The sequence below is a fragment of the Arthrobacter sp. SPG23 genome, from assembly GCF_000876655.1.
Taxonomy (GTDB): Bacteria; Actinomycetota; Actinomycetes; order Actinomycetales; family Micrococcaceae; genus Arthrobacter.
This window is the reverse complement of sequence record NZ_JYCN01000001.1, coordinates 1-54,390: the sequence shown is the minus strand read 5'-3', so window position 1 is coordinate 54,390 and position 54,390 is coordinate 1. Positions and strand designations below refer to the sequence as shown.

57 protein-coding genes and 1 tRNA gene (1 of these 58 only partly in view) are annotated in these 54,390 nt (G+C 66.6%); 19 read left to right on the top strand and 39 right to left on the bottom strand.

Annotation, left to right across the window (positions count from 1 at the left end; all coding sequences use genetic code 11):
• Together TV39_RS00285 and TV39_RS00280 are read right to left on the bottom strand one after the other, a co-directional pair.
• Positions 1 to 258: the 5' end (the start) of a class I SAM-dependent methyltransferase gene (locus TV39_RS00285; protein WP_043476687.1), read on the bottom strand. 564 nt of this gene lie to the left of the window's left edge; the window shows 258 of its 822 coding nt (coding positions 1-258); the start codon lies at positions 256 to 258; the stop codon falls past the left edge of the window.
• Between the two features lie 53 nt (positions 259 to 311).
• Positions 312 to 683 (bottom strand): DUF7793 family protein, encoded by a 372-nt coding sequence (locus TV39_RS00280; protein ID WP_043476685.1) that lies wholly within the window; start codon positions 681 to 683, stop codon positions 312 to 314.
• A 37-nt stretch (positions 684 to 720) separates the two neighbouring features.
• Here TV39_RS00280 and TV39_RS00275 point away from each other — a divergent pair, with 37 nt between their 5' ends.
• From TV39_RS00275 to TV39_RS00260, 4 genes are all read left to right on the top strand, one after another.
• Entirely contained in the window at positions 721 to 2,421 is a 1,701-nt protein-coding gene (locus TV39_RS00275) for an ATP-binding protein (protein ID WP_082049361.1), read from the top strand.
• A 387-nt stretch (positions 2,422 to 2,808) separates the two neighbouring features.
• Positions 2,809 to 3,819: a hypothetical protein gene (locus tag TV39_RS00270; RefSeq protein ID WP_235347219.1), complete on the top strand. Its 1,011-nt coding sequence runs from the start codon at positions 2,809 to 2,811 to the stop codon at positions 3,817 to 3,819.
• Positions 3,820 to 3,925: 106 nt separating this feature from the next.
• Positions 3,926 to 4,285 (top strand): DUF7793 family protein, encoded by a 360-nt coding sequence (locus TV39_RS00265; protein WP_144406258.1) that lies wholly within the window; start codon positions 3,926 to 3,928, stop codon positions 4,283 to 4,285.
• On the top strand, positions 4,275 to 5,813 hold the full coding sequence (locus TV39_RS00260) for a putative bifunctional diguanylate cyclase/phosphodiesterase (protein ID WP_043476678.1): 1,539 nt from the start codon (positions 4,275 to 4,277) through the stop codon (positions 5,811 to 5,813). The genes TV39_RS00265 and TV39_RS00260 overlap by 11 nt, the downstream gene beginning before the upstream one ends.
• Here TV39_RS00260 and TV39_RS00255 read toward each other — a convergent pair.
• From TV39_RS00255 to TV39_RS00235, 5 genes are read right to left on the bottom strand one after another with little or no spacing between them, the layout of a single operon-like run.
• Positions 5,810 to 6,592, bottom strand: coding sequence for a glycerophosphodiester phosphodiesterase (locus TV39_RS00255; protein ID WP_043476676.1), 783 nt, complete (start codon positions 6,590 to 6,592; stop codon positions 5,810 to 5,812). The genes TV39_RS00260 and TV39_RS00255 overlap by 4 nt on opposite strands.
• Positions 6,593 to 6,605: 13 nt before the next feature.
• Positions 6,606 to 7,424, bottom strand: coding sequence for a Cof-type HAD-IIB family hydrolase (locus TV39_RS00250; protein WP_043476674.1), 819 nt, complete (start codon positions 7,422 to 7,424; stop codon positions 6,606 to 6,608).
• 56 nt (positions 7,425 to 7,480) lie between these two features.
• A complete protein-coding gene (locus TV39_RS00245) occupies positions 7,481 to 7,990 on the bottom strand; it encodes a YbhB/YbcL family Raf kinase inhibitor-like protein (protein WP_043476671.1) in 510 nt (169 codons plus the stop codon).
• A 10-nt stretch (positions 7,991 to 8,000) separates the two neighbouring features.
• On the bottom strand, positions 8,001 to 9,017 hold the full coding sequence (locus TV39_RS00240) for a carbohydrate kinase family protein (protein WP_235347218.1): 1,017 nt from the start codon (positions 9,015 to 9,017) through the stop codon (positions 8,001 to 8,003).
• 54 nt (positions 9,018 to 9,071) lie between these two features.
• Positions 9,072 to 10,436, bottom strand: coding sequence for an MBL fold metallo-hydrolase (locus TV39_RS00235; protein WP_043476668.1), 1,365 nt, complete (start codon positions 10,434 to 10,436; stop codon positions 9,072 to 9,074).
• Between the two features lie 258 nt (positions 10,437 to 10,694).
• On the opposite strand from TV39_RS00235, the gene TV39_RS00230 reads away from it, so the two are divergent.
• Both TV39_RS00230 and TV39_RS00225 read left to right on the top strand, forming a co-directional pair.
• Positions 10,695 to 11,606 carry an ABC transporter ATP-binding protein gene (locus TV39_RS00230; RefSeq protein WP_043476665.1) on the top strand — a complete coding sequence of 304 codons (912 nt, stop codon included), beginning with the start codon at positions 10,695 to 10,697 and terminating at the stop codon, positions 11,604 to 11,606.
• On the top strand, positions 11,606 to 13,225 hold the full coding sequence (locus tag TV39_RS00225; RefSeq protein WP_043476663.1) for an ABC transporter permease: 1,620 nt from the start codon (positions 11,606 to 11,608) through the stop codon (positions 13,223 to 13,225). The genes TV39_RS00230 and TV39_RS00225 overlap by 1 nt, the downstream gene beginning before the upstream one ends.
• Before the next feature lie 5 nt (positions 13,226 to 13,230).
• Here the strand turns inward: TV39_RS00225 and nhaA are convergent, their stop codons facing one another.
• Together nhaA and TV39_RS00215 are read right to left on the bottom strand one after the other, a co-directional pair.
• Positions 13,231 to 14,580, bottom strand: a complete 1,350-nt coding sequence (nhaA, locus tag TV39_RS00220; protein ID WP_043476660.1) for a Na+/H+ antiporter NhaA — start codon at positions 14,578 to 14,580, stop codon at positions 13,231 to 13,233.
• Between the two features lie 89 nt (positions 14,581 to 14,669).
• A complete protein-coding gene (locus tag TV39_RS00215) occupies positions 14,670 to 15,464 on the bottom strand; it encodes an alpha/beta hydrolase (protein ID WP_043476657.1) in 795 nt (264 codons plus the stop codon).
• 257 nt (positions 15,465 to 15,721) lie between these two features.
• Here TV39_RS00215 and TV39_RS00210 point away from each other — a divergent pair, with 257 nt between their 5' ends.
• The 4 genes from TV39_RS00210 (at position 15,722) to TV39_RS00195 (ending at position 19,861) form a co-directional block, all read left to right on the top strand.
• Positions 15,722 to 16,828: a GTP pyrophosphokinase gene (locus TV39_RS00210; RefSeq protein WP_043476655.1), complete on the top strand. Its 1,107-nt coding sequence runs from the start codon at positions 15,722 to 15,724 to the stop codon at positions 16,826 to 16,828.
• A 6-nt stretch (positions 16,829 to 16,834) separates the two neighbouring features.
• Positions 16,835 to 18,337, top strand: a complete 1,503-nt coding sequence (locus TV39_RS00205) for a SulP family inorganic anion transporter (protein ID WP_043476652.1) — start codon at positions 16,835 to 16,837, stop codon at positions 18,335 to 18,337.
• Positions 18,338 to 18,492: 155 nt separating this feature from the next.
• On the top strand, positions 18,493 to 18,687 hold the full coding sequence (locus TV39_RS00200) for a YegP family protein (protein WP_043476651.1): 195 nt from the start codon (positions 18,493 to 18,495) through the stop codon (positions 18,685 to 18,687).
• Positions 18,688 to 18,805: 118 nt separating this feature from the next.
• Positions 18,806 to 19,861 (top strand): bile acid:sodium symporter family protein, encoded by a 1,056-nt coding sequence (locus TV39_RS00195; RefSeq protein WP_043476648.1) that lies wholly within the window; start codon positions 18,806 to 18,808, stop codon positions 19,859 to 19,861.
• A 4-nt stretch (positions 19,862 to 19,865) separates the two neighbouring features.
• On the opposite strand, the gene TV39_RS00190 is transcribed toward TV39_RS00195, so the two are convergent.
• Genes TV39_RS00190 through TV39_RS22425 form a run of 3 tightly spaced genes read right to left on the bottom strand, consistent with a single transcriptional unit; the run spans position 19,866 to position 21,545 of the window.
• Positions 19,866 to 20,480: a TetR/AcrR family transcriptional regulator gene (locus TV39_RS00190; protein ID WP_052500440.1), complete on the bottom strand. Its 615-nt coding sequence runs from the start codon at positions 20,478 to 20,480 to the stop codon at positions 19,866 to 19,868.
• A gap of 13 nt (positions 20,481 to 20,493) precedes the next feature.
• A complete protein-coding gene (locus tag TV39_RS00185) occupies positions 20,494 to 21,201 on the bottom strand; it encodes a PAS and ANTAR domain-containing protein (RefSeq protein ID WP_043476956.1) in 708 nt (235 codons plus the stop codon).
• A gap of 5 nt (positions 21,202 to 21,206) precedes the next feature.
• The gene (locus TV39_RS22425; RefSeq protein ID WP_043476646.1) at positions 21,207 to 21,545 is read right to left on the bottom strand and encodes a YegP family protein; all 339 of its coding nucleotides are present in this window, start codon (positions 21,543 to 21,545) and stop codon (positions 21,207 to 21,209) included.
• A gap of 331 nt (positions 21,546 to 21,876) precedes the next feature.
• On the opposite strand from TV39_RS22425, the gene TV39_RS00175 reads away from it, so the two are divergent.
• Positions 21,877 to 22,242: an ArsR/SmtB family transcription factor gene (locus tag TV39_RS00175; RefSeq protein WP_043476643.1), complete on the top strand. Its 366-nt coding sequence runs from the start codon at positions 21,877 to 21,879 to the stop codon at positions 22,240 to 22,242.
• Between the two features lie 10 nt (positions 22,243 to 22,252).
• A complete protein-coding gene (locus TV39_RS00170) occupies positions 22,253 to 22,729 on the top strand; it encodes a hypothetical protein (protein ID WP_043476640.1) in 477 nt (158 codons plus the stop codon).
• A gap of 48 nt (positions 22,730 to 22,777) precedes the next feature.
• Here the strand turns inward: TV39_RS00170 and TV39_RS00165 are convergent, their stop codons facing one another.
• The 4 genes from TV39_RS00165 to TV39_RS00150 all read right to left on the bottom strand — a co-directional run bounded on the left by TV39_RS00165 (position 22,778) and on the right by TV39_RS00150 (position 28,435).
• On the bottom strand, positions 22,778 to 24,544 hold the full coding sequence (locus TV39_RS00165) for an ATP-binding protein (protein ID WP_043476637.1): 1,767 nt from the start codon (positions 24,542 to 24,544) through the stop codon (positions 22,778 to 22,780).
• The gene (locus TV39_RS00160; RefSeq protein WP_235347217.1) at positions 24,544 to 26,232 is read right to left on the bottom strand and encodes a 5-oxoprolinase/urea amidolyase family protein; all 1,689 of its coding nucleotides are present in this window, start codon (positions 26,230 to 26,232) and stop codon (positions 24,544 to 24,546) included. The genes TV39_RS00165 and TV39_RS00160 overlap by 1 nt, the downstream gene beginning before the upstream one ends.
• Positions 26,233 to 26,297: 65 nt before the next feature.
• Positions 26,298 to 27,629: an MFS transporter gene (locus TV39_RS00155; protein WP_043476633.1), complete on the bottom strand. Its 1,332-nt coding sequence runs from the start codon at positions 27,627 to 27,629 to the stop codon at positions 26,298 to 26,300.
• A 47-nt stretch (positions 27,630 to 27,676) separates the two neighbouring features.
• A complete protein-coding gene (locus TV39_RS00150) occupies positions 27,677 to 28,435 on the bottom strand; it encodes a LamB/YcsF family protein (protein ID WP_043476630.1) in 759 nt (252 codons plus the stop codon).
• Between the two features lie 106 nt (positions 28,436 to 28,541).
• On the opposite strand from TV39_RS00150, the gene TV39_RS00145 reads away from it, so the two are divergent.
• Positions 28,542 to 29,252, top strand: a complete 711-nt coding sequence (locus TV39_RS00145) for a GntR family transcriptional regulator (protein ID WP_043476627.1) — start codon at positions 28,542 to 28,544, stop codon at positions 29,250 to 29,252.
• Positions 29,253 to 29,312: 60 nt separating this feature from the next.
• Here the strand turns inward: TV39_RS00145 and TV39_RS00140 are convergent, their stop codons facing one another.
• The 6 genes from TV39_RS00140 to TV39_RS00115 all read right to left on the bottom strand — a co-directional run bounded on the left by TV39_RS00140 (position 29,313) and on the right by TV39_RS00115 (position 34,309).
• Positions 29,313 to 29,891 (bottom strand): hypothetical protein, encoded by a 579-nt coding sequence (locus TV39_RS00140; RefSeq protein WP_144406257.1) that lies wholly within the window; start codon positions 29,889 to 29,891, stop codon positions 29,313 to 29,315.
• Between the two features lie 284 nt (positions 29,892 to 30,175).
• Positions 30,176 to 31,141 (bottom strand): ribokinase, encoded by a 966-nt coding sequence (locus TV39_RS00135; protein WP_043476622.1) that lies wholly within the window; start codon positions 31,139 to 31,141, stop codon positions 30,176 to 30,178.
• A 12-nt stretch (positions 31,142 to 31,153) separates the two neighbouring features.
• A complete protein-coding gene (locus TV39_RS00130) occupies positions 31,154 to 31,807 on the bottom strand; it encodes a DedA family protein (RefSeq protein WP_043476619.1) in 654 nt (217 codons plus the stop codon).
• 159 nt (positions 31,808 to 31,966) lie between these two features.
• Positions 31,967 to 32,521 carry a hypothetical protein gene (locus tag TV39_RS00125; RefSeq protein ID WP_043476616.1) on the bottom strand — a complete coding sequence of 185 codons (555 nt, stop codon included), beginning with the start codon at positions 32,519 to 32,521 and terminating at the stop codon, positions 31,967 to 31,969.
• Between the two features lie 55 nt (positions 32,522 to 32,576).
• Entirely contained in the window at positions 32,577 to 33,677 is a 1,101-nt protein-coding gene (locus TV39_RS00120; RefSeq protein ID WP_043476953.1) for an FAD-dependent oxidoreductase, read from the bottom strand.
• 77 nt (positions 33,678 to 33,754) lie between these two features.
• Entirely contained in the window at positions 33,755 to 34,309 is a 555-nt protein-coding gene (locus TV39_RS00115; RefSeq protein ID WP_043476613.1) for a cysteine hydrolase family protein, read from the bottom strand.
• Between the two features lie 250 nt (positions 34,310 to 34,559).
• Here TV39_RS00115 and TV39_RS00110 point away from each other — a divergent pair, with 250 nt between their 5' ends.
• The 3 genes from TV39_RS00110 to TV39_RS00100 all read left to right on the top strand — a co-directional run bounded on the left by TV39_RS00110 (position 34,560) and on the right by TV39_RS00100 (position 35,709).
• Positions 34,560 to 34,886 (top strand): YegP family protein, encoded by a 327-nt coding sequence (locus TV39_RS00110; RefSeq protein ID WP_043476610.1) that lies wholly within the window; start codon positions 34,560 to 34,562, stop codon positions 34,884 to 34,886.
• A gap of 71 nt (positions 34,887 to 34,957) precedes the next feature.
• The gene (locus TV39_RS00105; RefSeq protein ID WP_082049355.1) at positions 34,958 to 35,359 is read left to right on the top strand and encodes a YidH family protein; all 402 of its coding nucleotides are present in this window, start codon (positions 34,958 to 34,960) and stop codon (positions 35,357 to 35,359) included.
• A gap of 2 nt (positions 35,360 to 35,361) precedes the next feature.
• A complete protein-coding gene (locus TV39_RS00100) occupies positions 35,362 to 35,709 on the top strand; it encodes a DUF202 domain-containing protein (RefSeq protein WP_043476604.1) in 348 nt (115 codons plus the stop codon).
• 18 nt (positions 35,710 to 35,727) lie between these two features.
• Here the strand turns inward: TV39_RS00100 and TV39_RS22200 are convergent, their stop codons facing one another.
• From TV39_RS22200 to TV39_RS00090, 3 genes are all read right to left on the bottom strand, one after another.
• Entirely contained in the window at positions 35,728 to 35,904 is a 177-nt protein-coding gene (locus TV39_RS22200; RefSeq protein WP_160292474.1) for a hypothetical protein, read from the bottom strand.
• Between the two features lie 50 nt (positions 35,905 to 35,954).
• Positions 35,955 to 36,027: transfer RNA gene (locus tag TV39_RS00095), tRNA-Lys, on the bottom strand.
• A 12-nt stretch (positions 36,028 to 36,039) separates the two neighbouring features.
• Positions 36,040 to 36,924 (bottom strand): SGNH/GDSL hydrolase family protein, encoded by an 885-nt coding sequence (locus TV39_RS00090; RefSeq protein ID WP_082049354.1) that lies wholly within the window; start codon positions 36,922 to 36,924, stop codon positions 36,040 to 36,042.
• Between the two features lie 172 nt (positions 36,925 to 37,096).
• Between TV39_RS00090 and TV39_RS00085 the strand changes: the two genes are divergently transcribed.
• Together TV39_RS00085 and TV39_RS00080 are read left to right on the top strand one after the other, a co-directional pair.
• Positions 37,097 to 37,540 (top strand): DapH/DapD/GlmU-related protein, encoded by a 444-nt coding sequence (locus TV39_RS00085; RefSeq protein ID WP_043476599.1) that lies wholly within the window; start codon positions 37,097 to 37,099, stop codon positions 37,538 to 37,540.
• Positions 37,541 to 37,676: 136 nt separating this feature from the next.
• A complete protein-coding gene (locus tag TV39_RS00080; RefSeq protein ID WP_043476596.1) occupies positions 37,677 to 38,516 on the top strand; it encodes a hypothetical protein in 840 nt (279 codons plus the stop codon).
• 7 nt (positions 38,517 to 38,523) lie between these two features.
• On the opposite strand, the gene TV39_RS00075 is transcribed toward TV39_RS00080, so the two are convergent.
• The 6 genes from TV39_RS00075 to TV39_RS00050 are packed head-to-tail and all read right to left on the bottom strand — an operon-like array spanning position 38,524 to position 44,916.
• Complete coding sequence (locus TV39_RS00075) at positions 38,524 to 39,117, bottom strand: histidine phosphatase family protein (protein ID WP_082049351.1); 594 nt, start codon at positions 39,115 to 39,117, stop codon at positions 38,524 to 38,526.
• A gap of 42 nt (positions 39,118 to 39,159) precedes the next feature.
• Positions 39,160 to 40,242: a LacI family DNA-binding transcriptional regulator gene (locus TV39_RS00070; protein WP_043476590.1), complete on the bottom strand. Its 1,083-nt coding sequence runs from the start codon at positions 40,240 to 40,242 to the stop codon at positions 39,160 to 39,162.
• Entirely contained in the window at positions 40,242 to 41,711 is a 1,470-nt protein-coding gene (locus tag TV39_RS00065; protein WP_043476587.1) for a GH1 family beta-glucosidase, read from the bottom strand. The genes TV39_RS00070 and TV39_RS00065 overlap by 1 nt, the downstream gene beginning before the upstream one ends.
• Entirely contained in the window at positions 41,708 to 42,634 is a 927-nt protein-coding gene (locus tag TV39_RS00060; RefSeq protein ID WP_043476585.1) for a carbohydrate ABC transporter permease, read from the bottom strand. Before TV39_RS00060 ends, TV39_RS00065 begins: the two co-directional genes overlap by 4 nt.
• Positions 42,631 to 43,620, bottom strand: coding sequence for a carbohydrate ABC transporter permease (locus tag TV39_RS00055; RefSeq protein WP_043476583.1), 990 nt, complete (start codon positions 43,618 to 43,620; stop codon positions 42,631 to 42,633). Before TV39_RS00055 ends, TV39_RS00060 begins: the two co-directional genes overlap by 4 nt.
• A gap of 3 nt (positions 43,621 to 43,623) precedes the next feature.
• Positions 43,624 to 44,916, bottom strand: coding sequence for an ABC transporter substrate-binding protein (locus tag TV39_RS00050; RefSeq protein ID WP_043476580.1), 1,293 nt, complete (start codon positions 44,914 to 44,916; stop codon positions 43,624 to 43,626).
• A gap of 311 nt (positions 44,917 to 45,227) precedes the next feature.
• Between TV39_RS00050 and TV39_RS00045 the strand changes: the two genes are divergently transcribed.
• A complete protein-coding gene (locus TV39_RS00045) occupies positions 45,228 to 47,177 on the top strand; it encodes a hypothetical protein (protein WP_043476576.1) in 1,950 nt (649 codons plus the stop codon).
• Positions 47,178 to 47,250: 73 nt separating this feature from the next.
• Here the strand turns inward: TV39_RS00045 and TV39_RS00040 are convergent, their stop codons facing one another.
• The 8 genes from TV39_RS00040 to lipA form a co-directional block, all read right to left on the bottom strand.
• Complete coding sequence (locus TV39_RS00040; protein WP_043476573.1) at positions 47,251 to 47,922, bottom strand: DNA alkylation repair protein; 672 nt, start codon at positions 47,920 to 47,922, stop codon at positions 47,251 to 47,253.
• A gap of 86 nt (positions 47,923 to 48,008) precedes the next feature.
• Positions 48,009 to 48,935: an NADP-dependent oxidoreductase gene (locus tag TV39_RS00035; RefSeq protein WP_043476570.1), complete on the bottom strand. Its 927-nt coding sequence runs from the start codon at positions 48,933 to 48,935 to the stop codon at positions 48,009 to 48,011.
• 39 nt (positions 48,936 to 48,974) lie between these two features.
• The gene (locus TV39_RS00030; RefSeq protein WP_235347216.1) at positions 48,975 to 49,748 is read right to left on the bottom strand and encodes a lytic transglycosylase domain-containing protein; all 774 of its coding nucleotides are present in this window, start codon (positions 49,746 to 49,748) and stop codon (positions 48,975 to 48,977) included.
• A 148-nt stretch (positions 49,749 to 49,896) separates the two neighbouring features.
• The gene (locus TV39_RS00025) at positions 49,897 to 50,172 is read right to left on the bottom strand and encodes a hypothetical protein (protein ID WP_235347215.1); all 276 of its coding nucleotides are present in this window, start codon (positions 50,170 to 50,172) and stop codon (positions 49,897 to 49,899) included.
• Positions 50,173 to 50,294: 122 nt separating this feature from the next.
• A complete protein-coding gene (gene purU, locus TV39_RS00020) occupies positions 50,295 to 51,203 on the bottom strand; it encodes a formyltetrahydrofolate deformylase (RefSeq protein ID WP_052500439.1) in 909 nt (302 codons plus the stop codon).
• Positions 51,200 to 52,669, bottom strand: a complete 1,470-nt coding sequence (gene cycA / locus TV39_RS00015) for a D-serine/D-alanine/glycine transporter (RefSeq protein ID WP_043476564.1) — start codon at positions 52,667 to 52,669, stop codon at positions 51,200 to 51,202. Before cycA ends, purU begins: the two co-directional genes overlap by 4 nt.
• Positions 52,659 to 53,495, bottom strand: coding sequence for a methylenetetrahydrofolate reductase (locus TV39_RS00010; RefSeq protein ID WP_082049350.1), 837 nt, complete (start codon positions 53,493 to 53,495; stop codon positions 52,659 to 52,661). Before TV39_RS00010 ends, cycA begins: the two co-directional genes overlap by 11 nt.
• A gap of 27 nt (positions 53,496 to 53,522) precedes the next feature.
• A partial coding sequence (gene lipA, locus TV39_RS00005; protein WP_043476561.1) for a lipoyl synthase occupies positions 53,523 to 54,390 on the bottom strand: 868 nt, incomplete at its 5' end.

Genomic DNA, 54,390 nt, shown 5'->3' with positions numbered 1-54,390 from the left:
CAGTTGCCGGGTGAAGCTGCCGTTGCCGCAGCCGATATCCACAACCGGCAGCGCCCGGTCCAGGTGCAGGCGCAGCCTGTCCACGTAGCCCTGCATCTCGTGGTCGGTGCCGGAGTCCCAGAGAACGTCGCCGCTGGCCCCCGTGGTTTTCACAGTGGACCAGAACCGGTCCCAGGCGACGTGGTGGTCCCGCGGCGCCCCTGCGGACAACCGCACAAGCTTGGGGACCAGCAGATACTTCTTCAGGGCGGCGAGCATTGTCCAAATATAAGGGCATCGGAAGTGGCGCCCGCGGAATCAGGCGCCATGAGTCATGTGAGGGCAAGCCAGGTAAGTGCGTCCGGCTCCGACGTGAAGAACTTGGTGGGGCACGGCACCGCGTTGATCCCGAGGAAGAAATTAGCCAGGACCCGGTCCACCGGCGAGGACCCCAGCAATGCGATCCTGGACGCCTGGCACGGGCGCCCGAAGACTGCGCGGGCGCCGCGGGACACATCGGCGGTGGTGGCCATGTCCACCAGCATGGGATGCCGGTCACTGCCGCACAGCTGGTTCACCCTGAGCATGGCGCGCTCCGCGTCCTCAGCCGTTATGGAGGCCCCCCGCGGCCACGTCAGCCGAAGCACTCCGTCGGTTCCCAGCGACAATCCCGCCTCTGTGCCCACCTCGCTGTCTCCGGACATATCCGCCATTCCTCCCGCCGGGGTTAGCCCGCACGGGATGCGTGCGACTGATGTCACCCTACAATGTACTCAACCGGGGACCGAAGGGGGCAGTGTGGTAATTCAGACGGCGGAGAAATCACTCGTACCACGCACGGCCATCGTGGCGGATCCGGACAGCGGCCGCCTGTCCGCTACGGCCGCGGTCCTTGCGGCCGCGGGGTTCGAGGTCTCCACGGCCTTAAACCACGAAATCCTGACCGCGCTGCTGGAGAAGCACAACCCAAGCATCGTCGTCGCGGATCATGCATTGGCGGGCCCGCCGGTGGATGCACCGCTGCTCCTCCTCATCGATCTTGCGGACGAGTCCGCGGCGGAAAGCCTCCGGACACTCGGCATGGCGGACTACATCGCAAAGCCCGCCGCTCCGGACGAGCTCGTTCACCGGGCGGACGTCCTGATCAGCCGCGCCGCCCAGCGCTCCGACGCACGGCAAAGCGCTGAACGGCTCCGCGAAAAACTCCGGGGAGTGTCCTCCGCAATCCGCGCCACCCACGATCCCCGCCTGATTTCGGATTGCGTGGTGAGGGGATTCGGCGAGACGTTCGGTGCCGACCGCGTACTGTTCACCACGTTCGACGACGACCGCGTGCCCCGGATAGCTGCCGAGTGGCACCGCCCGGGCCTCGCCCCGGTCCCGGACGGACTGGGCATCCAGGAGATCTCAGCGCACGGTGTTGCGGACCGGCTGTGGTCGGAGGCCGAAGTGCTTGCAGTGGAGGACCATCACTTCCACGAATGGTCCCCTGAGGACCAGGAACTGGCGGCCTGGTCTGAACACATGGGCCCCTGGGCGTCCGCGTTCGTTCCCGTGGGTGAGGGGAAATCGGCCCTCGGCGTGATCTGGATTGCGCAGCTGGACGAGCCGCGGGTCTGGACACGCACCGAAATCTCCCTGATCCAGCACGTTGCCGGCAACGTTGCCTACGGGCTCATCCAAAGCCACCTGATGAGCGCCCAGCAACAGGTGGTCAAGCAATTGCGGCATCTTGACCAGGCCAAGACCGACTTCCTGGCCACCGTCAACCATGAGCTTCGGACCCCGCTCACGTCCATCTCCGCCTACCTGGACATGATCCAGGACGGAGTGGGAGGGCCGGTGCCCCCTGAAGTGGACCGGATGCTGGACATCATTGTCCGGAACTCGGAACGGCTCCGCCGCCTGATCGAGGATATGCTCACTGTTTCGCGCCAGGACTACGACGGCGCCAACCTGCACTTGGGGCCAGTCCAGCTGGGGCACACCCTGCAGATTGTGACGGTGGCGCTGCGACCCCTGGCGGAACTGGGTGATGTCTCCATCTCCTTGGAGCTGTGTGACGGCGACCCCGCGATAATCGCCGATGAAGTCCAGTTGGAGCAGGTGTTTACCAACCTTGTTTCAAATGCCATCAAATTCACGCCACGCGGAGGCAAGATTGTTGTCAGCTGCCGTTTTGAGGCAATGACGGATGGCGAGCCGGGCGTAAATGTGCATGTACGCGACACCGGTGTTGGAATCCCGGAGGAAGAAATTCCGCATCTGTTCACCCGGTTTTTCCGTGCATCCAATGCCACGTCCACTGCCGTCCCCGGCAGCGGCCTGGGACTCGCCATTGCATACGACATTGTGAAAGCGCACCGCGGGTACCTGGCGGTCAGCTCGGAACTCGGGGCAGGGACCACCATCACCGTTCAGTTGCCTGTTTCCGGACCTTAAACCGTATTCCGGCCTTAAAAGGAACTGCCCCCGGATGTGAAATCCGGGGGCAGTTCTGTTTTGCCGAACTAGTTGGGCCACCAACCGATGGAGGACTGGGTAGTCGTCGTCTTACCGGAGCTGCTGACAGTTGTGTCCGACTTAGGAGCGGCGTTGGCGGGTGCTGCAAATCCAGCGACAGCCAGAACGCCGGTGAGCAAGAATGTTGCGGCAATCTTCTTCATCCGTTGGTCCTTTCAATCAATTAGGTTCGATCATGCATTACGAGCGTCATTATACGGTCGGATCATCAACATATAAGCCATGTAATACGAAAGTAATTCCGGAGGCCCGACAGCAGCGGGGGCTGCGAGGGTGGATAATTGGCAAATGCCGTCTCCCCGGAATTTGACTCCTTACGTAGTTGCCGAGCTCCAGGCCCGCGAAAGCGCCAGAAACCGCGATTATGCGGCCGCGAAAGCGCAGGCTGCCGCGGCCGCCGCCCTCGCTGTGGAGTCCGGGGACTATTCCGGCTGGTGGAACATGATCTACCTGAAGGCCGAGTGCCTCCGTGACGAGGGCTCGATCTCCGAGTGCCTGGACGTTGCCAAGTCCCTCGCCGAATCTCCGCTCTCGGCGGAGCATGCATTATTGGCAGCCCGGGCCTACACGCTCCTGGCTGTCGCACAGCAAGGGCTGGGCCGGCTCCCGGATGCCGTGTCCTCGGCTGCGGCAGCGGCCAACCTCGTGGCCGGCAACGCTGAGTATGTCTACCTCCATGTCGAGGCACAGCGCGCCCTTATTGCCGCCCTCGCCGAAAGCCGCCGGCTGGATGAAGCCTGGGAGCAGTGCCTCATGTTGGAGGGCCTGCTGACTGAACTCGTGGACGAGGACACCGCCGGCAAGGCGTATTGGGTGATCGGAAACGTCGCGTTCCTTACCGGCAGGGTGGCGGACGGCGGCCGGTACCATGACATGGCTGCAGAAAGCCTCTCGCCGTCGAAGGACGTGGACCTCTGGGCCAGGTTCAACCGCGCCTCAGCGGTGATGCGCCTGGAGGCCGAACTCACCGGACCCGCGACCCTCCGCTGCATCGAACGGGCCGAACTAGCCACCGAAGTGGTGGGCGGCAGCGATCGCGATCTTCTCGAAATGTCCTTTGCCCGCGCGCATTGGAATTTCCTGACCGGCGACATGGCCACCGCAATCAACATGCTCAGGCCGCTGTGCACCGAAGCCGGGATCCTGGCCACCCAAACGGCCGGAGAAGCCTCATTCCTGCTGGGGAAATCCCTTCTAGCCAACGGTGAACGGGACGAGGCCCTGCAGCGACTGGCGGATGCGGCCGAGCTTTTCGACAACGCCGCCGCCTCGGAACGGAGCGCCCAGGTCCGCGCGTTTGCGGCCGATGTAGGGTAGCGGGCTCCGGACGCGGGTGGACGGTGTACTTTAGTCACAAAGCCTCGCCGGAGGTTCGGTGGGCCAAGGGAGGCCAGACGGCTCCTCTCATATGTTCGGGGGATTGATGCCTAAGCCGCTTGAATTGATGCAGGAGCAGATTGTCCGGATCGTGCTTCCCCGGGACGAGCACCTGGACGAGCACTCGGCAGAGTTGCTGGCTGCCGGCCTTCGGGCCCCGCAGTCCGGATCGCCATTGGCTGTGCTGATGGATGTGACGGACGTTGCGTCCGTCAGCAGGGCGGCGCGGGCCGTGTTCAGCAATGTGAGCACGGTGGCCGCATGGGCACTGCTGGGCCGGACCCCGGTGGACCGCATCCTGGCCCATTTCATCCTAGGCGGCGACTTCAAGTCCGGGCCCGCGAGCTACTTCACGTCCGAACTTGAAGCACTCAAGTGGTTGAAGGAAAACGCCCATGTTCACTGACGGCGATCCGCGCCTTGGCAAGCTGCTGGATGGAATCGTCCGCCTTGCCGCAGGAGAGCTGCACTCCAGGATTGAAGTGTCCCCCGCCAGGGACGAACTGGATGCCGTCATCATGGGCACCAACCTCCTCGCCGAGGATCTTCAGATCATGTACCAGGAGCTGGAACAACGGGTGGAACTGCGCACCCGGCTGCTCAACGAGGCGCACCTGGAAATGCAGAAGATGGCGCTCACGGACTCGCTCACCGGCCTGGCCAACCGCGCGGCCCTGGTCAGCGCCATCAACGGGGCACTGGCGGAAGCTGCGCTGGGCAGCCTGCCGCCGGCACTCCTCCTCCTGGACCTTGATGCATTCAAGGGAATCAACGACACCCTTGGACACGCCGCCGGAGACCAGGTGCTGGCTGCTGTCGGGGAGCGGATCAAGGGCTCAGTCCGGGAGACGGACACCGTTGCCCGCTTGGGGGGAGACGAATTTGCCGTCCTGATGCCCGCCACCACCCTGGCCAGGGCCAGAAGCGTGGGCAGCCGCATCCTCGCCTCCCTGGACGGCCAGGTGGAGCTCGAAAACGACGCCGTCCAGTGCGGTGCCAGCATGGGACTGTGCATCGGCGGCGCCGGTCAGAGCGCGGAACAGCTGCTCATTGAAGCTGACGTGGCCATGTATGCGTCCAAGGCCGGGGGCCGCAACAGGCTCAAGGTGTTCGAACCGGCCATGCTGCACGCCCGCCAGCTCCGGAGCCAGCTTATCGAGGACCTGCGAACGGCCATTTCCGGCTCGGAGCTGGTGCTTTACTACCAGCCTGTGGTTGACCTGACCACGGGGCGGATTGAAGGAGCGGAAGCCCTGGTCCGCTGGAAGCACCCTTCCCGCGGAATGGTGATGCCGGACGAATTCATTCCGCTCGCGGAAGACGCCGGACTCATTTCCGAGCTGGGCGGCTGGGTCCTGCGCACCGCCGTCGGACAGTTGCGGGACTGGCGGGCCGCGGGCCGCGCGGGTGACGAATTCTCCATGCGCATCAACATCTCCCCCACGGACCTGCAGCGGCTTGAGTTCATCGAAGAGGTCCGGGACACCCTCAGCGCGGCGGAACTCAATCCGGAACTGCTGGTCCTCGAACTGACGGAAGGCGCAATCGTCAGCGGCAACGAACTGGACCGGTACTCCTTGAACAGCCTGCGGAAGCTGGGAGTGGGGCTGGAGATCGACGACTTTGGCACGGGCTACTCCTCCATCAGCTACCTGCGCAAGCTCCCCGTGGACAAGGTCAAAGTGGACCGCTCACTGCTGAAGGACCTGGGAACGGACCCGGCCCAGCCGGCCCTGGTGGCCGCGATCCTGCAGCTGATCCGGGCCTGCGGGCTTGAAGCGGTCTGGGAAGGCGTGGAAACCGCGGAGCAGGCAGAGCACCTCGCCAGCATCGGTTGCGTCAGCGCCCAGGGATATTACTTCGGCCGGCCGGTCCCGGCAGATGAGTTCGCGGCGGTGCTGGACGCGCAGCGGTCTTCACGCCACGGCGGCTAGTCCCACTCGCCCCGGTCCTGAAGCACCGTTTTTAGGAGATCCGCCCGGTCGGTGACGATACCGTCAACGCCCAGGTCCAGGAGCCGGTGCATCTCCGCGGGGTCGTTGATGGTCCACACATGGACCTGCAGGCCGTGCCGGTGGGCGCGGCGGACAAAGGCCGGCGTCACCACCCGGACGCCGCTGTAGCTGACCGGCACCTGAAGCGCGTGGACGCCCCGCAGCGCCCTCCTGATGACCGGCGCCGGGAGCACCGGCCCCAACATGGTGAACAGCGCGTTGGACACGATGCCGGCAGACGCCGCGACCGGCCTGCTCAACTGCCTGAGGACGGCACGACGCCGGCGGTCCGAGAAGCTCGCAATCAGCACCTGGTCGTGAACGCCGTGCCTCTCAATCGCGGCGGCCAGAACGGGTACTGAGTTCCAGTCCTTGACGTCCAGGTTCAGCCGCACGTCGGGGAAGGCCCGCACCAGCTCTTCGAAGAGCGGGATGGGTTCCAGGCCGCCGATCCTTGCTTGCGCTACTGTCCCGGCGGGCAGATCGGCAATGCGGCCCTGCCCGTCAGTGACACGGTCCAGTGAGGGGTCGTGGAACACCAGCAGCACCCCGTCGGCAGTGGTGTGGACATCCATTTCCAGGTACCGGTAGCCAAGTTCGACGGCGGCGCGGAACGCCGGCATCGAGTTTTCCAGCCCGTCCGGTGAAAAACCGCGGTGCGCCATGGCGACCCGCGCGGAGGCGCTTCCGGCGGCGAAGAACGGCAGGGGCTCCGTCATTCCAGGCGCCTGCCTAGACGGGCTTCACGCCAAGTTCGGCCAACTTGGCTTCGAGGATCTGGGCCACGCCGTCGTCGTCGAAATGGGGCGCCTGCTGCCCCGCGGCGCGGATGGCCTCAGGGTGGCCGCTGGCCATCGCGTAGCCGTTGCCGGCCCAGCGCAGCATCTCGATGTCGTTGGGCATGTCCCCGAAGGCCACCACGTCGGCCGCGTCAATGCCCAGGGTGGCAGCGTATTCGGCGAGGGTCACGGCTTTGTTGACGCCCGGCAGCGCCAGCTCCAGCATTGCGACGGTGGGCGCCGAGTGGGTGGCCGACGCGAGGTGCGCCACTGCGGGCGACACCTCGGCGAGGAAGTCGTCAGCAGTGCCTTCGCGGACAATTGCCAGGAACTTCACCACGGCGTCGTCAGCGGTGAGGGTGCTGGCCAGCGGCGCCGGGGTGAACTCGGACAGGAGTTCGCTGGAGTCGTTTTCGATGAAACCCGGTTCCAGGTGGAAGCCGGTGAGGGTTTCGGCGGCGAACAGCGCGGACGGCCGCAGCTGCTTGATGATGCGGCGTGCCTCGAAGACCGCGTCGAGGGCAAGCGCGCGTGCGGACACCAGGCGGCCCTCCTCAAGGTCCCACACCACTGCACCGTTCGAGCAGATGACGGTTCCGGCGTGCCCCAGCTGGTCCTCCAGCGGGTGCAGCCAGCGGGGCGGGCGTCCGGTGACGAAGACCAGTTCGACGCCGGCGTCACGGCAGGCGTGGAAGGCGCGGATGGTCCGGTGGCTGATTTTGCCGTCATGCCCGAGGATCGTTCCGTCAATGTCACTTGCTACCAGCCGCATACTGCCAGTCTACGTTGGCCCGCGGGCCCGGCGGGCGCGGCCCGGCAGCCGTCGGCTTAGCGCTCGAAAATGCCCGTGAGGGTGCCGCGGCCCAGGACGTGCGGGGCCAGCTTGGCTTCGAGCCTGGCCGGGCTGAACCCGGCGTCCAGTCCGAGGTGTTCCACATCGAGGGCATAGACGGTGACGATGTAGCGGTGCGGGCCGTGGCCGGGAGGCGGCGCGGCCCCCAGGTAGCCGTGGAAACCGCCGTCGTTCTTCAACTGCAGCGCACCGCCCGGAAGGTGGCCGCCGCCTTCCGCACCCGCGCCGGCGGGGAGCGAGGTCACGGCTGCCGGGAGGTCCAGCACGGCCCAGTGCCAGAACCCGCCGCGGCCGGGGGCATCGGGATCGAACACGGTGACTGCATACCCCTTGGTTCCGGCCGGCGCGCCGCTCCAGCCCAGTTGCGGCGATTCATCCTTGCCGCCGGCGCGCATCCTGCCGCTGCGCTGGGCGGGCGGCAGGGTCTGGCCGTCCCGGAAGGACTCGCTGCTGACGTGCAGGGACGGGGAATCGTGGGCGGACATGTGCTGCCTTTCAGTTGCTGGCGGAGTCGGCATTCCTCAGGTCGTCTCCGGCGGGCGCGGTGTCGCGCGCCAGGCTGTCGCGTTCCAGGCTTTCGAGCTCGAAGTGGTTCAGCTCGGCCCGGGTGGGCGGGTTGGCTCCGGGCCGTGACACCGTGACGGCTGCGGCCCAGGCGGCGTGGGCCAGCAGTTCACGGAGCGACTCGGCCGGCAGCTCACGGAGCTCCTTCCGGTTCTGCGCGCCGTCCAGGCCGCGGTCCACCAGCCCGGAAATCAGCGCGGCCATAAAGGAATCCCCGGCTCCCACCGTGTCCGCCACGTCAACCTTGGGTGCGGGGAACTCCGCTTCGCCGGCAGCGGTGATGCCCCAGGGGCCGGCGGCGCCGCGGGTCACCACCACCAGGGCCGGCCCCTCGGGGCCGCCCAGGGAGAGCCAGCGGCGGGCCGAGTCCAGGACGTCCACGCCGGGGTAGAGCCACTCGAGGTCCTCGTCGGACGCCTTCACCACGTCGGCGAGGGTGACGAACTTTTCCGCCTGCCGGCGGGCGTAGTCCACGTCGGTGATGATGGTGGGGCGGCAGTTGGGGTCGAAGCTGATGGTGGCGGAGGGGTGCGCGTGCTCGACGGCGGCAAGCACCTCGGCGGCGCCCGGTGCCAGCATGGTGGCAATGGAGCCGGTGTGCACCAGGGTGGTTCCCTGCAGCATGAACGGCAGCCGGTCCGCCAGGCCGGGAAGCTCCCAGGCGAGGTCGAACGTGTAGGTGGCGGCGCCGTCGTCGTCGATGAGCGCGGTGGCCACGCTGGTGGGCAGGGCGTCGGGGCCCTGCGGCACCATCACCGAACTGGATTTCAGGTGGGCGGCCACGGACTCTCCGTAGGCGTCGCGCCCGAACCTGCCGATGAACTGCACGGGGTGGTCCAGCCGCGCCAGTCCCACTGCAACGTTGAGCGGGCTGCCGCCCACGTGGGCCTCGATTCCCGAGGATCGTTGGACAACGTCAACCAGGCCTTCGCCAATAACTGTGAGCATGGTCATACTCTGCCAGAGAACGGGGCGGGCGCGCTCCTGATGACGCGCTCCCGGTTACGCCCCAGGCGCTTTGTCCATGGGGACGCCGGACTTCTCGGCATCCTCAAACTTCGCATCCAGGTGGACCACGTCCCTGCCCGCACGCTGCAACAGGCTGGCGGCAACGCCGGCGCGGTAGCCGGTTCCGCAGTGGACCCACAGCTTGCCGGCCGGAACCTCATCCATGCGGGTCAGGAGCTGGTGGACGGGGACGTTGACGGCTCCGGAAACGTGGGAGGCGGCAAACTCGTCCGTCCGCCGGACATCAAGGACCGTGTCGCCGTCGGTCCGGCCTGCCAGCAGTCCGTCCCAGCCGACGCGCGGGTAGGAGGCGACGGCGGCATCCGGCGCCAGCGCGTGCGGTTCGGTTCCGACGGCGGCATCCGGCGAATCGATGCCGATGCGGGAGAGATCGCGGATGGCTTTTTCGACGTCCTCCCGCGAACCCACGAGGGTAAGCTTCTCATCCCAGGGCAGGACCCAGCCCAGGTACGTGGTGAAGTTGGAGCCGCTGCCGTATTCGAAGCTGACACTGCCCTTGAGGTGGTTGCTGGCGAACGCCACGCGGCGGCGGAGGTCAACCACCCATTCGCCGTCCTCCAGGCGGCGGGTGAGCTCGGCCGGGTCCACCGACTCCGGAACGGCGAGGTCCGCGGGGCCCGGGCCCTTGGCGTTCATGGCCCCCATGTGCGCGTAGTAGGCCGGGTACGCGGAGAGGTTGGCGATGAGCTCCTGGACGAAGTGGTCCTCGTCCGGATCGGTCAGGGCGTGGTTGGCGGTGAGCTGCTCACCCACCGTGGAGGAGCCGGCGCCGGTGGCGGGGCCGGACGAACAGAACGAGCCGAACCCGTGGGTGGGAAACAGTGCTGCATCGTGCCGGGCCTCGGCCACGAGCCGGCGCACGGACGCGTACTGGTCATGGGTCAGGCCCACGGTGTCGGACGCAGCGACCAGGTCCGTCCGGCCCACGGAACCGTAAAGCAGGCTGCCGCCGGAGAAGACCGCCTGCTTGTCGCCGTCGTCCACGATGAAGGATAGGTGCGTGTGGGTGTGGCCCGGAGTGGCGACTGCCCTCACGGTCAGCGATCCCACCCGGACCGCCTGGCCGTCGGTAATGGCTTCGCGCTCGAACTGGACGGGATCGGCGGCATTGACGAGGTACTTCGCGCCGTGCGCCTGGGCCAGCTCCAGGCCGCCGGTGACGTAGTCGTTATGCAGGTGGGTTTCAGCGACGTGGGTGATGGTCACACCCGCGTCACGGGCGGCGGCTTCGACGCGGTCCGTGTCCCGCTGCGGGTCGATGACCAGCCCCACCGTGCCGTCGTGCACCAGGTAGCTCCGGTCCCCCAGCTGCGGGGTATCGATGACAACAACGTCCATGATTTCCTCCTCGACGGTGGCGGCGGCTTCGATGCCATACCACGACCATACCCGGAGGGGTATGGTCTTTCAATCGCCCGGTTCATCGTCCTGCCACGGAGCGGTGCTGGTCCGCGCCGCCTGCACTTACGCGTCCGGCGTGCCGCTTGTAAACTGTGGATCGGAGAGCCGGGAAGCCTGGTCGGCCTGCGGGAAAGTCCGCGGAGTGCCCTGGCGGCCGCCACGGGTGCTGCGTCCTTGCCTTGAAAGGAACTGGCCATGAACCCCGGACCGCCTCCCGTTGTTGAAGTGTCCCGGCTCGTAAAAGACTTCGGCTCCGCCCGTGCCCTGAATGGGCTTGATCTCACCGTCGGGGAAGGCGAGGTCCACGGCTTCCTGGGTCCGAATGGCGCCGGCAAGTCCACCACGCTGCGCATCCTGCTGGGCCTCATCAGGGCTACGTCCGGAGCCGTGAAGGTCTTTGGCCAGGATCCGTGGGCCGACCCGGTCCGCACCCACCGCGACATCGCGTACGTTCCGGGTGACGTCAGCCTGTGGCCGAACCTGAGCGGGGGCGAGGTGATCGACCTGCTGACAGGCCTGCGCGGCGGCGCAGACCAGTCACTGCGCCGGCAGCTCGTGGAGGACTTCGAGTTGGACCCCCGCAAGAAGATCCGGACGTACTCCAAGGGCAACCGGCAGAAAGTGGCGCTCATCGCGGCGATGTGCCGGCCGGCCCGCCTTTATCTGCTGGACGAACCCAGCGCCGGCCTGGATCCGATCATGGATGCCGTCTTCCGGCGGCACATCCAGCGGGTCCGCAGTGACGGAGCCACGGTGCTGCTGTCCTGCCACATCCTCGGCGAAGTGGAACAGCTCTGCGACAGGGTGACGATCATCAGGACCGGAACCGCCGTCGAATCCGGGTCCCTGAAGGAACTCCGTCACCTCAGCCGGACCCATTTCACCGTCCTGGGCCTCAGCGCACAGGACGCACTCGCCTTGCTGCCCGTGGTGCACGGTGTCCGCACCGCCGGGACGGGAGTGGAGTTCGACGCCGACGCGGGGGACCTCGCCGCTGTTTTGTCGGCCCTGGGCGGGGCCGGGGTGGCGGGCCTTGCCGTGGCGCCGCCGTCGCTGGAGTCGCTTTTCCTGCGGCACTACCGCGACCTCAACGGCCAGGTGCTCTGATGCGCGGGATTGTCCGGCTTGCCGTCGCCCAGGCCCGGCAGGACCGGTGGGTGCTTGCAGTCTGGATCGCAGGGGCGGGGCTGCTCGGGTATGCCATGGCCGCGGCGGTGGGCACGGCGTTTGGCGGCGAACCCGAACGGGCCATGATCGTCATGGTGGCCGCGGGCAGCCCTGCCTTCCTGTTCCTGCGGGGCCTGCCCGATGGCACCGGGCTCGGGGAGGTGGTCTTTTTCCAGGGCTTTTCCTTCACGGCAGTGCTTGCCGGGCTGATGAGCACGTTCCTGGTGGTGCGCCACACCCGGCACGACGAGGAGCTGGGACGCTCCGAGCTCTTTGGCACCGCCCCCATTTCACGGTCCGCTCCGCTCTCCGCCACGCTCATGGTCGGAGTCGCCGCCAATACCGCACTGGCCATGGTGCTGGCTGCCGGATTCGCGGCGGGCGGACTTCCCGCGCCCGGGTCCGTCACTGCGGGACTGGCAGTGGGCGCTGTGGGCGTCTTCTTCGTTGCCGCGGCAGCAGCCGTCTCACAACTCATGCCTTCGGGCCGCGGTGCCAACGGGGTTTCCGCAGCTTTGGTTGGCCTGGCCTACCTTGTCAGGGGCATCGGCGACGCACTGGGCAGCGCCAGCGACGATTTCCTGCACGTGACTCCCGCCTGGCCGTCGCTACTTTCCCCGATCGGCTGGGGCCAGCGCGCCAGGCCGTTCACCGAGCCGGACCCGGTGCCGCTGCTGGTCCTGGCCTCAGCCGCAGCGGTCCTCGGAACTGGCGTGGTGTTCCTTCGGGAACGGCGGGACCTTGGTGCCAGCCTCCTGGCCGCCGGCGTTGGAAAGGAGCGCGCCGGCGTCGCCGGGCAGTCGCTCTTTGGCCTGGCGTGGCGGCTGCAGCGCGGAACCCTCGCCGGCTGGAGCGCGGGTGCCGCGGTCATGGGGGCCATCGCGGGAGGGCTCGGCCCCATGGTGGGCCAGGTCGCCGAGGGCAACCCCTCGCTGGGCGACCTTATCGGCCAGCTGGTTCCAGGAAGCCAGCTGGACATCGTGGACGTGTTTACCGCCGCGCTTCTAGGCATGGCAGGGGTCCTGGCCGCCGGGGCCGGGGTCCAGGCCACCCTCCGGCTGCGGGCCGAGGAGGACGAGGGCCGGGCGGAAATCCTGCTGGCCACGCCACGCTCCAAGGCCCGCTGGCTCGGAGCCACCCTGGCCGTCGCGGGCATCTCGGTGCTGGCTGTGTCCGCAATAACGGGGGCCGCCGCCGCGCTGGGCCTCGGCCTGACGGAGGCCGGCAGCCACCCCGCCGTCCTGATCCTCCTGGCCGCGGTGGCGCATGTTCCGGCCGCGCTGGTTTTCGTGGCCCTGACAGCCCTCGCTTTCGCCCTCCTTCCACGGCTGGCGGCTGCCCTCGGCTGGAGCTTGCTGGCCGCCGGGCTGGTCCTGGGCGAGTTCGGGGAAATGTTCCGGCTGCCCGGGTGGATCCAGGAACTGAGCCCGTTCCGCCACTCCTCGGCAATGCCCGTGGAAGCCTTCAACGGAACAGGGGCCCTGCTGATGGCTGCCGTCTCGGTGGCCGGAGCCGGGTTGGCGGCCTACCTGCTGGGGCGGCGCGACCTCACCAGTTGAGGAGGCTAGCGGTTCTCGTGCTCGTAGACGTCCGGGATGCCATCCTGGTCCGAGTCGACCTTCTCCCGCTCCTCCGCCAGGCGGTACTGGCGGTTCCTGGTCCGCAGCACCACGGTGGCCAGGATGGCGGCGAGGAACGATGCCGCCAGGATGCCCACCTTGGCATGGTCGTCATGCAGGCTGCCGTGGCCGAAGCTGAGTTCCGCGACCAGCAGGGACACCGTGAAGCCGATTCCGGCCAGCAGTGATACGCCAAAGACGTCGACCCACTTGAAGGACGAGTCCAGCCGCGCCCTGGTGACCTTGGTGAGGATCCACGTGGTGCCCATGATGCCGATCGGCTTGCCCAGGACGAGCGCCATGATGATGCCGATGGCCACGGGGTCGGCCAGGGCGGAGCCCAGGCCTTCCCAGCCGCCTACGGCCACGCCGGCGGAGAAGAAGGCGAAGATGGGAACGGCCACTCCGGCGGAGATGGGACGGAACCGGTGTTCGAAGATTTCCGCGAGGCCGGGGCCGGCTTCCGGACCCCCGCTGGCCTTGGAACGGAGCACCGGAACGGCGAACCCCAGCAGGACGCCGGCCACCGTGGCGTGGATGCCGGAGGCGTGCACCAGCGCCCACGTGACGATGCCGAGCGGCAGGAGGATGGCCCAGGCGGCCATGAAGTGGGTGCCGAAGAAGCGGCGGTACTTCTGGGCCAGGAAGGCATAGAGGGCCAGCGGGATGAGTGCGAGCAGCAGCGGGGCTGCCTGGATGTCGCTGGAGTAGAAGAACGCGATGATGCTGATGGCGATCAGGTCATCCACCACTGCCAGGGTGAGCAGGAAGATGCGCAGGGCGCTGGGCAGGTGTGAGCCGATGATGGCCAGGACGGCCACCGCGAACGCGATGTCGGTGGCCGTGGGGATGGCCCACCCGCGCAGGGTTTCAGGGCTGTAGACGTTCACCGCAACGTAGATCAGGGCGGGAACAATCACGCCTCCGGCTGCGGCCGCCACGGGCACGATCGATTTGTTGAGCTGGCGGAGGTCGCCCGCCACGAATTCACGCTTGAGTTCCAGGCCCACCAGGAAGAAGAAGATGGCCAGCAGTCCGTCGGCAGCCCAGGCGCCCAGGCTCAGTTCGAGGTGCCAGGGCTCATAGCCGATTTTGTAATCCCGCAAGGCGAAGTAGCTGTCGGACGCCGGTGAATTGGCCCAGATCAAGGCGATGACGGCCGCGGCCACCAAGAGGGCGCCGCCTACCGTTTCCTTGCGCAGGATCTCACCTATGCGGAGCGATTCTGCGTAACTGCCGTAGCCGAGAATAGTGCGCGGTTTGGCGTCGGGTGTGGGCGTAGGGGTGTGGCTCATGAAACGTCCTAAACGTTGAGTCGACAAAATTATGCCGACCAGACTTCCCGGCGCACCTTAGTCCAGTCTACGGGACGGACCGTGCCGGTTCAGCCCAGGAGTTCCTGCACCAGGTCCCGGCACTTGCGGTAGGCCGGCGCCTTGGGGTCAATCAGGGAGAAGTGGTCGCCGGGCACGTTCAGCAGCTGGACGGGGGCGCCGGCAGCCTTGGCCGCGCTGGCGTAGGACACGGACTGGCTGGCCGGAACGTCGTCGTCGTCGGTTCCGTGGACTGCGTAAACAGGGACCCGCAGCGGCACCGCGCTCATGGGATCAACAAACTTGTGCCGTTTCGGGTACTTCCCTGACGAACCGCCCAGCAGGTTGCTGACCGCGCCGTTGCTGAGGTTCAGCTTTTCGGCATCGGCCAGGTTCAGGAGGCCGGCCTGGCTGACCACCCCGGTGAGGTGCACGGCGCCGTCGTCGTGCTTCCGCTGCAACTGGCGGTCAGCGTCCGGCGCCCCGAGCTGCTCCAGGCGGGAACGGCCGGCCGCCCAGACGGCCAGGTGCCCGCCGGCCGAGTGGCCCAGGGCCACCACCTTCTCGAGGCCCAGCCCGTGCATCGCGGCAACGTCCCGGAGCTTGTCGATGCCAGCCAGCACGTCCTCGAAGGTGTGCGGCCAGCCGCCGCCGTTGCCGGCACGCCGGTACTCCAGGTTCCAGGCCGGCATACCGTGCATGGCAAGGTCCCTGGCCAGCGGTTCGCCGAGCTCGGCACCGTACTGCGAGCGCCAGTATCCGCCGTGGATGACCACCACCACGCCCCGGGTTCCAGGGGCGTCCGGCAGGAAGAGTTCACCCCACTGGCTGGGGTCATCGCCGTATTGGTACTTGTGCCGCTTCACTGCGTCCTCCTTCGGGCCCGACGAACAGGAAGCGGACAGTGCCCCCAGTGTCACTGCTGCGGCGGCACCGGACAGCCCTGCGAAAGCAGGGTCCGACGCCGCACATCAGCCATGTGCCGAGCCTACCTTGGGTGCCGGACAGCTTTGCGCCAGCGCGGTCGACGACGGCGGCGCGCACCGTGGGCCGGCGCCACGGACCGAACAGCCGCGGGGGTGTCACCCGCCCTGCTGTCACAGGCCGCCCGTAAGCTGGAACCATGGCTACCAACTGGGACCGCCTGGACGCAGGCCTGCGCGAATCCGTGCAGGAAAACGTGGAGCTCTATGAACGGGTCCGCCCTGCCCTGAAGCTGGTCACCCGGGAAGTCCTGCTCACGCTCCGCAGCATGCTCAAGGACACCGAGGTGACGCCCCTGTTTGTCACCGGCCGCACCAAAACAGTGGAGTCCTTCAAGGAAAAGATCTCCCGCACGGAGAAGCCGCTGGAACCGGGCGGGCCGCCCGTGCTGAAGTTCCCGGACCCGTTCCGGACCCTCAACGACATGGTGGGCGTCCGGGTCATCACCAAGCTGCCGGCGGAGAACGCGGTGGCGGCCAACCTGATCAAGCGCCAGCGCCAGCTCTTTGACTGCCGGGGAGACCGCGAGAAGGACATCGGCTCCATCGAGTCCGGCACCTACGGCTACTCCAGCCGCCACCTGATCCTGCGGACCATCCAGAACGAAGCCGTCAAGGATTACCAGAAGGTGTTCAACCCGGAGCTCCAGCCCAACGGCAGCTACTTTTTCGAATGCCAGATCCGCACCGTCTTTGCCCACGCCTGGAGCGAGATCGAGCACGACATCCGTTTCAAGGCCGAGGACCCCCGCGCCTGGACCCCGCATTTTGACCGCCAGTTCACAGCCACCGCGGCCATGCTGGAAACGGTGGAAACAGCCTTCGCGGACCTGCACGAACGCTACGAAGAGGTGCGCAGCTACTGGGACACGGACGGCGAGGGCGCTGCACAGCTCACCCCGAACCGGATCCGCGACGTCTGGCGGACCCTCCTGCCGCACGTGGACCGTAAAGTGGATGATGACTGGGGCTGGGCAGCCGAACTCATGGCGGCCCACGGCCTCAACCAGACCGTGCAGCTTGCTGAGCTGCTCGGTGCCAACCGCATCACCGAAGTCCGCAAAGCCCTGGACCACAGGTATTCCCCGGGCCCGGACCGGTTGCTGGATGACCTGCTGCTGTGGCAGTACGGCACCAAACACATTGACCTCACCGCGGAGGCGCCCGACGCCGTTCCGCACCCCCGGCGCGACAGCCTCCTGCGGCGGCTGAAGCAGATCGAGCGTTATCGCCAGACCAAGCTTTAGGAAGACATGAAGCCCGAACAACTCCAGTCCGTCCGGGCTACGCTCCGTTCCCCGCGCCGCCTCAAGACGGAGGCCCTCGCCGGACTGGTGGTGGCGCTGGCCCTCATCCCCGAAGCGATTGCCTTCTCCGTCATTGCCGGCGTGGATCCCAGGATCGGGCTGTTCGCGTCCTTCACCATGGCCGTCACCATTTCCTTTGTGGGCGGCCGGCCCGCCATGATCTCCGCGGCCACCGGCGCGGTTGCTTTGGTCATCGCTCCGCTGATGCGGAGCCACGGCCTGGATTACCTCATCGCCGGGGTGATCCTGGCGGGGGTCTTCCAGATCCTCCTCGCCGTCCTGGGCGTCACCAAGCTCATGCGCTTCATTCCGCGGTCGGTGATGGTGGGGTTTGTGAACGCACTGGCCATCCTGGTGTTCATGGCGCAGCTGCCCGAGCTGATCAACGTGCCGTGGCCGGTCTATCCGCTCGTGGCTGTGGGCCTGGTGATTGTCGTTGCGTTCCCGCGGCTGACCACAGCCGTGCCGTCCCCGCTGGTGGCGATCGTAGCCCTGACGCTGTTTGCGGTGCTCGCCGGGATCGACGTTCCCGCCGTCCAGGACAAGGGCCAGCTTCCGGAAAGCCTGCCCACGCTATTCATTCCCAACGTGCCGCTGACGCTGGAAACCTTCCAGATCCTCGCCCCGTTCGCGCTGTCCATGGCCCTGGTGGGCCTGCTGGAATCCCTCATGACGGCGAAGCTTGTTGACGACATCACGGACACCCGCTCGAACAAGACCCGCGAGTCCTGGGGCCAGGGCGTGGCGAACATCGTCACCGGCTTCCTGGGCGGCATGGGCGGCTGCGCCGTGATCGGCCAGACCATGATCAACGTCAAGGGCTCCGGCGCCCGGAGCAGGGTCTCAACGTTCCTGGCCGGCGTCTTCCTGCTGGTCCTGGTGGTGACGCTGGGCGATGTTGTGGGCCTGATCCCCATGGCCGCGCTCGTGGCCGTGATGATCTTCGTTTCCGCCATCACGTTCGACTGGCACTCCATCGCGCCGAAGACGCTCAAGCGGATGCCCAAATCCGAAACCGCGGTCATGCTCATCACGGTGGGCACCGTGGTGGCCACGCACAACCTGGCCATCGGCGTGGGCGTGGGCGTCCTGGCGGCCATGGCCATGTTTGCCCGGCGGGTGGCGCATTTCGCCACGGTTGAACGCACGGAGATCGAACTCAACGGCGAGACCGTTGCCACCTACACCGTGGACGGAGAGCTGTTCTTCGCATCCTCCAACGACCTCTACACCCAGTTCGAATACGCCCGCGATTCCGCCCCCTCGGTGGACCGCGTCATCATCGATCTTCACGCTTCGCACCTGTGGGACGCCTCCACCATCGCCGTCCTGGACGCCGTCACCGAGAAGTACCGAAGGCACGGCCGGGAAGTGGAACTGACCGGCCTGAACTCGGCGAGCACCCAGATGCGTGAGCGGCTTGCCGGAAAACTCAACGCCGGGCACTAGCCGGCTCCAGCGGGTCCGGCAGCCATCACGGCGGGCGCTGCGTTCTCCAGACACAAAACGTTGTGTAATTTTTGTGACAAGAATTGTCATCTATGGTTGGAAGGGAAGCAGCCTGCGGCCACCACGCAGGCGCACCACCTTGGGGGAGGTCCAGCATGGCAGGAAAATTCGAACTCGTCACCGAGGAACAGGGCGGGGTCCGCATCCGGCTCGTCAACGGCGCAGGCCACGTCCTGGCGGTCTCGGGAATCTACCGGGACAGCGCCGCGGCAGCCTCCGGCGTCACGGAGATTCGTGAGCACGCGGCCACAGCACACATCGCCGATTACAGCACCCCGCCGGGGCAATAAGCCGCCGCGGCCGGACGGCGCAGCAGCGGGCCCGCATCCGGGAGCCGGATCCGACATAAATGTCAGACGTCTGTTCATGAACTGGCAGGACCCGGCGTCCGGATGTGAGCATTATTGGATGCTTGAGGCAACCAAAACCAACGAACCCGCGGCCGGCGGCACCGCAGCTGATGCCGCACCGCTGAATCCGGCGCTGGCCGCAGAAGCAAAAATCGCCCGGATCGCAGTCACTGTCTTTCCGCTCCTGGTGGTGGCCGCCGGCGTTGCCGGCTTCCTGCTGCCGGGCGCCTTCAAGCCCATGGCACCGAGCGTCCCCTACCTGCTGGGCGTCATCATGTTCTGCATGGGCCTGACGCTCACCCCGCCGGACTTCGCATCCGTTGTCAAGCGTCCCTGGGCCGTGGTGCTGGGCATCGTGGCCCACTACGTGATCATGCCGGGCGCCGGCTGGCTGATTGCGGTGGCGCTCAACCTCCCGCCGGAACTGGCTGTGGGCCTCATCCTGGTGGGCTGCGCGCCGTCCGGGACCGCGTCCAACGTGATGGCCTTCCTGGCCAAGGGCGACGTTGCCCTCTCGGTGGCCGTAGCCTCCGTTTCCACGCTGATAGCTCCCATCGTCACTCCCCTGCTGGTCCTGTTCCTGGCCGGGTCCTTCCTGCAGATCGACGCCGGCGCCATGGTCCTGGACATCGTCAAGACCGTCCTCCTGCCGGTGATTGCAGGCCTGCTGGCGCGCCTGTTCCTCAAGAAGCTCGTCGCGAAGGTACTGCCGGCACTCCCCTGGGCCTCCGCCGTCGTGATTTCCCTGATCGTTGCGATCGTGGTGGCCGGCAGCGCCAGCAAGATTGTGGCCGCCGGCGGCATCGTGTTCCTCGCCGTGGTGCTGCACAACGGCTTTGGCCTGGGCCTCGGGTACCTGGCAGGGAAGCTGGGCCGCCTGGACGACAAGGCCCGCCGGGCGCTGGCCTTCGAAGTGGGAATGCAGAACTCCGGACTGGCCGCCACGCTGGCCACCGCGCACTTCAGCCCGCTGGCCGCGCTGCCGTCCGCCGTATTCTCGCTCTGGCACAACATCTCGGGCGCGATCGTGGCCGCATGGCTGGCCCGGCGCCCGCTGAGTGATGCCCCGGTTCCCGTTGCAACTGTTCGCGGCGCAGCCGCCGCCGACGCCTAAGAGCTCAGTTCCGGTGGTGCTCGATCAGCCAGCCGGCCATCTGCTGCGCGCGCTTTGAGGCCAGGAAGTCCCCTTCGGTGGCCGAAATGATCGAGCCCTTCATCAGGATGTGCCAGGAGCGGGCGAATTCCTCGGTGCGGTTGAGCCCGGCTTCCTCGGCCAGGGCCTCGATGTGGCCGCGGATCCTGCTCAGGTAGCCGATGCTCGCCTTCCCCAGCGGATGGTCTGGCCCCATTTCCAGCAGGACATTAATGAACGTGCAGGCTTCAAAGTCGTCACGGTGGAACCAGTCGCCGAACACATCGAAAATAGCGAGCAGCCGCTCCTCGGGAGTGCTCCCGCGGCGGCGGGCTTCGGAGACAATCAGGTCCACGGTCCACACCTGGTCACGAAGGGCCAGGAATGCCAGGACCAGGGCATCCTTGGACGGGAAGTGCCGGTAGAACGTCGCTTTGGCCACGCCGGAACGGCTGATGAGTTCATTGGTGCCCACATCGCGGATCCCGCGGCGGGAAAACAGCTCGTAAGCGGTGGCAAGGATGCGGTCCACTGGGTCGTCGCGGCCCGCCATCGCCTGGGCGGGCAGCAGGGTGGAATGGTTGGCGTCGTCGGCAGTCATCGTAGAAGGAATTTTACATGGAGCGCTGCGGGCGCCTCCCCGGAGGGCCGTGGACGCCGATCGTTCCGGACCGTCGTCCGGCAGGTCCGCGATGGAGGGCCTGAATTAAACCGTCCAGCAGTGCGGGGTCCTTCGCGTTGTTGGCCAGGGCCACGAGGTCAGCCGCGGTCCTGGCCACTTTGATGTTGCTGTGCTGGCTGTGGCCGACAAGCAGCCTGAAGGCCTCTTCGGAGCCGATACGCAGGGCGCCCATCAGGATACCCTTGGCCTGCTCGATGGTGCTGCGGCTCGCGTTGGCTGCCGTGACGGCGGCGCGGGCAAACTGCTCCGTCTCGCGCTGGAGCATCTTGGTGAGGTCGATGACGAAGGCGTCAATGTGGCTTAGCCTGCCCGCCGCGTCAAGCACACCCTCGCCGGTCGTCAGGATCCGGTGCTCCCGCATACGGGCGTCAATGAGCCTGTCATAGCTGAAGAAACTGCCTCCGGCGTGCCGGATCCGGGTAAAAATCTCCAGGCCACGCCCGCGGTCGTCAGGGTGCTTGTGCGAGAGGAACAGATCAAGGGTGGGCACGATCTCGCCGCGGCCGTAGCCGTGAATCCGGAAAAGCTCCTCGGACCAGTCGAGCTTGCCGGTCACGGCGTCAAACCGGAACGTCCCGGCGATGCAGTCCCCCGCCGCGAGGAGGCTGGAGTGCGCCTGCGGGGCCCTCCGGGCGGACATGGAACTCACCACGCGGGGAAATCGGCGACGACGCCCAGCGGCCTCAGCGATTGCCGCCACCGGAGAAGGATCTGGCTTTTCCGGCTCGCGGGACGCCGGCCGGGGACACGCGCCGGCACGGCTACTCGGGCCGGCCCGGGTAAGCGGGCCGGCCCGGGCTTCGGCGCCGGGACTTCGGTAACAAAGCCCATGCCTGCGTACTCGCGCACCGCGGCGATCCCGGCCACGGCGGCCCGCTTGTCCGGGAAAGGCCTGGAGAGCGCCATGACTGTTCCGTCCGGGGCTGTCAGTCGAAATCTAAAGGAAGTATCCGAGTCGGCGAATAGTTCGAACATGCCTGCCATTGGGCCCTCCTGGAACTTGGGATCACGCCACTCCCGTGACGCCGTTGTCAGCAGGAGCAGCCTGAATCCATCCATGTGTGGCCGGCCGCAGCTGAGCGGCCGGTTCGAATTGATGAATTCATGAAATTCTGAACTACTCAAGCCGTCCGCGCAAGGGGTGCCCACGGACTAAATCCAGCGATCATCCCAAACCGGCCGGGGCTACGATATAGGTGCACATCACGCCAACTGGCGGTGCGGGCGAGACAGACTTTTCTGTCTGTCATAAGCTGTATTCGTTGAACAAGCGTTATGGTAATCGCCGAATAGTGGATGTTGGAAGGGAGGCCCGATGAAGGACGAGTTGCCCGCAGGCCTGGTCCTGAGTGACGTGAAGGCCGAACTTTTCAAGTCCATGGGACACCCCGCACGCATCCAGGTTCTGGAGATGCTCTCCGAAGGCCCCGTGGCCGTCAGCCGGTTGCGGGATGACACGGGGCTTGAGGCCTCGAATCTTTCCCAGCACCTCGGCGTGCTCCGCCGCCAGCGCCTGGTCATCCCCTCGCGCCAGGACGGCCGGCTGTTTTATGAACTGTCCTGCCCCGAAGTGAGCAGCCTCCTCCTCTCAGCGCGCTCACTGCTGGGCACCGTCCTGCAGTCGACACGCCTGACATTGAACTCCGTGGACGGGTCCGCGAAGGAAGCAGTGGGCGGCTAGCCCCGCCGGTATGTTGTTCGATTCCGGCCGGATGTTCTACGGCCGCCTGCCGCGCGCAATCCTCGCCGGCAGCGTCTTACTGTTGGCAGGAATCCTGCTGGCCGTCTTCCTCACCGGCGCGCTGCAGTCGGAACCCGTGGCATGTATTTCCATTGCATGCGCCCTCATCCTGATCACTTTCCTGGCGTTCGGCTTCTCCAAGATCCAAGTCCTCGAAAACGAAGTGCGGTTGCGTTGGTTTCCGTTCTACCGCCGCCGCATTCCCGTGGCGGCCATCCGTTCGGCGGCTCCGGCAACAGTCCACGGCCTGCGTTACGGCTTCGGGCTGCGGTTCGGTGCCTTCGGCCTGGGAATCATCCAGGATACGGGGCCGGCCGTCCAGCTAGACGCCGGGAGGGGATACCTGCTGAGCCTTGGATCAGTGGACCGCCAGGAGCGGTGCCTTGCAGCCCTGGCGGTCGCGGGTGTTCACGTGGCGCGCACCTAATCCGCCGAGGGTTCCCTTTCACGGCGGCCTTTGGTCCCCGGGCGGCAGCTAGCCGATCAGCGCGAGCACCGCCCCCGCAGCCACTACGCCGCCGGCTTCGGCGCGGATGCCGGTCACCGTTCCGTCGCGGTGCGCCGTCACCTGTGTTTCCATCTTCATCGCTTCAAGAACGACGACGGCGTCCCCCGCCGCCACTTCGGCACCCGGCTCCACGAGCCACTTCACTACGGTTCCGGCCATGTCAGCGCGCAGCTCACCCGGATCGGCTGCGCCCGAACCGGCGGCAGCTCCGCCGTCGGACGCGTCGCCAACCGAAACACCGGCGGGGAGGGCTCCGCCCGAGCGTGCCCAGCCGTCCAGCAGATCAGCGGGCAGTCCGACTGCCAGGCGACGGCCGTCCACCTCGACGGTGACGGTGCGGCGTGCGCCCTCGGGGGCGGTGGTGCTGTAGCCCGGATCCGCAGGGATCCGGTCCGCGAAGTCCGTTTCAATCCAGCGGGTGTGGATGCCCAGGCCGGTCTCGGAGGTGAAGTCCGGCGATTCAAGCACTGCGCGGTGGAACGGCAGCACGGTGGCCACGCCGGTGATCTCGATTTCGGCGAGCGCGCGGCGGGCGCGGCGCAGTGCCTGCTGGCGGTCCGCGCCGGTGACGATCAGCTTGGCGAGGAGCGAGTCGAACTGCGGCGCCACGAAGGACCCGGAGCGGACGCCGGTGTCCAGGCGGATGCCCGGGCCGGTGGGGCCGTGGAAGCCGGCGATGGTTCCGGGCGAGGGCAGGAAGCCGCGCCCCACGTCCTCGGCGTTAAGGCGGAACTCGAAGGAGTGGCCGCGGGGCTCGGGGTCCGCGGTGATGCGCAGGGCCTCCCCGTCAGCGATCCGGAACTGTTCCTGGACCAGGTCGATCCCGGTGGTTTCCTCGGTGATGGGGTGCTCCACCTGCAGCCGGGTGTTCACTTCCAGGAACGCCACGGTGCCGTCCGCGGCAACCAGGAACTCCACGGTTCCGGCGCCGGAGTAGCCGGCTTCCCGGCAGACTGCCTTGGCGGCGCTGTAGATCTGCTGCCGCTGATCGTCGCTGAGGAACGGTGCGGGTGCTTCCTCCACAAGCTTCTGGTGCCGGCGCTGCAAAGAGCAGTCGCGGGTTCCGACCACCACCACGTTGCCGTGGGTATCCGCCAGGACCTGCGCTTCGACGTGGCGCGGACGGTCCAGGTAGCGCTCCACGAAGCATTCGCCGCGGCCGAAGGCTGCCACGGCTTCACGCACTGCGGAGTCGAAGGATTCCTCGATCTCGTCCATGTTCCGGACCACCTTCAGCCCGCGCCCGCCGCCGCCGAAGGCCGCCTTGATGGCGATGGGCAGGCCGTGCTGTTCGGCGAAGGCACGGGCCTCCGCCGCGGAATCCACAGGACCGTCACTGCCGGCCACGAGCGGGGCACCGGCACGGACGGCGATTTCGCGGGCAGTGATCTTGTTGCCAAGCTGCCGGATGGCCTCCGGCGCGGGGCCGATCCACGCCAGCCCGGCGTCGAGCACTGCCTGGGCAAAATCGGCGTTCTCGGACAGGAACCCGTAGCCGGGGTGGACGGCGTCGGCACCTGACCTGGCAGCCACACCCAGCAGCTTGGGGATGTTCAGGTACGTGTCCGCCGGGGAGTTGCCGTCCAGGCTGAAGGCTTCGCTGGCAGTACCCACGTGCATGGCATCGGCGTCGATGTCCGCGTACACGGCGACGGATTCCAGCCGGGCGTCGTCGCAGGCTCGGGCAATCCGGACGGCGATTTCACCACGGTTGGCGATCAGGACCTTGCGCATCAGTTACTCACTTTTTCTTGGGAAGTCTGTTCGGAAGAATTTCGTTCGGGGGATGTTTGCTCGGTAACGCGGCGGAAGCGGATGCTGCCGCCGATCGGCACCTGGGCGGCAAGGTCCAGCTGGTGGTCCACCACCACGCCGATCACCGGGTAGCCGCCTGTAATCGGGTGGTCCGCCAGGAAGAGGACCGGGAGGCCCTCGGGCGGGACCTGGATGGCCCCGGCCACAGTGCCTTCGCTGGGCAGTTCGCCCTGCCGGCTGCGCTGCAAGGGTGTGCCGTCCAGCCGCATGCCCACCCGGTTGGACTGCGGCTTCACTACCCACTCCTGCCCGCACAGGGAGTCCAGGGCGGCCTCGTCGAACCAGTCGGCCCGCGGACCCAGGACAATGTCCAGTACGGTGACGCCGTCCCCGGGGAACTCCGGCTGGAGTTCGGGACTGCCCACCACACCGGACTCGGTGACGTCGCCGGATGCCAACAGCTGGCCCGCGGCAAGCGGCGCCGGCCCGATGCCGGACATGGTGTCGGTGGAACGGCTGCCCAGCACCGGCGCAGCGTCCACCCCGCCGCGGACGGCCAGGTAGCTGCGGAACCCGGACTCCGGTGCGCCGAGGGTGAGGATTTCGCCGTCGAGCAGGGCAAACGGAGTGGCCATGGGAACGGAGCGCTGCCGCCTCTGGTTGCCTTCGCCGTCGGACTCAGCGTCCGACGGCGGGTCAATGGTCAGTGCCGACGGCGCCCCGGCGACGGCCAGGACCTGGTCCCCGACGGCTTGGATCCGAAGTCCGCCGGCCACGCTTTCGATGGCTGCGGCGGACGGGCTGTTGCCCACGAGCCGGTTGGCCCGGCGGAGCGAGGCCCGGTCCAGCGCACCGGCGGCCGAAACGCCGAGGGCGGAGTGGCCGTGCCGGCCGAGGTCCTGGATGAGGCTTTGCAGCCCGGGTGCAACGATCCGCAGCCCGGAACGTGTTTCCCGGTCCGGCGTGTCGGCCGGCGTACCGGCCGCGGGTGCGGGTGCTGGTCCCGCGTGCTCCGGCGCCATGGTCACAACGTCGCGGACGGCTCGGAACTGGACGCGGTGGCCCGGGCTGGCCAGGGCAGGCTCGGCCCGGCTGAGGTCCCACATGCGGGCCCCGGTGCGGCCGATCAGCTGCCAGCCGCCCGGGGACCGGCGCGGATACACTGCCGAGTAATTGCCTGCCAGTGCCACCGACCCGGCGGGCACGGCGGTGCGCGGTGAGCTCCGGCGCGGCACTTCCAGGGCCTGGTTCTCCCCCACCATGTAACCGAACCCGGGCGCGAACCCGGCAAAAGCCACCGTCCAGACCTGGCCGGAATGGGCCTCGATAACACCCTCCGTGCCCAGGCCGGTGAGCCGCCCCACCTCGGCGAGGTCCTCGCCGTCGTACACGGTATCGATGAACACCAGGCCGCCGTCCTGCTTGGCCGGAGCGGTGAGGTCCAGTTCCAGCAGGAGCGCGCCCATGCGGCGGGCAGCCGCCGGCGAATCCGCGCGGACCATGACGGTCTGCGCGGCCGCCAGTACGTCCACCTGGCCCGGCAACGGCGATTCCAGGAGCAGGGTCTGGAGGGCGAGGACGTCCTGTGTTCCGGGTAGCTCCGCGAGCACCGCACGTGTTCCCACGGGCCGCACGGAGAGGACCTTGTGCACGGTCAGGGTTTCCATAGCTGCTGCTTTCATCGTTGCCGGTGGCTTGAACGGGTTGGAGCCGGATAGGTTTCCCGCGCCGGCTAGGCGTGGGAGTCCGCCAGGAGGCGCTCTTCTTCAGCGGTCTGCGGGTTCCGGCCGAGGGCCAGGCCCACCACGGTAACTGCCGCGGCCACCAGGAGATAGGCCGCAATCAGGAACCAGTCACCTGAGACGGCGTAGAGCGCGGTGAAGATCAGGGGTGCCACAGCCCCGCCGATCACGCCGGCCAGGGTGTAGGCCAGCGAGCTGCCGGCGTAACGCAGCCGCGCCGGGAACTGCTCGGTGATGTAGGCGGCCTGCGGGCCGTACATGAAGGCGTGGAAGGCCAGGCCGATCACCACGCCGATAATGAGCATCAGCACGGATCTGCCCTCGATCATGAGGAAGAACAGCGGGATGTAGAGGGCGGTGCCCACCGCGGCGATGCCGTAGACCAGGCGGCGGTTGAAGCGGTCCGTGAGGGCGCCGGCCAGCGGGATCAGGAACAGCTGGAAGGCCGAGCCGATCAGGATGGCGGTGAGGACGTTGCCGGTGGTCAGGCCGAGTTCCTTGGTGGCGTAGACGGCCACGAACACGGTGAACAGGGCGTAGAGGACGTCGGGGCAGACCCGGGACAGGGCGGCGGCAATCAGCGCGCGCGGTTCCCTGGTGAAGACCTCGGTGATGGGTGCCTTGGGCTGTTCGCCGTGGGCCGCAATGGCCTTGAACACCGGGGTTTCCTCGAGCTTGAGCCGGATGATCAGCCCGAAGACCACCAGCAGTGCGGAGGCGAGGAAGGCCACGCGCCAGCCCCAGGAGAGGAAGGCTTCGGTGCTGAGCGTGGCCGCCAGCACGGCCAGGACGCCGTTGGCCATCAGGTTGCCGGCGGGCGGGCCGATCTGTGCTGCGGAAGACCAGAAGCCGCGCTTGTTGGCGTTACCGAATTCGCTGGAGAGCAGGACGGCACCGCCCCATTCGCCGCCGACGCCGATGCCCTGGGCCAGGCGCAGGAGCACCAGGATGGTGGGGGCCGCAACGCCGATCACGGAGTAGTCGGGAAGCAGGCCGATGAGGACTGTGGCGACGCCGATCAGCATCAGGGTGACCACGAGGACGTGCTTGCGGCCGATCTTGTCGCCCAGGCGGCCGAAGATCACGCCGCCGATGGGCCGTGCCAGGTAACCCACGGCAAAAGCCGAGAAGGAAAGCAGCAGGCCCACGAATTCGTCGTTGCCCGGGAAGAAGATCTTGGGGAAGACCAATGCCGAGGCCACCGAGTAGATGGCGAAGTCGTAGTACTCCAGCGAGGTGCCGGTGAGGCTGGCAATGTACGCCTTCAGGGCGCCGGGCGGGATCTTCCGGCCGGTACGGGCGGCCGAGTGGTGTGTGGTCATGGTCTTTCCTTCAGGGGTGAGGCGAAAGGTTTTAAGCGAACGCCGTCTTAGGCAAAAGCTTTGATGGCGATGCCGGCGTCGGAAAGCGCAGCCCTCACTGCGACAGCCATGGCAACAGCCCCGGGGGAATCGCCATGGACGCAGATGCTGTCTGCATTGATTCTCAGGATGGAGCCGTCCACGGTGCGGATGGCAGAGTCGGCAGCCATACGCAGGACGTGTTCGGCCACCTGGGCCGGGTCATGCAGGACGGCTCCGGGGAGCGAGCGGGAGACGAGCGTGCCGTCAGGGTTGTAGGCGCGGTCGGCAAAGGCTTCGGAAACGGCGCGCAGTCCGGCTGCTTCTGCAAGGCGCAGCACCTCTGAGCCTGGAAGGCCAAGGATGGGCAGTCCAGGATCGATGGACCTGACGGCGTCGACGACGGCGCGTGCCTGGGCGGTGTGGGAGACGATCGCGTTGTACAGGCCGCCGTGCGGCTTGACGTAGCGGACGCGGGCGCCTTCGGTGGCGGCCAGCGCCTGCAGCGCGCCGATCTGGTAGACGATGTCGTCAGCCAGTTCGTTGGGATCGATGTCCACGAAGCGGCGGCCGAATCCGGAGAGGTCACGGTAGCCCACGTGGGCGCCGATCATCACGCCGGCTTGCACGGCTTCGCGGCAGGTGCGGCGGATGACGGTGGGATCGCCGGCGTGGAAACCGCAGGCCACATTGGCACTGGACACGGATTGGAACATCGCCGTGTCGTCGCCCAAGGTCCAGCGACCGAAGGACTCGCCTACGTCGCTGTTCAGGTCCATGTACACCATTGTGATCCTCGTCTCATTGATTTGGTCTTACTAGGATGCACCAAATTTATCGATTGTTCAACAATCCTTCGATTCAACGATGTGACGATCGTGTAAATTCTGGAGTATGGCCACTTCATCAGCAGCAACCCGGGGCACCTCCGCAGCAGTCTCAAGCGCATCAACGGCAGCAGCCCGGCTGCGCGTCATCGTGCCTTCGGTGGCCGACAGGGTGGCTGATGAACTGCGCCTGCAGCTGGCTGAAGGGGTCCTCCTCCCGGGCACACGGCTGACCGAATCCACGATTGCCGAGGACCTTGGCGTCTCCCGCAACACCGTGCGCGAAGCTTTCGCCGAGCTCGCGAGCGAACGGCTGGTGGTCCGCCACCCCAACCGAGGGGTCTTCGTGGCGAGCCTGGAAGCCGGGGATATCCACGACGTCTACACCGTGCGCCGGACCATCGAAGTCAGCGCTATCCGTGGCGGCGGCAGCCCGGAAGCCGTGGCCGCCGTCCGGGCGGCGGTGGAGGAAGGCAAGCTCGCGGCCGCAGCGAACGACGACGAGGGGCTGGGGACCGCGAACCAGCACTTTCACGGGGCGATCGTTGCCCTGGCCGGCAGCCGCCGGCTGAACACCATCATGTCCCAGGTCCTGGCCGAGATGCGGCTGTTCTTCCACAAGGCCACGATGGATGCGCACTTCTACAGCGGCTACCTCAAGGACAACGAGGAAATCTGCGAGGCGCTGGAGGCGGGCGAGCTGGAGCGGGCCGCCGAGCTGCTGCTGGCCTACCTCGACCGCTCGGAAGAGAAGCAGGCCGAAGTGCACGGGGAGTAGTGCGCCGTGAGACGAGGGGCCACATCAGGCTGGGGAAACGATGAATACGGTGCCGCCGATTCAGGCCTGTCCCATTTGGCTCAGCCGGAAAATGCATATTGCTGTATTGGCGACGGCAAAGAAGGATAGGCCAATCTGCCATATGACATAACTCGGAACAGAAAATATCCATAGATACCGTGGGTTTTCCAGTCCATAGTCCCGGCGCTTGAATGCACTGCCCAGCTTGGGTGTTGGCCGATACTGCCATGCCCATGAATGGGTACTCAGCGGTTCAATTTGCAGAGCTTCTTCAAGCTGCCTGAGTTTGTGTTTCTCGATAAGCTCCAGGAATCGATGCCTGCCGAGCAAGTGCATGGACATCAATATCAAGATTGTGCCCAATGCAGCCGCCGTTGCTGCCGCCAGATTGGCCACGTCACGACTCAGAGAGATCGTCATCAGGAAAGACTGCGCGGTGAGGGCGAGGACTGGCGTCTGCCATAACAACTCGTCGTGCGCGAGAAAACGAGCGGTTAGCATCTCATAGGCCAGTTGGTCGTTGCGGGGATCTATCTCCCACGCTGGACCGCGTTTTCCTGTTCCGGAGTTTTTAACCGGATTCGGTCCCTCTTCTGGCGCTTCCTCAAACTCAGGCATGGCGCACCGTGCACAGGCGTGAGCGAGCGTGAAGATCACCGGGCGCCCTAGCGTCACCAATTACAACGCTCCGCTGAGAACGGCAGGCATTGCTGCAACTGCGCAAGATTTTCAAGCCGACCATATGCTGCCTCAATACCTCTTCCGAGGGCCGCCCAGCCTCCGATAAACGACTTCGCAGGGCGCCTTGGTCGCATCCTAGGGCGTGGCGCATACCTTGGCAACACACTCGATACGGAAGTCCAGAGGAAGAAGCCCGGACGGTCCTTCTGAGCCCGCCCGGGCTAAATGCCCGTGCCCCGCATCCGCTCCACATCCAAAACCCCGGCGTAGGCGGCCTGCGTGCCCCTCCGGGTGACGGCGAGTGCCGCCGCCACGGAGGCGAAGGCAGCGGCTTCGGCCAGCGCCTGCCCGGCAGCGAGCCGTGCGGCCACGGCGCCGGTGAACGCGTCGCCGGCGCCGGTGGTGTCCACTGCATGGACCTTGACCGGCGCGATCCGGGTGACCCGCCCCGTCCCTGAAACCAGCGAATCCAGGACAACAGAGCCGCTGGAACCCAGAGTGACCAGGACCCGCTGCAGCCCGCGCCCGGCGAAACGCTCCCGGACCTGGTTCCAGGCGGCGTCGTCCGCATCGGCGCCGGGAATCTCATCTGAACCCAGGAACAGTGACGCCTCGTGCGCGTTGACCAGCAGGATGTCCGTGAGATCCGCCAGGCTCTGCGGGATCTCGCCGTAAGGCGAGAGGTTGAGCAGGACTGTCGCGCCGGCGTCGTGCCCCAACCGGGCTGCCGCCGCTACAGTATCGAGGCTGACCTCGAGGCAGAGGCAGACCACGGACGCGCCGTCGAACGCATCCGCGGACGCCGCGACATCGGCGGGAGCGAGGGTTCCGTTGGCCCCCGCGGAAATGATGATGTTGTTCTCGCCGCGCGCATCCACCGCGATCACGGCGACTCCCGTGGCGGCAGACTCCGAGGTGCGCACGTGCGAGATGTCCACGCCTGCGCCGGCGGTGGAGGCGAGGAGCATCTCGCCGTTGGAGTCGTCCCCCACGGCGCCGACGAGGCTGACGGCCCCGCCCAGCAGGCTTGCCGCCACGGCCTGGTTGGCGCTTTTGCCGCCGGGATTCACGGCGAATCCGGTGCCGTGGACCGTCTCACCCGGCAGCGGGAGCCGGTCGCAATAGATGGTCAGGTCGGCATTCAAGGAGCCGACGACGACGATCCGGCCGTGCGCTTCAGTGCTCATTCCAGCCACTCCCTAGCCCTGGTTCTGGTCCACGCGTTCGCGCTGCCGCCGGTAGGCCCTCACGGACAACCACGCAAGGGTGGCCGCAATCGCTGCATAGACGGCGTAATTGAGGTACTTGGAGTACTCCTCGATGAGCCGGTACTGCGCTCCGAGGAGCACACCCAGACCGATCAGCAGGGCGTTCCAGAGCCCGCTCCCGGCAATCGTGAAGATGCTGAAGGTGGCCAGGTTCATTTTCTCCGCACCGGCGGGCAGGGAAATCAGGCTCCGCACCCCGGGCAGGAACCGGCCGAAGAACACCGCCGACTTGCCGTGGCGCTGGAACCAGTCCGCCGCCTTCTCGAAGTCCTCGCGGTCCATCAGCGGAAGCCTGGACAGCCCGCGGATGGCCCGCTCCAGGCCCAGCTTCGCGCCAATCCAGTACAGCAGCAAGGCACCGGCGTAGGCGCCGAGCGTGCTTGTGACGAACACCAGGACCAGGCTCATGCTCCCCTGCTTGGTGAGGAAGCCCGCCAGCGGCAGGATGACCTCGCTCGGGATGGGCGGGATGATGGTTTCGGCAAAGGTGAAGAGTCCCACGCCCCACTCCCCCAGCGCATCGATGCCGCGCGCGGCGAAGCCGGCTATTCCCGTGAGCTCGTCCACGGCGTTTGCGGGCATCATGGCTGGGCCCGCCTTAGGTCAGGTTTTTGCCGCACGGATGCATACCCCTCGTTGGCCGGACGCACCGTCAACACCGGCCACAGGGGGCAACGGCAGTCGACGGCCTATCGCTGCCAGCCTAGCCGAAGCCTCTTGGGCGCCAGGAAAAACCCGCGTCCCTCAGCGGGCTGCGGGACGGAACCTCATGAAACCGAAGGCTGAGGAGAGCAGGAGCATCCCTCCGCCGACGGCCACCAGATAGCCGGCCAAGGGAACGCCCCCGGCGCCGCTCCTGCCGGAATCCGGCGGCGCCGCCGTCAACGTCCGGGCCGACCGGGACGGCGACGGCGATACAGCCTTTGCAGGAGGCGTGGCGGGCTGAGTGGCCGACGGCGGTTCAGCGGACGCTGGCGGGGCGGCCCCTGATTCCTGGCCTGCCATGTTTCCCTGCGGCGGCACGTCTTCCGCGCCGGAACCGGGGAGCAGGGGCTGCGTGTCGACGGGACCGGCTCCGCCCCGCGCGGGTCCGGGGCTGACTGCACCGGCCGGGGCAGTTGATGACGAAGTAGGCGCCGGGGACGGCGGCCCGCCGGAAACGCAGAAGCCGCCAGCGGCAGCCGGAACCTGCTTGTCCGGGCAGGGTTCGGCACTGGCGGGTCCGGCGAAAGCCAGGAAGAAGGCGGCGACGACGGACAGCACCGCCAGGATGCAGGGAACCAGCCGACCGTTGCGCATGTCACCCTACGCTACCCGCTCCCGCGAATTCGCTCTGCCGGCGGGCAGGCAGACCCTAGCGCCGGGCGGTGAAACGGGCGGGTGCGGCGCCGCCGTCGGCCAGGTCTGCGAGCACCCGGCCAACGGCAGGGGTGAACTTGAACCCGTGGCCGGAGAAGCCGGCCCCGACCACCACCGGACCAGAACGGTCCAGCACAAAGTCCTCATTGGCGGTGCTGGTGTACGTGCAACTGATGGGAACCGCCGACCCCGCATCCACGCCGGGCAGCCACTCCCGGACGTACCGCACCAGCGCCTCCAGCTGGACAGGTTCGGGGGTGAAGCTGCGCGCGTCCGGGTCGGTCACCGGACCCACTCCGTGCCAGCCGGCCTTGATGCCTTCGCCCGGGGTGAGCATGCCATAGACGGGGCTGTACCAGTAGGCGTCGCGGGGATCGTCCGGGTCCGGGTTGTGGTTGAAGCTGGGCCACTCCAGCGAGTCGTCCAAGGGCGTGAAGTGGGCAGGCTGCTCCTGCGTGACAACAAGTTCCGGGAGCGGGACGCGGCCACCGAGGAGCTTGCCGGTCCACGCGCCGGCGGTGACCACTACGCGATGCGCGGTGATCTCGCCGGAGTCAATAACGACGGCGGCGCGGTCGCCGTCAACGCGGATGTCCCGGACCGGCGTCGAATATTCAAAGCGGGCGCCGTGCGCTTCGGCCGCCTGGCGCAGCGCCACCAGCGCGTCGGCGGCGCGGACCCGTCCCGAGCCGGGCACCACCAGGACCTCGCCCCGGAAGTTCATGCCCCGCCAGCGCTCCGCCGCCTCTGCGGCCGGGATGAAGTGGCTCGCAATGCCCCGCTCCGCGTGCGACGAACGGACCTCCCGCAGTCGCCGGACGTTGCCGTGGTTCACCAACCCCACGAGGTCCAGGAGCTGCGTGCCCGTTTCACTCTCGAGCTCGTTCCAGAGGTCTTTGGCCTCGGTGACCAGGTCCAGATAGTCGGGCTCGGCGTACGCCATGTTGAAATTGCGGGTCGAGCCGTGGGAGGCGCCGATGTGATGCCCCTGTTCGAACTGCTCGAGCAGGACAACGGACCTGCCGCGGCGGGCCAGTTGCCACGCGGCAGCGGATCCCATCGCCCCTCCGCCGACTACAACGACGTCAACTTCCACCACAGCTCCACCCAACTCAGTCCCGCGGCCTCGTCACGAGGCCTGTTGCCGGGACCCATTCTTCCGGATGGCGCGGTTCAGCCTGCGAAGGTTACATCGCTGGTGCCCTCCACGGCAGCGGTGCGGCCGGGAGCCGTATGGTACTTCCAGTAGAGGTTGGTGTGCGCGATGACCTTGTCCGGCGGCGGGGCACCCCACTCGCTCTGGTCCTCCGTGGTGTGTGCATCACCAACGAGCGTCACGTCGTAGCCGCGGACGAAGGCTCCGTGGATCGTGGAGCGGATGCACTCATCGGTCTGGGCGCCGGAGACGACCAGCCGGCCCACGCCTTCCCGGGCCAGAACGTCTTCCAGGTCGGTGTCCTCGAAGGAGTCCGCAAAGGTCTTGTGCACCAGCGGTTCCCCGTCCTGGCGCTTCAGTTCCGGCACGAGCTCCCAGGCATCGCTTCCCTTCGCCAGTTGACCACTCGAGTGCTGGACCCAGACCACTGGCACTCCTTCGCCCCGGGCCTTGTCCACGAGGGTGGAGATGTTGGCGACGACGGCGTCGCGCTGGTGGACATCGGACACCACTCCGTTCTGGACGTCGATCACCAGCAAGGCGGTGTTGGGTCGATCCGACAGTGTGGTCATGACGGGCTCCTCAGTGTTTGCCGGACATGCGACGGCCATGAAGTGGCAGTCCGTTGCATGCATTTTACGTGGGCTTAACTTGATCGGTCTTGTGAGCCTACAAGAGGCAGCGACAGACTTAAAGCACTTGATGAACCGATCAATTCTGATCGTTCGACCAGACCAGCGGAAGTTGTTCGCAGAGATGCGTTCGGCCCGTTTCGCGGCGAAGCTGCCGGCGGGCCGGCTCCGCAGACCGGAAGGATTAGTTATGGCCGGCAAGTTCGAAGTTTTTGTTGATGCAGAGTTGCAGTACCGGTTCCGGCTGACGACGCCGGAGGGAACCGAGCTGGCTGTGTCAGGCGCGTACCGCGACAAGCCGTCGGCCGTTGCGGCTATCGATGCAGTCCGCGAGTGCGCGGGTATGGGACTGATCAGCGACCTCTGCCCTGCCGGCAGTTCGGCTCTGCCACCCGCGCAGGCACCGGCTGCTGCCATGCCGGCCCCGGCCGCCTGCGACACCCGGCGGTTGCCGGTTGACGGCTTCCGCAAGCATGCCGCGGCCCGCCGGACTCCGCACTGGTCGGGGGCAGCCTGACCCGCGGCCGGTAACGTGTAGGCAGTAGAGGGAAGCATGCCTGCGACCTGCCGCACGCGGAGGGATTCACGTTGTCAGAAGATTCGAGTACCGGAGCGCCGGACCCGAGGGGCCGGCTCACGTCCCGAATCCTCCGCGGCGGCACCGAACCCGATCCGCGGTTCACCTTGGCGAACGAGCGCACCTTCCTCGCGTGGATCCGAACGTCCCTCGCCCTGCTTGCCGGCGGCGTCGCCGTCGAGGCGTTTATGGCCGAGCTCCTGGGCCCTGAACTTCGCAAGACCATTTCGGTACTGCTGCTGGTCCTTGCGCTCGTGATTGGCGGCGGATCGTTCTTCCGGTGGGTGAATGTGGAACGCGCCATGCGGTCAAAAGCACCAATGCCGCTCCCCCTCATGGCCCCGGTCTTGGCCATCGGCGGAGCGCTCGTGGCCGCCATCATGGTGGTGTTCGTGATCGCCCGGCCGGCCTGAGCATGGCTTCCCGCCGCGAGGCCCCCTGGCACGGCGACGCCGGCCTCCAGCCGGAACGCACCGATCTCGCCTGGAGCCGCACCACCCTGTCCATGGTGATCGCCGCCGCCGTTTTCCTGCGCTGGCTGCCCCACCACGGCTGGTTCGTGGGAACGCTCGTGGGTGCCGCCGTCGTCACCGCGCTGGCCATTAACCTTACGCAGAAACACCGCTTCCACCGCGCCGTTCGGGGCATTAAGCACGAAACCATGGACCCGCACATAGGGTCGACGGCGGCGGTGGCCGCGAGCGTCGTCGTCCTCGCCCTGCTGGGGATTTACACCGTACTGTTCCTTCCGCTGCAGCCGTGACCGGCGCGCGGCCGGCGGTCAGAAAAGCGTCAGCTGGCCGTCTGCTGATCCATCGGGGTCGGCCAGCGGACCTTCGGGTGAGCTCATTCCCACCATGTATTTAACGTCCGGAAGCAGCTCGCCAATGCAGGTCTGACCCTCCAGCACCGGGATCACCGCCACGTTTGCACTGCCTTCGGTACTTGAATCTGCCACTGGGTGAGTTTATGGCAGGGCACCGACGCCGCGGGGGCGACACTCCAGCGTGCACCCGGTGGGGCTCGAACCCACGACCCGAGGATTAAAAGTCCCCTGCTCTCCCAGCTGAGCTACGGGTGCGCTGAACTCCGCCTAAGCCTGGCCCTCCATGGCTACGGCCGGTTCCCCGGAACTGTTAACCGGGGCGGCGGCCGGCCGCTTCGCGGTCGGTTCCGTAACACCGGCAGGCCTGTGGACCCGTCGCCAAGCCCAGGGCAACAGGTACTGGCGGGCCCACACAAGGTCCTCGGCCCTGGCCCGGCGCCAGTCGCCCCGCGGCAGGTCACCGGCCTGCAGGGGCGGCAGGGGGTGCGGCACCCTGAGCGCATCCAGCACCCTCATCGCCACGGCGTAGTGTCCCAGCGGGGACAAGTGCAGCCTGTCCTGGTCCCACATCCGCCGGTCCCGGAGCTCCCGCAGGCCCCACAGGTCGGCGATCACGGCGTCATGCCGGGAGGCGATCTCACGGATGTTTTCGTTGAAGACTGCAACCCTGCTCCGGTTGCGGCCGAGCACCGGCGTTGACCCCCAGTCCGGCCCGGTGAAGAGCACCAGGGTGGCGCCGCAAGACCTGAGCAGCGCCACGCCGTCGTCGAGCCTGTCAGCGAGCTTGTCCGGATCACTGCCGTGGAAAACCATGTCGTTGCCTCCGGCGGAAAGCGTGATCAGATCCGGCTGGAGGACCAGCGCAGGACCGGCCTGCCGGGCCAGGATCTGCTCCAGCAGCAGGCCGCGCACGGCCAGATTCGCGTACGCGAAGTCCGTATGCCCTGCACTCAGTTCCTCCGCCACCCGGTCGGCCCAACCGCGGACCCCGCCCGGACGCCGGGGGTCGGGGTCGCCCACTCCTTCGGTGAACGAGTCCCCCAATGCCACATACCGGCGCCACGGATGCCCGCCTGCAGCGGCCGGATAACCCGAGCTGCGCACGCCACCCTGGGCCTGGCGTCCTGACAGATCCTTGTCATTAATTGTCACCACACACCTCCTCGTGGGAAGCCTGCGCCCTTTCTCTGATTAACCACGGAAGGGGTCCACATGTTCCGAAAACCTGGCGGAATGCCGTGTTTGTGAATGGAATGCTTGCTGCTCGCCGGGCGTTAAAACGAGTGTCCGCTGTTATGGGTAACACCGGACTGACGGGAAGGTAATGAGCAGGAAAATCGAAACAGTGGAAACCGACACCGGGAAGGTCATCAGCTACCGCCGGCACCCCAACGGCGGGGGCCTGATCGGCCGTGGCGCCGAGGTGGACGAGTCGTCCTTCATCAGTCCAACCGCCTATGTGGAGGCCGGCGCCCAGGTGGGCCCCGGATGCCGGGTGGGCGGCGGCAGCTGGATCGACAGGCATGCTCGCGTCGGCCACAGGGTGGTGATCGGTGATGCTGTGTACGTGGGGCAGGGAGCGGTGATCGGCCACCGGGCCCGTATCGGCAGCCACTCCAAGATCGGCGCGGGCGCCGTGATAGGTCACGGAGTCCGCCTCCACGGCGACAGCAAGGTCGCCCAAGGCAGCCGCCTCCCGGCCAGGACCAGGGCGTCGGCAAGCTCTCCGCCGCCGTCCCTTTCGGACGGTAACCGTCAGGCGGCCTGACGCCTGGGTTTACCGGACAGCGTCCCTGCTCAACCGACGAAGCCGGGCCGGGCCCAAAGCCTCTCGTGGGACGCGCCTGAGTGGGATTAGCTTTAACGCATACCCACCGTTAGGTCATTGAAAGCGGGGATGCGTGATGGGTGGCGCAAGGGATCCTGATGGCGGACGCGGCCGCGACGACGAACCCGACGGGGCTGTTGCCGACGGTGTTGTCCCCGACGGGGCTGTTGCCGACGGGGCTGTTGCCGACGGTGTTGTCCCCGACGGTGTTGTCCCCTACACCGGGCCTGTGCCTTACGACGGCGACGTCCCCTACGAGGAGGACCGGGGCTATTTGGACGATGTGGGTGCCCCGGAAGAAGGTTCCTTGCCGGGAGGTCCGGCCGCTACCACCCGGGAAACGGTGGTTGCCCGCGAAGAGGAACGGTTCGGCGGCATCAAGATAGGTGCGGCTTTCTTCGGCTGGCTGACGGCGACCGCTGTGACTGTCGTGCTGGCCGTCTTTGTCATGGCGGCCGCACGGGCGGGCCTTCTGGCTGGCGCGGACATGACAGCATCCAGCCTGGCATGGTCATGGCCCGGTGATGTCACCGGCGCGGCGCTGCTGCTGGTGATCCCGCTCCTCGCCTATTTTTCGGGCGGTTACGTCGCGGGACGGATGGCGCGGTTCAACGGCGTCGGACAGGGACTCATGGTGTGGCTGTGGGCGGTGATTGTGGCCGCGGCAGCGGCCGTCGTCGCCATGGTGAGTGGGATTGTTGGCGGCGGCCAGCTGAACGTCCGGAACATGCTCAACGAATTACTTCGCCTTCCCGTGGACGAGGTCCCGCTGGGCACGGGAAGCATTATCGCGGCCATCGCCGTCGCCGCGCTGGCCCTGCTGGGCTCCGTCCTGGGCGGCATGGTTGGAGTTCATTACCATCGGAAAGTGGACCGGGTGGGGTTCACGCCGACGGAAACGTACTACCACACATAGGTCCGGCTCAGGCTTCGACGGGAGCTGCGAACCGTTCGCCGTTGAAGTATTCCAGCTGCCAGCCGTCAACGGCGTGGTGGTGGGCGAGGTTCAGAACGGCGTTGTCGACGCTTTGCAGCGTGCGGCCGATCGCGCGGCTGAGGCTCACGCGGATGAGCGTGCCGTGGGCCACCACCAGGACACGGCGGCCGCGAAATTCCTCGGCCAGTGTTTCCAGCGCGGCCAGCCCGCGGGAGGCTGCCTCGTCCTCACTTTCCGCGCCGCGAAAACCGCCGGGGATGCGCAGCGCTTCAAGTTCGGGGCCGGCCTGCAGGCCCTCAGCCGGTCCGAAGCTGCGCTCGGTGAGCTCCGGCACGTGCCGGTCCACGCTGAGCCCCAGCCCGTCGGCAATCAGCTTGGCGGTTTCGGCGGCACGGCTCAGCGGCGAGGACACGATCGCGTCCCACTCGTGGCCGGACAGAGCAGCGGCGGCGTCGCGCGCCTGTTCGCGGCCGACGTCGTTGAGCGGAATGTCCGTGGATCCCTGCAGCCGGCGCTGCGCATTCCAGTCAGTCTGGCCATGGCGGACAAGGGCGAACGTCGTAAGGGTCATGCCTTCCATTGTGCCTTGAGGGCGGGCCGGGTCATGGCACGCCCTCGGCCTTCAGGAACTGCCCTCCCTACGCTTGGGCGGCAGGCCTGCGGTGCTGGCCCGCACCACCAGTTCCGCCGGATAAATGACCGGTTCCGTTGACGTCTCGGGATCTTCAATTCGGCGGACCAAGAGCCGGCCTGCCGTGACTGCCATATCTACCATCGGCTGCGTGACTGTGGTCAGGTCCAGGCCGTTGCCGGCCGTGAGCCCGTGGTTATCAAAACCTACGACGGCGACATCCCGGGGTACCTCCCGGCCCAGGCTTCGTAGCGTCTCGATGACGCCCAGGGCCATAAGGTCCGATGCGGCGAACACCCCATCCAGCTCCGGCACCTCGGCCAGCAGGTTCCGGGCGGCGTCGGCGCCGCCCGCCGTCGTGAAATCCCCGTGGCTGACTGGTCCGGGACGAAGGCCGGCCTCACGCAGTCCCTGCTTCCACCCTTCCAGCCGGTCCGCGGCGGCGGTCATGTCGGCCGGACCGGCTACGGTTCCGAGGTTGCTGCGTCCTATGGAGGCAAGATGCCGCGCCGCCAAACGGCCGCCCTCGAAGTTGTCCAGGTCCACGAACGGGACGCCGAGCCCTGTGTCCCACGGCCTGCCGATCAGGACAGTGGGGAGGCCGGTCCTGGCGAGCGTCTCGGCCCAGTCGTCGGCGCGGTGGTGGGACACCACAATGGCACCGTCCACGTGGCCGCCGCGCAGATAGCGCATGGTCCTTGCAGAGTCGTCACCCGCGCGGGACATCAGCAGCACCAGTTGCATGTCTGTCCCCCGGAGGGCTTCGTTGACGCCGGTGATGACGGCGGCGAAGAAGGGGTCCATCATGACCCGGGCATCCGGCTCCGGAATGACCAACGCAATCGATGCGGTGCGTTTGGTCACCAGACTGCGCGCCGCACGATTCGGTGTGTACCCCAACGCGACGATCGCGGCGTCGACGGCGGCCTGGGCTTGCGGGCTCACTTTGAGGCCGCCGTTGATCGCCCTGGACGCCGTGGAGCGGGACACCCCGGCCGCCGTCGCAAGATCTTCAAGCGTGGGGCTCGGCCGCCCTGCCGGAGGGCGGCCGAGCTGGCGCGTCTGTTCCTTCATTACACCGACAATACGACACCTGACGCTGAAGCGGATGCGAGGGTGCCGGCGGCCGGAACTGCATTCTCCGCCGCCACCGAGGAATACCAGAGGGCGCTGGCCTTCGGGATGCGCAGCTGGGTTCGGTAGTCCACCCGGACCAGGCCAAAGCGCTGGTGATAGCCGAAGGACCATTCGAAGTTGTCCAGCAAGGACCAGGCGAGGTACCCGCGGACGTCAACTCCGTCTCGGATCGCGTCGTGCACCGCGCGAAGGTGGGCAGCGAAGAACCCGATCCGGTCCTGGTCGTCCACGAAACCGGCTTCATTCGGGACGTCATCGTAGGCTGCCCCGTTTTCCGTAATGAATACCGGGATGCCTGCGGGGCCAGTGTATTCGAGCTGCAGGCGGTTGAGCAGCCGGCGCAGCCCCTCGGGCTGGACCTCCCAGCCCATGCCGGTAACCGGCAGCCCGCGGGAAACAGAGCGGGCGCCGTCGGCGGCGACAAACGGGGAGGAGACGGGGCGCACCGCCGCCACCTCCGCACCTGCCGGCTCCGGGTGCTCCGCCGGGTCCTTGGTGACGGATTCCCCGTGATAGTAGTTGACGCCCAGCAGATCGAGCGGCGTCGAGATGATCGCCAGGTCGCCGTCGTGGATGCGTTCGGCCAGACCCAGGTGCGCCACGTCCGCCAGGAGATCCGATGGATATTCCCCCCTCAACACCGGGTCAAGGAAGATCCTGTTGAACTGGCCGTCGATCCGCCTGGCGGCGTCGCGATCACTGTCGCTGGCCGGGTCCCGGGGGTCGGCGACGGTCAGGTTCAAGGTGATGCCCAGGGTGGCCTCCGGGTCAAGGTGGCGCAGTTCGCGGGCCGCCAGTCCGTGGCCGAGCAGCAGATGGTGGGCGGCGGCCAGTCCCGCCCGGGGGTCCTGCCTTCCGGGTGCGTGGATTCCGGCGGCATACCCCAGGAACGCCGAGCACCACGGTTCGTTGAGGGTGGTCCAGATCCTGACCCGGTCCCCAAGCGCCGCATGAATGGTGGCCGCGTATTCCGCGAAGCGGTAGGCGGTGTCCCGGTTGGTCCAGCCGCCGTTGTCCTCCAGCGCCTGGGGCAGGTCCCAGTGGTACAGGGTCAGCCACGGCGTGATTCCGGCGTCCAACAACTCGTCCACCAGCCGGGAGTAGAAGCGGATACCTTCGGCGTTCGGCGTCACGCCATCCGGCATGCAGCGCGCCCATGACGTGGAAAAGCGGTAGGCCTTCATATTCAGGTGTTTCATGAGGGTGACGTCCTCCGCGTAGCGCCGGTAGTGGTCGCATGCCTCGTCACCGTTGTGTCCGTCGGCCACCGCGCCGGGCAGCCGCGCGAAGGTATCCCAGATCGAGTCCTGCCGGCCGTCAACATGTGCGGCGCCTTCGATCTGATATGCGGCTGTGGCCGCGCCCCACAGAAAACCTTCGGGGAATGTAAGCGGGGTGGTGCTCATCCTTTGACTGCTCCTTGCATAATTCCTGAAACGAGTTGGCGCCCTGCCGCGATGAAGAGCAGCAGCAGCGGGACGGTGGCCAGTACTGCACCGGCCAGCACCACCGAGTAGTCCACAAAGTGTGCGGCCTGCAGCAGCTGCAGCGCTACCGGCAGGGTCGGATTTGAGGGGTCCAGCACAATGAAGGGCCAGAAGAAGTTGGTCCAGGTGGCGACAAACGTGAAGAGCGCCAGCATGGCGGCGGCCGGTCGGGCCGCGGGGAATCCCACGTACCAGAAGGCCTGGATCATGGAGGCCCCGTCCATCCGGACAGCCTCGATGAGTTCATCCGGCAGGGCGTCGCGGAGGTACTGCGTCATCCAGAACACGCCGAAGGCCGTGACAATTCCGGGGATGATGACGGCCCAGAGGGTGCCGGTCCAGCCCAGCTTGGCCATCACGATGAACAGCGGCACCACGCCGAGCTGCGTGGGCACCGCCATGGTGGCTATCACGAAGACCAACAGTCCCTTGCTCCCGCGGAAGCGAAGTTTGGCGAACGCGAATCCGGCGAGGGTCGAGAAAATCACCACGGAGGCGGACGTGACGGTGGAGACCAGGATGCTGTTGCCCATGGCTTTCCAGAAAGGAATGCTGTCAAAGACCTTTGCGGCGTTGGCCAGGAAGTTCCCGCCCGGAAGGAGCGGGATGCCCCGGCTCAGCGCAGTGCTGTCGTGGCTGCCCACCAGGAAGGACCAGTACAGCGGGAACAGGGAGGCCAGCAGGACGGCGCCCAGGGCACCGTAGGTCAAGGGTCCGGGACGCCGGATGTCCCCGGCGCCGCCGCGGTTCCGGGGCCGCCCCGCCCGCGGGTTCGGGCGCTTGGCGGCTGCCTTGGCGGCCCCTTTTCCGGCGGTCTGTCGGATCATGGGGATGGAGCTCATTTGCGGCCTCCCTGGTTAGCGATGCGCCGGGTGAGAAGGAAATTCACGAGGGCGATCAGCACAATCATCAGGAACAGCAGCCACGCCACCGCGGATGCCCTGCCAAAGTTGCGCTGGCCCCAGCCAAGCTCCCAGATGTACATGGTCAGTGTTTGCCACTGCCGGTCGGCGCCGCCGAGTCCGGACTGGTCAAACACCCGCGGCTCATCGAAGATCTGCAGCCCGCCGATGGTGGACGTGATGGCCACGAAAATCACGGTGGGCCGGAGCATCGGAACCGTCACTGACAGGAACTGTCGGACGCGGCCGGCGCCGTCGATGGTGGCCGCCTCGAAGACATCGCGCGGGATGGCCTGCATCGCCGCCAGGAAGATCAGTGCGTTGTAGCCGATCCAGCGGAAGTTCACCATCGTGGCGATGGCAACGTGGCTGGCAAGCTGGTCGGAATGCCAGCGGACCGGGTCGAGGCCCAGGAGGCCAAGGAATTCATTGACGAGGCCGAACTGGTCGGCAAAGAGATTGTTGAAGATCAGTCCAACCGCCACGGGAGCCACAACGAAGGGCACCAGCACCCCCATCCGCCAGAACGTCTTGGCCCGCAGGTTGGCGTCCAGCACCGCTGCGATCAGCAGCGCCAGCACCACTTGCGGCACGGAAGAGAGCAGGAAGATGCTTAACGTGTTGCCCACTGCGTTCCAGAAGTACGGCTGCCCAAGGACAAAACTGAAGTTCTCGAAACCGATGAACTTGCCTTGGCCGCCGATCAGGTTCCAGTTGTGCAGTGACACCCAGCCTGTGTAGAGCAGCGGAAACAGTCCCGTGAGCGCAAACAGCAGGAAGAACGGCGAGATGTAGAGGTAGGGCGACAGCTTGACGTCCCACTTCGATACCTGTTGCGAAAACGCGAGCCGCCGGACGTCCCTGTTGCCGGGTTTTTCCTCGTCAATTGATTGGCCTTGGGGCCTGACCCGGTCCGTTACTGACATGGCTTAGAGCGACTTCACAGCCGTGAGGAACTTCGCCCAGGAGGACTCGGCGTCGTCCGACTTGTCCACGTCAACGCGGGTGAGAGCCTGCTGCATAGCGTCGTTGATGGCGAAGAACTTCGGTCCCTTGAACGGGGAGTCACCGACGGCCTTGGCACGCTCTGCGAAAATCTTGCCGGTGGGGGCGTTGTTGAAGAACGCGTTGGTCTGGCCCAGCAGTTCCTCACTGGTCAGCGCCTCAACCTGGCTCGGGAACGTGCCCTTGGCGGTGAACGCCTTGATCTGCTGCTCCGGGGCGGTCAGCCAGGCTGCGAGCTTCTTGGCCTCAGCCTGGTTCTTGCCCTGCGACGGGACGGTCAGGTACGAACCGCCCCAGTTGCCGCCGCCACCCGGGAAGACGTTGGCGACGTCCCAGCCCGCGACGCCGGCAGCGTTGCCTTCAATGACACCGAGCATCCAGCCGGGGCAGAGAGTCGTGGCGAACTTCTGGGACTGGAAACCGGCCACCCAGTCGTTGCTCCACTGGCCCAGGTGCGCCGAGAGGTTGTCCTTCGTCGAGGCGTTCAGGACCTTGGTGTAGACCTCCTTGACCTCCGGGTTGTCGGCGGCGATGACCGTGCCGTCCTCGTTCTCGTAGGCCTTCGACATCTGGTTGCTCATGCCTTGGTAGATGGCGCCGGCGGAATCAAACCATGCCGGGCCCGTCCCTGCGGCGGCGAACTTCTTGCCGGCGTCGAAGTAGCTGTCCCAGGTGGTGCCGAGCATCTTGGCGACAGATTCGCGGTCCGACGGCATCCCGGCGGCTTCAAGCAGTGCCCCGTTGTAGCAGACAGCCTCAGGCCCGGAGTCCGTTCCGTAGCCGATGAGGTGCCCGTCCTGGGTGGTGGCTGCCTCGGTCTTCCATTCCAGCCAGCGCCCTTCCACGGCAGGGTCCTTCAGATCCACGAACTGGTCCGGGTACTCCTTGAGTTCGGACAGCCAGTCGACCTCGATGGCCTCGATGTCCGAGAGGCCCGATCCCGCCGCCAGGCGCGTGGTCAGGTTGTCGCGCGCTTCGTTCGTGGTGGCGGCCTTTTTGTGCTGGATCGTCACGTTCGGGTTGAGGGTCTCGTATTCCTTGAGCAGGTTCTCGTAGCCGAACTCGTTGAACGTCGCGAGGCTGAGGGTGACCGGCTCCTTGCCTGTTTCACCGGTGGGCCCGGCGTTCTTGGGGGCATCCGCGCCGCAGCCACTCAGAGCGAGTGTGAGGCAGGCGGCCGATGCCGACAGGGCGGCAAGTTTGCGGGGGAATTTCACGCGGGGACTCCTTTGTCAGGGTGTGGGGACCGGAAGGGTAAGGGGCCGGCCGCCCCGGATCGGTACATGAGAGCGCTCCCAGATCGATCATGGGAGCGCTCTCACCAGCATGGTGTCGTACATCACGCCGTATTGTCAACAGCGCCATACCTGCCCATTTCGAACCCTTGCCCGGAGCTGGATGCGGTGTTACGCTTCCCGGCGGGAGCGCTCCCACACCTCCGCGGGCACCGGGAGCAGGGCTCCAGTTCCCCGGCAGCCCCCGTGAGCGGCCGAAGGGAAATCCGTCCCAACAGAGAGCAGGACCAGCAATGCCGCTAGCCCACTTCCGCCTCCGACCAGGGGCGCCGCAGCCCCGCCTCCGGAGGCCTCTGCGTCTCCACACCCGGCTGTTCGCGGGCAGCATCGCCGTCCTGCTGGGCGCGCTGGCCACAGGTGCCGGTCCCGCAACGGCGGCCGAGCCCGCCGCACCGGCGAAGCCGGCCCCGGGACAGCCGCAGCCCGCGCCCCAGCCCGCGAAAGCCAAGACAGCGCCGGCGCCGGAGTTCGGTCCCAACGTCCGGATCTTCGACCCGAGCATGCCTGTGGCCGAGATCCAGGCCGAGGTGGACGCCATTGCGGCCACCCAGGTCGACGACGAAATGGGTACCAACCGGTACTCCCTGCTGTTCAAGCCCGGCACCTACGGCAGTGCCGAGGAGCCGCTGATCGTCCAGGTTGGCTACTCCACGGAGGTCGCCGGCCTCGGGGCATCGCCCACGGATGTCACCATCAACGGGCACGTCGACGTCTACAACCGGTGCCTGACCGCGGACAACTGCATCGCCCTGAATAACTTCTGGCGCTCGTTGTCCAACCTCACCATCAACGTCACCGGCCTCGACGGCTGCCGGAGTTCGGCCAACTTCTGGGCCGCCTCCCAGGCCTCCCCCATGCGGCGGGTCAACATCACCGGCGGCAACCTGTCCCTGATGGACTACTGCACTGCCGGGCCGCAGTACGCCAGCGGCGGCTTCATCTCAGATTCGAAGACCGGGGCCGTCATCAACGGCTCGCAGCAGCAGTACTTCGTACGTGACAGCAGCATCGGCGACTGGTCCAACGGAGTCTGGAACCAGGTCTTCTCCGGTGTGGACGGAGCCCCGGCGCAGTCCTTCCCCAATCCGCCGTACACCAACCTGGCGAGCACCCCGATCAGCCGTGAGAAGCCGTACCTCACCCTCGACGCCGACGGCCAGTACAGCGTTTTCGTTCCGGCGGTCCGCCAGGACTCCGCCGGGACCACCTGGGAAGACGGTCCGACGGCGGGCCGCAGCATTCCGCTGTCCGACTTCTATGTGGCCAGGCCCTCCGACTCGGTCAAAACCATCAACTCCCAGCTGGCGCGCGGCAAGAATCTGCTGCTCACACCGGGGGTCTACGGCATCGACGAAAGCATTGAAGTAAAACGAGCCAACACGGTGGTGCTCGGCCTCGGAATGGCCACTCTCACCGCAGTCAATGGCGCCGTTCCCTTAACCGTCGCGGATGTTCCCGGCGTCGATATTGCGGCGGTGACGGTCGATGCCGGCGAGGTGAATTCACCCGCGCTGATGAGGATCGGCAAGGCCGCACAGGGCGAGGGCGGCGGGCCCGCCAACTCAGCGGTCCACACCGACCCCGGCAATCCCACCACGCTCCACGATGTGTTCTTCCGCATCGGCGGCCCGCATGTGGGCAAGGCGTCAGTCAGCCTGGAAGTCAACAGCGACAACGTGCTGCTCGACCACATCTGGGCCTGGCGTGCGGACCACGGCAACGGCGTCGGCTGGACAAGCAACACCGGGGACAACGGCGTCATCATCAACGGCGACCACGTCACGGCCACCGGCCTGTTCGTGGAGCACTACCAGGAGTACAACGTCATCTGGAACGGCGAACACGGCAGGACTGTCTTCTTCCAGAACGAACTGCCCTACGACGCGCCCAACCAGGCCGCTTGGCAGCATGACGGCATCCTGGGCTGGGCAGGCTACAAGATCGCCGATTCCGTCAGGACCCACGAACTCTGGGGCGGGGGCAGCTACGTCTATAACAACGTGGACCCCACCATCCACGCCACCCGGGGCTTTGAAGTGCCCGTAACGCCAGGCGTGAAGCTGCACGGCCTGCTCACGGTCAACCTTGGCGCCGGAACCCTGGACCACGTCATCAACGACACCGGCGCGCCGGTATCGACGGATGCCGTCGGAGTGCCCAGCTACGTGGCGAACTTCCCCTGAGCACCCCGCGTGGGCGGGTACTCATCGTCCCGTCCACGCGGCTCCCGGCTGCTGTCCCGCCGGATTCAGGGAATCAGCCCGCGGCCTGCCGTCGCACGATCTCGTTGATCCAGACCGGCGCGAACGGGGAGGTGCAGTTCGGCGGCGTCGGGTAGTCCTTGAGCACCTCGAGCCGTTCACCGATGTCGATCGCCCGGGCACGGTACGCGGCATGGTGAATCCCGATCTGCGCCAGGCAGGTGTTCATCGCCCATTGCAGGCGGTCGGGTGCCTCCTTCATCTGCGCCTCGATGGTATCCAGCAGCCCCGGCAGGTCCAGCCCTTCAGGGTTCTTCGCGACCCGTTCGCTGGTGAGCGCCCAGCCGGCGCTGGCCACCACCGGATCTGAATCCGCAGTCCAGGCCACGCGCAGCCCTTCGGCATGCGGGCTGCGCTTGACCACGTAGTTCACCAGCCAGTCCTGCACCTTGGGCGCCCGCGCCTGGCGCAGCATGGCATCCAGTTCCCCGCGTTCGAACTCCTTGGGCCGGCAGATCAACAGCCCGAGCAGCCGGGCCGCGGTGTCGTCCGTCGCCCACAGCTCGCGGGCCAGGGCCTGCTGGGCCTTGAGCCGTTTGGCGATGGCACGCAGCTTGGAGAGGTTCACGCCGTGATCATCGCCGTGCTTCTCGTTGACTGAGCGCATTCCTGGGTCTTCGAGCTCGGCCAGTTCGGCTTTCAACTCGGCAACTGTCGTCTCGGACATTCCAACCTCCCGGTCATTCACCCGCTGGGTCCCAGCCTACGGCCCAACGAAGAAAGGGGCGGCCGGAATCCGGCCGCCCCTCGGCATCACTCGGCGTCGACTGTAACCACAATCTTGCCGCGGGTGTGCCCCTCCATGTTGAGGCGGAAGGCATCTGCCGCCTGCGCCAGCGGGAAGGTTTGTGCCACCTCAACCCGGAGCTTGCGCTCATCGACCAGATCGGCCAGTTCCTGCAGCTCGGCGCCTACGGGGTTCACCCACATCCAGGTACCGCCGTGCTGCTCCACCTCGCTGTCCGCGATGGAGGCGTGCCTGCCTCCGTCAGCCAGGACAGCCAGCGTGGATTCGAGGTTGCCGCCCACGAAGTCCGCGACCACGTCGACGCCTTCAGGACGCAAGGCGCGGACCCTGTCTTCGAGTCCTTCGCCGTAGCTGACGGGCTCGGCACCGAGCGACCGGATGAAGTCGTGGTTCTTTTCTGACGCGGTCGCAATCACTTTGGCGCCGCGCGCCGCGGCAATCTGGATACCCAGGGACCCGACGCCGCCGGCGCCGCCATGGATCAACACGGTCTCCCCCGCCTTGAGGCCCAGGCGGTTGAGGACCTGATATGCCGTCAGTCCCGCCAGCGGAAGGCCTGCGGCCTCGTTCCAGGTCAGGGAGGCGGGCTTGCGGGCCAGGAGCCGTTCCGGCAATGCGATGTACTCGGCGAAACTGCCGCCGTGGACATAGTCTTTGCGGCCATAGGAAATGACTTCATCGCCGGGCTGGAAATGCGGCGCATCGATGCCGACCGACTCTACGACGCCGGCCACATCCCACCCGGGGATGGCCGGGAACTGCAGGTCCATGGCTGCGTCGAGGTAGCCGGCCATGATTTTCCAATCGACCGGATTCACCGCCGCCGCCTTGACCTTGACCAGGACCATCCCCGGCCCGACCTTCGGCAGGGGCTCCTCCGTCAACCCAAGGACGTTCGGACTTCCGTATTCGCTGTAAGTAATTGCCTTCATGCAGGCCTCAACCGATATCTTCCGGACACTATTCCGGACCTACCCGGCAGACCCCGACTGTTCCGCGTAGGCGCTGGCCTGGTCGCGCACCTGGCGAACATAGGAGTCGGACTGGTTGTAGGCGAGCACCGCACCGGTCCACCCCCTGGCGGTGGTGAGGTCACGGCCGCCCCCGCACAGGTAGGTGGCGGCGCTGAGTGCGGCATCGTCGATGTTCAGCGGGTCGGCGACGCCGTCGCCGTTTCCGTCCCGTCCCGCCTGTTCCCACGTGGAGGGAATGAACTGCATGGGTCCGACGGCGCGGTCCCAGAGGGCGTCGCCGTCGAGCACGCCGTCGTCCGTGTCCGGGATGGCGGCGAAACTGCCGCCGTCGAGGCTGGGGCCGATAATCGGCCCGCTCACCTGCCCGGTGTTCGACAGGCTGCCGCCTCCGTGACTCCCGTGCGCGGACTCCACGAAGCCGATGGCGGCCACGGTATTCCACCCGATCCGGCACTCGGGCGTGGCGGCGTTGGCGAGCTCCGCAGCAGCTGCGTAGGCCTGGAGTGCCCGGGCGGGAATGCCCGTCTGCGCCGCGGTCCGGGTGAGCCATTCCGCGTCAATCGTGCTGTCCGTAATGTCCACGGCCCTGGAGCTGAAAGCGGTCAGCGTCGCGAGTTTCGCCCCTGATTGCGGCGGTGCCGACGGATCCCAAGGCCCTGCCGTGCCGGACGGGCGGAGCACCCAGAACAGGAGCCCCGTGATGACGCAGGTCGCGAAAAGGCAGAAGACGGCAAGGCGCTTGAGGCGGAGCATGGACGTGGCGGTTCTCATTTCCGGTGTTTTGTTTAGCCGGGAGCAACTTACACCATCTTCCCCTTGCTTCCCCTCCCGACGGCGGCGCAACCCCGGAGGACCGGCTGGCGCCGATTTTTGGCGCCAAAAAAGCCCCGGACCTAATGGTCCGGGGCTTTGGGGCCCGTTACCGCTCGATGCTGACGGCGAGATCCAGGTGAATGTCACTGTCGGCCACAAGGCGGTCCTGGAGGTAACGCGCCAGGCTCGCATCGGTGGCGGTGTGAATGCTATTCGGCACCGCTCCCCGCAAAAGCGCCTGCGTGTCAGTGGACTTGACCACGTCCAGCGGCGCCCAGCCACGGTGGCTGGAGGTGAGTCGCTCAATGTCCGTGCGGAAAGAGCGCTTGTGGTCCTCACGGACGGTGGCACGAACGGTGAACGGGATAAAGGAAGTAGGCAAAAGAGGTCCTCTCACGAGGCAACCGGTGGTCGGCGCCCCAGTGATAACAAGTCGCATCAAGGCTCCTGTTATTCCCCCGAAGCTGCCGACGAGTCCGACGTCACGGGGGGCGGGAGGCGGACCTACCGCAGAATCACCGTGCGGTTGCCGAGCAGCAGGATCCTGCCTTCGCAGTGCCAGCGCACGGCATTGCGCAGGGCGGCGCATTCGGCGTCCCGGCCAACGGCCACCAGGTCGTCCGCCGTGTAGGTGTGGTCCACCTCGATGACCTGCTGCGAAATGATCGGGCCCTCGTCGAGTTCAGCGTTGACGTAGTGGGCCGTTGCGCCCACGGTCTTCACGCCGCGGTCATAAGCCTGGTGGTACGGCTTGGCACCCTTGAAGCTGGGCAGGAACGAGTGGTGGATGTTGATGGTCCGGCCCGCGAGCCTGGCCGAGAGTTCATCGCTCAGGACCTGCATGTAGCGGGCAAGCACCACCAGTTCCACATCAAGCTCGTCCACGAGTTCCATCAGCCGTGCTTCGGCTTCCGGTTTCGTCTCCTTCGTCACCGGCAGGTGGAAGAAGGGGATGCCGTGCCACTGGACCAGCGCCTCCTGCTCGCGGTGGTTGGAGACGACGGCGACGATCTCCACCGGGATGTCCCCGGTGCGCGCCCGGAACAGCAGGTCATTGAGGCAGTGCCCCATCTTGGACACCATCACCAGGACGCGGCGTTTGCGGCCGTGCGGCTCCAGCTGCCAGTTCATCTGCCACTGTTCCGCGAGGGCGGTGAAGTCCCGGCGGAGCTCCTCGGTGCTGAAGGCCTCCTGCTGCGAGGAGAAGTGGACCCGCATGAAGAAGTGCCCTTCCTTGCGGTCCCCGTACTGCTTGTTGTCGATGATGTCGCAGCCGTGGTCCAGCAGGAATCCCGAAATCGCGTGGACAATGCCGAGCGACTCGGCGCAGTCGAGGGTCAGCACATGCTCGGCCTCGGCGGAGGGTTCCGCCGGCTCCGGGGCAGATTGGTTCAGCGTCTGTGCGGTGCTCATTTCTTCACGTTCCCCAGTTCCTCCGCGGCGGATTCGGGCTCCATGTCCTGGCTGAGTTCAGCCTGGAACGTGGCGTAGCGGGCCAGGTGCGCGGGGCGGCGGCGCAGTACCAGCCAGGCGGCGCCGAGCAGGATGAACCACACCGGCGTCACCAGGAGCGCCAGCAGCGTGTCCGGCTGCGTGGTGAGCGCCCACAGGACGAAGGCGAAGAAGGCGAAGACCACCCACACCATGGGGACGCCGCCGGGCATCCGGTACTTTGACGCCTCGTGCAGCTGCGGGCGGCGCCTGCGGAACGCGATGTAGCTGGCCAGGATGATGGACCAGACAAAGACGAAGCAGACGGCGGAGACGGTGGTCACCATGTCGAAGGCCTTGCCGATGTCCGAGCCGGCATACATCAGGATCACGCCGGAGAGCAGCAGGACGCAGGAGAGGAACAATGCATTCTGCGGGACCTTGCGGCGGGACAGGCGGCTGAACACGGACGGTGCGTCACCTTCCTGGGCCAGGCCGTAAACCATGCGCGATGTGGAATATATACCGGAGTTCGCCGAGGACATCGCGGAGCTGAGCACCACCAGGTTCACCACGGTGGCGGCGGCGCCGAGTCCGGCCAGGGAGAACATGGCGATGAACGGGCTGTGGCCGGCCTGGAACTGGGTCCAGGGCGTGACGGACATCAGGATGATGAGGGCGCCCACGTAGAAGAGCAGCACGCGAATGGGGATGGAGTTGATGGCCTTGGGCAGGTTCTTCTCCGGGTCCTTGGCCTCCGCGGCCGTGGTGCCCACCAGCTCAATGCCCACAAAGGCGAACACTGCGATCTGGAAGCCGGCCACAAAACCCATGAACTCGTTCGGGAAGAACCCTCCGTGGCTCCACAGGTTCGAGAAGGTGGCCGGGCCGGCGTCGGACTGGAATCCGCTGAAAATCATGAACAGGCCCACCAGGATCAGCGCCGCGATGGCGATGATCTTGATCAGTGCGAACCAGAACTCCGTCTCGCCGAAGGCCCTCACCGTGGTGAGGTTCAGCAGCAGGAGGATGGCGATCGTGGCCAGGCCCGGGATCCACAGGGGAAGCCCCGGCCAGAGTTCCTTTGAGTAGCCGGCAATGGCGATGACGTCCGCGATTCCGGTGATCACCCAGCAGAACCAGTAGGTCCAGCCGGTGAAGAAGCCGGCCCAGGGGCCCAGCAGGTCCGCCGCGAAGTCGCTGAAGGACTTGTAATTCAAGTTGGACAGCAGGAGCTCGCCCATGGCCCGCATCACGAAGAACAGCATGAAGCCGATGATCATGTAGACGAAGATGACGGACGGACCGGCCGCCGAGATGGTTTTGCCGGAGCCCATGAAGAGCCCGGTGCCGATGGCGCCGCCAATGGCGATCAGCTGAATGTGCCGGTTGCTCAGCTGCCGCTCAAGATGCGGCTCCTGGTGGGCGGTCAGGGTCTTAGTTGTCACGTGCTGCTCCTCGGATCAAAGCGGACTGGAGTGCTGCTGAGGTGGTCGCCTGATCCGGCCCGCCGGGGGCCGGATCAAGGTTGTTGAAGCTGTACAGATGGATGCCTGCGATGTTCCCCGGCTGGCTTTCCAGCCCGGCCACCAGGCTCTGCGGCGAGTAGCGGTCACCGCTCAGCAGCTTGCGCGCCAGCGGCCCCTTGCGGCTGAGGAACTTGAGCGAACTTCCGACGCCGATCTGCGTCGCCAGGGAGACCAGCTTGGTCCGCGGAACCGCCCCGGCCACGCCGGCCCACACTGGCAGCTGCACCCCTTCCCGGCGCAGGAGCGCCGCGAAGTCGAGGATTTTCGGCGCGGAGAAGCACATTTGCGTGACAACGTTCGATGCCAGGTGCTGCTTTTCCAGCAGGGCGTCCAGCAGGTCCACCGGGCCCACCAACGGGTGGCCCTCCGGGTAGCCCGCAATGCCAACCCGCATCCTGCCCCCGGTGTACTGGGCGATGTCTTCCAGTACCGGGAGGGCCGAGCCGTAGGGGCCTGCCGGCTGCTTCCGGTCTCCGCCGATCACAAACACTTCACCGATGCCGGCAACATCGCAGTCGCGCAGGATGCCGGTGAGCTCGGAACGGCCGGGAAGGCTCCGCGCCGCAATGTGCGGGATGACCGAATAGCCGAGCAAACCCAGCTGTACGGCGGCTCGCATGGTCCGCTCAATGCCATGGTGGGGCAGGCACGTCACGGTGAGCGCCGTGGTCAGAGGCACGTGGGCCCTGACCCGGTCAACGATTCCCTCTGAAGGGATGATTTCGGTCCTGATGGGGAACATCATTGGTCCTCTCTGGCTATCAAATGGTTGTCAGGAATGTGCTGCGATGAGGGAGCTGGCTTCCTGGCGGGTGCTGCCGGAGCTCTCGATGTGGGCGAGTTCGGCCGGGATGTCCCAGCCCTTCTTGCGCATCGCGGTGGCCCAGAGCCGGCCGGCACGGTAGGAGGAGCGGACCAGCGGCCCGGACATGACGCCGAGGAAGCCGATCTCCTCGGCCTCCGTGGCGAGGTCCACGAATTCCTGCGGCTTGACCCAGCGGTCCACGGGGAGGTGCCGTTCGGACGGGCGCAGGTACTGGGTGATGGTGATCAGGTCGCAGCCGGCCTCGTGCAGGTCCCGGAGGGCCTCGGAGATTTCCTCGCGGGTCTCGCCCATGCCCAGGATCAGGTTGGACTTGGTGACCATGCCGAGGTTCCGGCCCTGCGTGATGACGTCCAGGGACCGCTCGTAGCGGAACGCGGGGCGGATGCGCTTGAAGATCCGCGGCACGGTTTCGACGTTGTGCGCGAAGACCTCGGGCTTGGAGTCGCAGATCGCGGCGATGTGTTCGGGTTTGCCGGAGAAGTCCGGGATCAGCAGTTCGACGCCGGTGCCCGGGTTCAGTTCGTGGATCTTCCGGACCGTTTCGGCGTAGAGCCACACGCCTTCGTCGGCGAGGTCGTCCCGGGCCACCCCGGTGACGGTGGCGTAGCGCAGCTGCATGGCCTGGACCGAGCGGGCCACCTTGGTGGGTTCGAACATGTCCACCGGGGAGGGCTTGCCGGTGTCGATCTGGCAGAAATCGCAGCGCCGGGTGCACTCGGAGCCGCCGATCAGGAACGTGGCTTCCTTGTCTTCCCAGCACTCGAAGATGTTCGGGCAGCCTGCTTCCTCACACACGGTGTGCAGGCCCTCCTTC

Excerpts from the sequence above, each read along its gene's own strand:
- TV39_RS00280 (WP_043476685.1), bottom strand. The coding sequence starts at position 683 with ATGTCCGGAGACAGCGAGGTGGGCACAGAGGCGGGATTGTCGCTGGGA.
- TV39_RS00275 (WP_082049361.1), top strand. The coding sequence starts at position 721 with ATGCGTGCGACTGATGTCACCCTACAATGTACTCAACCGGGGACCGAA.
- TV39_RS00265 (WP_144406258.1), top strand. The coding sequence starts at position 3,926 with ATGCCTAAGCCGCTTGAATTGATGCAGGAGCAGATTGTCCGGATCGTG.
- TV39_RS00260 (WP_043476678.1), top strand. The coding sequence starts at position 4,275 with ATGTTCACTGACGGCGATCCGCGCCTTGGCAAGCTGCTGGATGGAATC.
- TV39_RS00255 (WP_043476676.1), bottom strand. The coding sequence starts at position 6,592 with ATGACGGAGCCCCTGCCGTTCTTCGCCGCCGGAAGCGCCTCCGCGCGG.
- TV39_RS00250 (WP_043476674.1), bottom strand. The coding sequence starts at position 7,424 with ATGCGGCTGGTAGCAAGTGACATTGACGGAACGATCCTCGGGCATGAC.
- TV39_RS00245 (WP_043476671.1), bottom strand. The coding sequence starts at position 7,990 with ATGTCCGCCCACGATTCCCCGTCCCTGCACGTCAGCAGCGAGTCCTTC.
- TV39_RS00240 (WP_235347218.1), bottom strand. The coding sequence starts at position 9,017 with ATGCTCACAGTTATTGGCGAAGGCCTGGTTGACGTTGTCCAACGATCC.
- TV39_RS00235 (WP_043476668.1), bottom strand. The coding sequence starts at position 10,436 with ATGGACGTTGTTGTCATCGATACCCCGCAGCTGGGGGACCGGAGCTAC.
- TV39_RS00230 (WP_043476665.1), top strand. The coding sequence starts at position 10,695 with ATGAACCCCGGACCGCCTCCCGTTGTTGAAGTGTCCCGGCTCGTAAAA.
- TV39_RS00225 (WP_043476663.1), top strand. The coding sequence starts at position 11,606 with ATGCGCGGGATTGTCCGGCTTGCCGTCGCCCAGGCCCGGCAGGACCGG.
- nhaA (WP_043476660.1), bottom strand. The coding sequence starts at position 14,580 with ATGAGCCACACCCCTACGCCCACACCCGACGCCAAACCGCGCACTATT.
- TV39_RS00210 (WP_043476655.1), top strand. The coding sequence starts at position 15,722 with ATGGCTACCAACTGGGACCGCCTGGACGCAGGCCTGCGCGAATCCGTG.
- TV39_RS00205 (WP_043476652.1), top strand. The coding sequence starts at position 16,835 with ATGAAGCCCGAACAACTCCAGTCCGTCCGGGCTACGCTCCGTTCCCCG.
- TV39_RS00200 (WP_043476651.1), top strand. The coding sequence starts at position 18,493 with ATGGCAGGAAAATTCGAACTCGTCACCGAGGAACAGGGCGGGGTCCGC.
- TV39_RS00195 (WP_043476648.1), top strand. The coding sequence starts at position 18,806 with ATGCTTGAGGCAACCAAAACCAACGAACCCGCGGCCGGCGGCACCGCA.
- TV39_RS00190 (WP_052500440.1), bottom strand. The coding sequence starts at position 20,480 with ATGACTGCCGACGACGCCAACCATTCCACCCTGCTGCCCGCCCAGGCG.
- TV39_RS00185 (WP_043476956.1), bottom strand. The coding sequence starts at position 21,201 with ATGTCCGCCCGGAGGGCCCCGCAGGCGCACTCCAGCCTCCTCGCGGCG.
- TV39_RS22425 (WP_043476646.1), bottom strand. The coding sequence starts at position 21,545 with ATGGCAGGCATGTTCGAACTATTCGCCGACTCGGATACTTCCTTTAGA.
- TV39_RS00175 (WP_043476643.1), top strand. The coding sequence starts at position 21,877 with ATGAAGGACGAGTTGCCCGCAGGCCTGGTCCTGAGTGACGTGAAGGCC.
- TV39_RS00170 (WP_043476640.1), top strand. The coding sequence starts at position 22,253 with ATGTTGTTCGATTCCGGCCGGATGTTCTACGGCCGCCTGCCGCGCGCA.
- TV39_RS00165 (WP_043476637.1), bottom strand. The coding sequence starts at position 24,544 with ATGCGCAAGGTCCTGATCGCCAACCGTGGTGAAATCGCCGTCCGGATT.
- TV39_RS00160 (WP_235347217.1), bottom strand. The coding sequence starts at position 26,232 with ATGGAAACCCTGACCGTGCACAAGGTCCTCTCCGTGCGGCCCGTGGGA.
- TV39_RS00155 (WP_043476633.1), bottom strand. The coding sequence starts at position 27,629 with ATGACCACACACCACTCGGCCGCCCGTACCGGCCGGAAGATCCCGCCC.
- TV39_RS00150 (WP_043476630.1), bottom strand. The coding sequence starts at position 28,435 with ATGGTGTACATGGACCTGAACAGCGACGTAGGCGAGTCCTTCGGTCGC.
- TV39_RS00145 (WP_043476627.1), top strand. The coding sequence starts at position 28,542 with ATGGCCACTTCATCAGCAGCAACCCGGGGCACCTCCGCAGCAGTCTCA.
- TV39_RS00140 (WP_144406257.1), bottom strand. The coding sequence starts at position 29,891 with ATGCCTGAGTTTGAGGAAGCGCCAGAAGAGGGACCGAATCCGGTTAAA.
- TV39_RS00135 (WP_043476622.1), bottom strand. The coding sequence starts at position 31,141 with ATGAGCACTGAAGCGCACGGCCGGATCGTCGTCGTCGGCTCCTTGAAT.
- TV39_RS00130 (WP_043476619.1), bottom strand. The coding sequence starts at position 31,807 with ATGATGCCCGCAAACGCCGTGGACGAGCTCACGGGAATAGCCGGCTTC.
- TV39_RS00125 (WP_043476616.1), bottom strand. The coding sequence starts at position 32,521 with ATGCGCAACGGTCGGCTGGTTCCCTGCATCCTGGCGGTGCTGTCCGTC.
- TV39_RS00115 (WP_043476613.1), bottom strand. The coding sequence starts at position 34,309 with ATGACCACACTGTCGGATCGACCCAACACCGCCTTGCTGGTGATCGAC.
- TV39_RS00110 (WP_043476610.1), top strand. The coding sequence starts at position 34,560 with ATGGCCGGCAAGTTCGAAGTTTTTGTTGATGCAGAGTTGCAGTACCGG.
- TV39_RS00100 (WP_043476604.1), top strand. The coding sequence starts at position 35,362 with ATGGCTTCCCGCCGCGAGGCCCCCTGGCACGGCGACGCCGGCCTCCAG.
- TV39_RS00085 (WP_043476599.1), top strand. The coding sequence starts at position 37,097 with ATGAGCAGGAAAATCGAAACAGTGGAAACCGACACCGGGAAGGTCATC.
- TV39_RS00080 (WP_043476596.1), top strand. The coding sequence starts at position 37,677 with ATGGGTGGCGCAAGGGATCCTGATGGCGGACGCGGCCGCGACGACGAA.
- TV39_RS00075 (WP_082049351.1), bottom strand. The coding sequence starts at position 39,117 with ATGGAAGGCATGACCCTTACGACGTTCGCCCTTGTCCGCCATGGCCAG.
- TV39_RS00070 (WP_043476590.1), bottom strand. The coding sequence starts at position 40,242 with ATGAAGGAACAGACGCGCCAGCTCGGCCGCCCTCCGGCAGGGCGGCCG.
- TV39_RS00065 (WP_043476587.1), bottom strand. The coding sequence starts at position 41,711 with ATGAGCACCACCCCGCTTACATTCCCCGAAGGTTTTCTGTGGGGCGCG.
- TV39_RS00060 (WP_043476585.1), bottom strand. The coding sequence starts at position 42,634 with ATGAGCTCCATCCCCATGATCCGACAGACCGCCGGAAAAGGGGCCGCC.
- TV39_RS00055 (WP_043476583.1), bottom strand. The coding sequence starts at position 43,620 with ATGTCAGTAACGGACCGGGTCAGGCCCCAAGGCCAATCAATTGACGAG.
- TV39_RS00045 (WP_043476576.1), top strand. The coding sequence starts at position 45,228 with ATGCCGCTAGCCCACTTCCGCCTCCGACCAGGGGCGCCGCAGCCCCGC.
- TV39_RS00040 (WP_043476573.1), bottom strand. The coding sequence starts at position 47,922 with ATGTCCGAGACGACAGTTGCCGAGTTGAAAGCCGAACTGGCCGAGCTC.
- TV39_RS00035 (WP_043476570.1), bottom strand. The coding sequence starts at position 48,935 with ATGAAGGCAATTACTTACAGCGAATACGGAAGTCCGAACGTCCTTGGG.
- TV39_RS00030 (WP_235347216.1), bottom strand. The coding sequence starts at position 49,748 with ATGAGAACCGCCACGTCCATGCTCCGCCTCAAGCGCCTTGCCGTCTTC.
- purU (WP_052500439.1), bottom strand. The coding sequence starts at position 51,203 with ATGAGCACCGCACAGACGCTGAACCAATCTGCCCCGGAGCCGGCGGAA.
- TV39_RS00010 (WP_082049350.1), bottom strand. The coding sequence starts at position 53,495 with ATGATGTTCCCCATCAGGACCGAAATCATCCCTTCAGAGGGAATCGTT.